The organism is Type-D symbiont of Plautia stali (assembly GCF_001485335.1).
Classification (GTDB): Bacteria; Pseudomonadota; Gammaproteobacteria; order Enterobacterales; family Enterobacteriaceae; genus Pantoea; species Pantoea vagans_C.
In genome coordinates, this window is record NZ_BBOC01000036.1 from 1 (window position 1) to 50,047 (window position 50,047).

The following is a 50,047-nucleotide window of genomic DNA, read 5'->3' on the forward strand; positions in this document are numbered from 1 at the left end:
CGGCAGCTTAGCCGTTAATGGATTGACCGCCTGATTGTTGATCCACACTTCATAGTGCAAATGCGGGCCGGTAGAGCGTCCGGTATTACCCGACAACGCAATGCGATCTCCCCGCTTCACTTTCTGTCCAGGTTTCACCAGCACTTTGCTCAGGTGCATATAACGGGTCATATACTGACGACCATGGCGAATGGCCACATAGTTACCGGCAGCACCGCCATTTTTAGCCATCACCACTTCACCGTCGCCCACGGCCAGCACTGGAGTACCAATCGGCAGGGCAAAATCGACACCTTTGTGTGGCGCGATACGCCCCGTCACCGGGTTAAGTCGGCGTGGGTTGAAGTTGGATGAGACGCGATACTGCTTCACGGTAGGGAAACGCATAAAGCCACGAGCAAGGCCGGAGCCGTTACGATCGTAGAATTTGCCGTCTTCCGCGCGGAAAGCGTAATAATCTTTGCCGCCAGTGCGCAGGCGCACACCCAGCAACTGGCTCTGCGCGCTTTTGCCATCCAGCATTTCGCGGGACATCAGCACGCTAAAATCATCACCGGCACGCAGTTTGCGGAAATCCATCTGCCACTGCATGGCTTTAATGACGTTGCTGGTTTCGGCGCTGGTCAATCCGGCACGCTGCGCGCTGGCACCAAAGCTGCCGCGCACTTCGCCTTTCAACACGCTGTTTTGCCATTCACCCTTTTGCATCTCCTGCTGCATCTTAAAGCTGCCATTCGGCTGACGCGTATAGGTGCGAGTTTCACGGCGATCCACTTCCCAGGTGAAGTCTTGCAGCTGTCCGTCTGCATCCAGTGTCCAGCTTAGTTGCTGGCCGACACGCAGATTACGGAAGTCTTTGTCGCTGCTCACCAGCGCATTGATATCACCGAGATCGATACCATACTGATTGAGCGCGCTGCTTAACGTATCACCCGACGAAACGGTGTAATCGTGCTGATTCGGGTTATCCGGCACATCTTTATCGATGTCATCCGTGGGGATGTCTTCTTCCGGCTCTGCCGTGGTTTGATCAATCGGCTCACTGGATTCAGGCAGTAACGTACGCAGTTCGTTTTTGTCCAGCGTGATGTCTTTCACAATGGGCGCAACGTCATGGGGATGATAAACATAGGGCCGCCAGACAGCGACGGCCAATGTCACAACAGTTAATGTACCCAACATAACGCGGTGGGGACGCGGCAAATTATTAAATGCGAGGGCGACAGAGCGGGCTATCTGCTGCACTTTTACCTATTCCTCTATGCTCCATTCAGGCAGCTCGCATACTGGCTCGACAACTGTGAGAGGAATTTCACATAGCTGTCTTTGGTTAAGCTGATTCCCATGCCCAGCGGATCAAGGGTGCCTTTACGCACGTTGGTTCCGCGAGACACGGCATCGATGACGGCCGGCCTGAATTGTGGTTCAGCGAAAACGCATACGGCTTTCTGCTCAACCAACTGTGTTCGTATTTGATGTAAACGCTGGGCACCGGGTTGGATCTCAGGGTTGACGGTAAAATGTCCGGTGGGGGACAAACCGTAGTGTTTTTCAAAGTAGCTGTAAGCATCGTGAAAAACGAAATAACCTTTGTTCTTAACCGGGGCAAGCTGCGCGCCAATGTGCTTGTCAGCATCCGCTAATCCTGCCTCAAATTGCTGCAGGTTCGCGTCAAGTTTGGCTCTGCTTTGCGGCATAAGTTCCAATAATTTTCCATGGATTGCAACCGCAGATTGCCTCGCTATCTCTGGGGACATCCACAGGTGCATATTAAACTCCCCGTGATGGTGGTGATCATCAGACGCGTCTTGGTCTGCAGACTTTTCTGCACCATGGTCATGATCGTGACCATGCTCATGTTCTTCCTCCTCTTCACCCCCCCGGATCAGCAGCGGTTTCACCCCAGGCATCGCGGCAATTTCCAGGTTTTTAGCCGCCGGTAACTCCGCCGCAGACTTGGTGAGGAACGCCTCCATTTCAGGACCGACCCAGACGACTAAGTCCGCGTTTTTAATACGTTTTACATCCGAAGGACGCAAGGCATAATCATGCTCTGAAGCACCATCTGGCAGCAACACTTCAACCGGTGTGACGCCATCCGCAATGGCAGCGGCAATAAACCCCAGAGGTTTAATCGAAGCGACGACAGCAGACTGTGCTGGCAGTGCAAAAGCGGCAACCATTGCCGCAGCAGGAAGAGTAAAAACAAGGCGCTGCTTAATGTGTAACATAATGCGTCATTCCATCGTGACCCGTAGATGGAATGTGATATTATAACATCCGAAATTCAATGCAACCCGTAAATACTATGTCGTCACTTGTTACACTTGAAAACATTTCAGTGAAGTTCTCTCAGCGTCCCGTGCTGGCAGGCATTAGCCTGTCACTGGAACCGGGAAAAATCCTCACGCTGCTTGGGCCAAATGGCGCAGGTAAATCGACGCTGGTGCGCACGGTACTGGGTTTGCTGACCCCCACCAGCGGTACAGTTAAACGCACGCCCGGTTTACGCATCGGCTATGTGCCGCAGAAACTGCATATCGACCCCACCCTACCGATCACCGTTGAGCGTTTTATGCGCCTGACGCGTGGCAGCCAACGGGATGCGATCATGCCTGCGTTAAAACGCGTTCAGGCGGGTCATCTGTTGCAGGCACCCCTGCAAAAGCTTTCTGGTGGTGAAACACAGCGCGTGTTGCTGGCCCGTGCCCTGCTCAACCAGCCGCAACTCCTGGTGTTGGATGAGCCCACACAGGGCGTTGACGTCAACGGTCAGGTTGCGCTCTACGATCTAATCGATCAGCTACGTGGTGAACTCAACTGCGGCGTGCTGATGGTCTCACATGACCTGCATCTGGTGATGGCGAAAACGGACGAAGTGTTGTGCCTCAACCATCACATCTGCTGTTCCGGCACGCCGGAAGCGGTGTCGCAGCATCCCGAGTTTATTGCCATGTTCGGCCCACGCGGCGCGCAGCAGTTGGCTATCTATCGCCATAACCACAATCACCGTCACGATCTACAAGGACGTATTGTTCTGCGCAAAGGAAAGGGTTCCTGATGATTGAACTGTTATTACCCGGCTGGCTCGGTGGTGTTTTGCTGGCGCTGGCGGCGGGACCGTTAGGCTCATTCGTGGTCTGGCGTCGCATGTCCTATTTCGGCGATACCCTGGCACATGCCTCTCTGCTGGGTGTGGCATTTGGCCTGCTGCTGAATGTGAATCCCTATTACGCCGTCATTCTGGTGACCGTTTGCCTGGCTTTGGGACTGGTATGGCTGGAGCGTCGTCCGCATCTGGCCATTGACACCCTGCTCGGCATCATGGCGCACAGTGCGCTATCACTGGGCCTGGTGGTGGTCAGCCTGATGCAAGGCGTGCGCGTCGATTTGATGGCGTATCTGTTTGGTGATTTACTGGCAGTCACACCTGATGATTTGTGGATGATGGGCGGCGGCGTCGCGATTGTGTTAGCGGTGATGGCTTGGCAGTGGCGTTCACTGTTATCCATGACCATCAGCCCCGAACTGGCGCAGGTTGATGGTGTGAATATTCAACGCACGCGCTTGATGCTGATGCTGGTAACGGCGTTGACCATTGGTGTGGCGATGAAATTTGTCGGTGCGCTGATCATCACCTCACTGCTGATTATCCCCGCCGCGACCGCGCGCCGTTTTTCACGTTCACCCGAGCAGATGGCGGGCTTTGCGGTGCTGATTGGCATTTTGGCTGTGACGGGGGGATTAACTTTCTCCGCCACCTATGACACGCCTGCAGGCCCGTCGGTGGTGCTGTGTGCCGCCGTGCTGTTCATCCTGAGCATGGCAAAAAAACCGGCGGCATAGCGCCACCGGTTAGGTTTACTCTTCGCGGGTGATACCGAAATGCTTGTAAGCATGCTGCGTGGCCAGACGGCCGCGCGGTGTGCGCTGAATGAAACCCTGCTGAATCAGGAAGGGTTCAATGACATCCTCAATGGTTTCCCGCTCTTCACCAATCGCCGCCGCCAAGTTGTCCAGTCCCACCGGTCCACCGGAGAATTTATCGATAATGGCCAGCAGCAGTTTGCGGTCCATGTAATCAAAGCCCTGATTATCGACATTCAGCATATCGAGCGCACTCGCGGAGACTTCCCCACTCATGTTGCCGTTGGCGCGCACTTCCGCATAGTCACGTACACGCCGCAACAGACGGTTTGCAATACGTGGTGTGCCACGCGCACGACGCGCCACTTCCAGTGCCCCTTCTTCACTTAACGACAGGCCCAGGCAAGCCGCGCTACGGCTGACGATGTGTTGCAGATCTGGCACGTTATAGAACTCAAGACGCTGCACAATGCCGAAGCGGTCACGCAGCGGCGAAGTCAGTGAACCGGCACGCGTGGTCGCGCCAATCAAGGTAAACGGCGGCAGATCGAGTTTGATGGAACGCGCCGCTGGACCTTCACCGATCATGATATCCAGCTGATAATCTTCCATCGCCGGGTAAAGCACCTCTTCCACCACTGGCGACAGACGGTGAATCTCATCGATAAACAGTACGTCGTGCGGCTCAAGGTTGGTCAGCATGGCCGCCAGATCGCCCGCCTTCTCCAACACCGGCCCAGAGGTGGTGCGCAGGTTAACCCCCATCTCGTTGGCGACAATGTTTGCCAGCGTGGTTTTACCCAGCCCAGGCGGGCCAAAAATCAACAGATGGTCAAGGGCATCACCACGCAGTTTCGCCGCCTGGATGAAAATCTCCATCTGCTCACGCACCTGCGGCTGACCGACGTATTCCGTCAGCAGTTTAGGGCGAATGGCGCGGTCGAGGCTCTCTTCTTCGTTTAAAGGGACACCCGAAACCAGGCGATCGGCTTCAATCATGCATTACCTCAAATAGCTGCGCGCAGGGCTTCACGAATCAGGGTTTCACAGTCCGCATCAGGTTTGCCTACTTTGCTGATCATGCGGCTGGCTTCCTGCGGTTTATAGCCCAGTGCCACCAGTGCTGCAACTGCTTCAGCTTCCGCATCATTGCTCTGTGGCGCTTCGGATGGGGTGGTCAACGTAAAGGTTGAGTCACTGCCGAACAGATCGCCGTGCATGCCTTTAAAGCGATCTTTCATCTCAACTACCAGGCGCTCGGCGGTTTTCTTGCCCACGCCCGGCAGCTTGATCAGTGATGCAATCTCTTCACGTTCCACGGCGGTGACAAACTGCTGTGCGGACATCCCGGACAGGATAGCCAGCGCCAGCTTCGGCCCGACGCCGTTCACTTTCACTAATTCACGGAACAGTGCACGCTCCTGCTTATTGTTGAAACCAAACAGCAGTTGCGCATCTTCACGCACCACAAACTGGGTGAAGATAATCGCTTCCTGGTTGATGTCCGGCAGCTCATAGAAGCAGGTCATTGGCATATGTACTTCATAACCGACACCGTGCGCCTCAATTAACACCAGCGGCGGCTGTTTTTCCAGAATGTTGCCTCGTAGACGACCAATCACCTGAGCAGTTCCTTATATAAGTCGATTCATACCCTAAATATTTACCCTGACAGCACCGCGGCAACCAAGCGAACCCCGACTTGCTTGCTGTGTTAAGCGATTCGGGTGAACGAGGGCAGACAACGCATCAGTCAGTGCAACATGACGGGTATTTATAACATAAAAAAGGCTGGATCAATATCCAGCCTTCATCTCTGTCGCCTTTATCAACCCGACCGTAATCGACCGCGCGTCATCACCAGTTTTGTATCACTCAACCGCGAGGCGTTCTGGCTGAGATGGCAATGGGTAATCGCGATAGCTAACGCATCAGCGGCATCCGCTTGCGGATTAGCAGGGAGTTTCAGCAAGGTACGCACCATATGCTGCACCTGGCTTTTCTCTGCCCCACCGGTACCGGTGACCGTTTGCTTGACCTGCCTTGCGGCATATTCAAACACGGGCAAATCGAGGTTCACAGCGGCTACGATAGCGGCACCACGCGCCTGTCCCAGCTTCAACGCGGAGTCGGCATTCTTCGCCATGAAGACTTGCTCAATAGCGAAATAATCCGGTGAGAATTGGGTGATGATTTCACTCACCCCGGCGTAAATGAGCTTGAGGCGAGATGGCAGGTCGGTGACATTGGTACGGATGCAGCCGCTGCCCAGATAACTGAGCTGGCGGCCCACCTGACGAATCACACCGTAACCGGTGACGCGCGAACCGGGGTCAATCCCGAGAATGATCGCCACTACGCGCCTCCGGCTGTTGGGTTAGTGGATAACGCCATTACAGCGTTTCCGCGACCTCATCAGAAATTTCACCGTTGTGGTAAACTTCCTGCACATCGTCGCAATCTTCCAGCATGTCGATCAGACGCAGCAGTTTCGGTGCAGTTTCGGCATCCATTTCTGCTTTGGTCGAAGGAATCATTGAGACTTCTGCGGTATCGGCTTTCAGGCCACCGGCTTCCAGTGCATCACGCACGGCACCCAACTCTTCCCAGGCCGTAAAGACATCAATCGCGCCATCGTCGTAGCTGACCACGTCTTCTGCACCGGCTTCTAATGCCGCTTCCATCACTGCATCTTCATCCTGACCCGGCGCAAAGGAGATCACACCCTTTTTGCTGAACAGGTAAGAAACAGAACCATCGGTACCGAGATTTCCGCCGGTTTTGGTGAAAGCATGGCGCACTTCACCCACGGTACGGTTACGGTTGTCACTCAGGCACTCAATCATCACGGCTGAGCCGCCAGGACCGTAACCTTCATAGATGATGGTTTCCATGTTGGAATCATCTTCACCGCCCACTCCGCGTGCAATCGCACGGTTCATGGTGTCACGCGTCATGTTGTTGGACAGGGCTTTGTCCATTGCTGCGCGCAGACGCGGGTTAGAGCCGGCATCGCCGCCGCCCAGTTTCGCTGCGGTCACCAGTTCACGAATGATTTTGGTGAAGATTTTGCCGCGCTTAGCGTCCTGCGCCGCCTTGCGGTGCTTGGTGTTCGCCCACTTACTGTGTCCAGCCATCTTTACTGTTTCTCCGATCTTTAACAGGGTGCAGGCTATCTCACTTGCAATCTTGTTCCCCGGCAGTGCTCGCAATCCTCACGTACAAGAGTACGCTCCGGTTGCTGTGCGCTGGCGGTGAACAACCTTGCTGCGACGATAACGCCTGACTGTTCAATATTGGGGGCGTATAACTGACAATGTGTGTCGATTACGCCCATCTATTCAATTTAGCGGTGCGAGATGGATGTCTGGCACCGGATTTTAGTACGAAGGAAATACGCTTCGTCGAATTTGTGGAATCTACCTTAATCGCCGCCAAAAAAACGCGCGGCGGCGGGCATTCAGGTAAATTCTTCGATTGCCTGGCGGTTACTCCAGGACTTGGTTAAGGCTGCGGCAGCGGCGGGGTCCAGCCAGCGGGCGGCGAGGTGTTCGGTGAGCAGCAAATCGCGCTCCTGCGGCAGTGCCAGCCGGAACCAGTGTTCACGGTTATGGGTGGTGCCTGGCGCATAGCGATGGCGATAGTGCGGGAAGATTTCAAACTCAATGTGTTTGTGACAATCATCCAGCACCAGCTGTTCACCGACTACGTCGATACCGAGCTCTTCTGTTACCTCTCGTTGTGCGGCCTGACGCGGGGTTTCACCCGCCTCAAGGCTGCCCGTGACGGATTGCCAAAAGCTGGCATCGTCACGTCGCTGCAGCATTAACACCCGGCCGGTATCTCGCGCAAAAATCACCACCAGCACCGAAACCGGGTATTTATAGCCCATTACTTGTTCTCTGACTTTTCTTTCTTCGGTGCCACCAAAATGCCCAAATCCAGCAGCGCTGCCGGGTTGGCTTCACTTGGTGCTTCGGTCATCAGACACGCAGCTGCGGTGGTTTTCGGGAACGCGATAACATCACGGATGTTGTCGGTGCCGGTTAGCAACATAGTCAGACGATCCAGACCAAACGCCAGGCCCGCATGCGGTGGAGTACCGTACTTCAGTGCGTCCAGCAGGAAGCCAAACTTCTCGCGCTGCTCTTCTTCGGTGATGCCGAGGATGCTGAACACCGTCTGCTGCATTTTACCGTTATGGATACGCACTGAACCGCCACCCACTTCGTAACCGTTAATCACCATATCGTAGGCATTCGCTACCGCCTGGGTTGGGTCTTCTGCCAACTGCTCAGCCGTCAGTTCTTTCGGTGAAGTGAACGGATGGTGCATCGCCGCCAGACCGCCCTCTTCGTCCGCTTCGAACATCGGGAAGTCGATCACCCACAGCGGGGCCCACGCTTTCTCATCGGTGATTTGCAGATCGCGACCCACTTTCAGACGCAGTGCGCCCAGCGCATCCGCCACCACTTTGGCACGGTCAGCGCCGAAGAAGATCAGGTCACCATCTTGTGCAGCAGTGCGGCTCAGGATCGCTTCAACGATTTCCGGGGTAAGGAATTTCGCCACCGGGCTCTGTACACCCTCGAAGCCGTTCGCACGCTCGTTGATCTTCATCCACGCCAAACCTTTAGCGCCGTAGATCTCAACAAACTTGCCGTATTCATCAATCTGCTTACGGGTCAGCGCCGCGCCGCCTGGCACACGCAGGGCAGCAACACGGCCTTTAGGATCGTTAGCCGGGCCCGCGAACACCTGGAATTCGACGCTTTTCAACAGGTCAGCCACGTCCACCAGTTCCATTGGGTTACGCAGGTCTGGTTTGTCGGAGCCGTAACGGTTCATCGCTTCGGCGAAAGTCATCTGTGGGAAGTCACCGAGGTCCACGCCTTTCACATCAATCCACAGTTCGCGGATCAGACGCTCCATCTTTTCACGCACCTGCTCGGCGGTCATGAAAGAGGTTTCTACGTCGATCTGGGTGAATTCCGGCTGACGGTCAGCACGCAGGTCTTCGTCACGGAAGCACTTCACGATCTGGTAGTAGCGGTCAAAGCCGGACATCATCAACAACTGTTTAAACAGCTGTGGAGACTGCGGCAATGCGTAGAACTTACCTTTGTGCACACGGCTCGGTACCAGATAGTCACGTGCGCCTTCTGGCGTGGCTTTGGTCAGCATCGGCGTTTCGATATCGAGGAAGCCCTCGTTATCCATAAAGCGGCGCACGAAGCTGGTGATTTTCGCACGGATTTTCAGACGCTGCGCCATTTCCGGACGACGCAGGTCCAGATAGCGATAGGTCAGGCGCGCTTCTTCGCTGTTGGTCTGGTTGGAGTCCAGCGGCAGGGGTTCAGCACGGTTAATAATGTTCAGTTCATGGGCGAAGACTTCAACATCACCGGTCGCCATATCGCTGTTGCGGTTTTTTTCTTCACGTGCACGCACGGTGCCGGTGATCTGGATACAGAATTCGTTGCGCAGCTCAGATGCCAGCTGGAAAGCTTCCTGACGATCGGCGTCGAAGAATACCTGAGCGATACCTCCACGGTCGCGCATATCGATAAAAATCAGGCTGCCCAGATCGCGACGGCGATTAACCCAGCCGCAGAGAGTGACTTGCTGACCCACGTGGGACAGATTGAGCTGTCCGCAATATTCTGTACGCATAACGTATCCTTTTAACTTCGCCGCTGCTGCCAGACAACATCAGGCCGCGTAACCTTCTGAGATGCTGTCGCAAAAAAGGCGGCTATTATAATGGAAAAACCCAGGCAGGATAAGTAGAGCCAGATCAAAGCGAATAAATGATCGGCAATTATCGTCGCTGTTTTTCCTGCCAACAGAGAAACAGGTTACATTACGCCACACATTCCCGCACACAAAGGATTCAGGAGCACCGGTTTGACACTTCGTATTGGGTTACCGCAATGGCAGCATCCGCGCTGGAAAATGTTCGGGCTGGAAACGCTCGCCGATTACGCCCAGCTGTTTGACTGTGTTGAAGGCAACACCACGCTCTACGCTTTACCGACGCCAGAAGTGGTGATGCGTTGGCGCGACATGACGCACGATGATTTTCGCTTTTGCTTTAAATTTCCCAAAAGCATCAGCCATACCGCCGCGCTGCGAAACTGTGACGACCTGCTCAACGAGTTCTTCCGCTTGCTCGACCCGCTCAGCCAGCGTATTGGCCAGTACTGGCTGCAACTGCCCGCCACTTTTTCACCGGCCCAGTTGCCAGACTTATGGGGATTTTTAGACAGTTTGCCCCGCAACTTTTGTTACGGCGTGGAAGTGCGCCACGAGCAGTTTTTCGCCAAAGGCGATGCGGAACGCGCTTTCAATCGCGGCCTGCTGGAACGTGGCGTTAATCGCGTGATCCTCGATAGCCGCCCGGTGCACGCCTCCACCTCGCAAACCGCTGCCGCCGTAGATGCCCGGGCGAAAAAGCCGCGCGTGCCGCCTCACGCAGTGCGTAGCGGGTCGCAGCCGATGGTGCGCTTTATCGGCAGCGACAGCGTAGAAGAGAGTCTGCCGTTGTTTGCGCCTTGGCGGAAAAAGCTGGCGGAGTGGCAGCATGACAGCGATCCCATGCTGTTTATTCATACGCCGGATATGGGCGAGGTGTTTCCGCTACTGCAGGCGCTGTGGCCACAGTTGCTGCAACTGGAACCCTCATTGCGCAATCTGCCTGACTGGCCGCAACAATCGAGTCTGTTCTAAACTCAAAGCGGGTGCAGCCTGCGGCAGTTTCTGCCAGAATAGCGCCCTTTCCGTTTTCTCTCCGGACCTTTCATTATGTCTGACCGCGATACGCTATTTTCCGCACCTATCGACAAGCTGGGTGACTGGACCTTTGACGAGCGCGTGGCTGAAGTCTTTCCCGATATGATTCAGCGCTCGGTGCCGGGCTATTCCAATATCATTTCGATGATTGGCATGCTGGCAGAACGCTTTGTGCAGCCCAACAGCCAGGTTTACGATTTGGGTTGCTCGTTGGGTGCCGCCACGCTCTCCGTCCGCCGCAACATTCATGTGCCGGGCTGCCAGATTATTGCCGTGGATAATTCACCGGCGATGGTTGAGCGTTGCCGCCGCCACATCGATGCCTTCCGCGCGGATACGCCGGTGCAGGTGATCGAAGCGGATATTCAGGATATCCATATCGAGAATGCTTCGATGGTAGTACTGAACTTCACGCTGCAATTCCTTGAGCCACCTGCCCGTCTTGAGCTGCTGAAGAAAATCGCGCAGGGCCTGAACCCCGGCGGCGCGCTGGTGTTGTCAGAAAAATTCAGCTTTGAAGATACCGACGTTGGCGAACTGCTGTTTAACATGCATCACGACTTCAAACGTGCCAATGGTTATAGCGAATTAGAGATCAGCCAGAAGCGCAGCATGCTGGAAAACGTGATGTTGACGGACAGCGTCGAAGCCCATAAAGCGCGGCTGAAAACGGCCGGTTTCGCCCATGCTGAGTTGTGGTTCCAGTGCTTTAACTTTGGTTCTTTGGTAGCGTTGAAATGATTGATTTTGGCCGTTTTTATCAGCAAATCGCCACGGGGCCACTCGCCAGCTGGCTTGAAGTCTTGCCTGCACAAGTTGCAGCGTGGCAACGCGAAAACCTGCACGGGAAATTCCGTGACTGGGAGAAGTCAGTCGAGTATTTACCTCTCCTGACGCCACAAAAGCTGGATTTGCTGGATAGCGTCAGTGCGCAAGCTGACAACCTCAGCGATCGTCAGCGTCTGGGTATTGAGAATCTGCTGCGCAATTTAATGCCGTGGCGCAAAGGGCCGTATTCCCTGTATGGCACTGAGATCGATACCGAATGGCGCTCCGACTGGAAATGGGATCGTGTATTGCCGCACATCTCTCCCCTGACGCATCGTACCGTGTTGGATGTCGGCTGCGGCAGCGGCTATCACATGTGGCGCATGATCGGTGCAGGCGCAAAACTGGTGGTCGGTATCGACCCGATGCAACTGTTCCTGTGCCAGTTCGAAGCCGTGCGTAAACTGCTGGGCGACGATCGCCGCGCGCATCTGTTACCGCTTGGCATTGAGCAACTGCCTGCGCTGCAAGCTTTTGATACGGTGTTCTCGATGGGCGTGCTGTATCACCGCCGTTCACCGCTCGATCATCTGCTGCAGCTGAAAAATCAGTTGGTGAGTGACGGCGAACTGGTGCTGGAAACCCTGGTGGTTGAAGGGGACGAAAACACTGTGTTGGTGCCGGGTGAACGCTATGCGCAAATGCGTAACGTCTACTTCATTCCCTCTGCTGCCGCCTTAAAAGGCTGGCTGGAGAAGTGTGGTTTTGTTGATGTGCGCATTGCCGATTACGCCGTGACTTCCGTGGAAGAGCAGCGCCGCACGCCATGGATGACCAGCGAATCACTGGCCGAGTTCCTTGATCCTAATGACAGCAGCAAAACGGTAGAAGGTTACCCAGCACCGCTGCGTGCGGTACTGGTGGCACGCAAGCCTTAGTGCTTATCGCCGCGACAGCGCCAGCTTCGCGGCGAAACCGATAAACACGCAGCCGGTCAAACGATCCATCACTTTCAATACCGCCGGACGGCGCAAATGCGCAGCAAAATACTGGCTGCCGCCGATCAGCACCGCATTCCACACCAGGCCAATTGCCATATGCGTCAACGCCATCAAGGTACACCACAGCGGCACTGACGCACCGGCCGGAATGAACTGCGGCAGGAAGGTGACATAAAATACGCCGACTTTCGGATTCAGCAGGTTACCGAATAATCCACGAGAGAAGCAGGCGACATAGCTTTGCGCTTTTGTCTGTACACCCTGACCCTCTTCCGCCTGGGTACGCGGATTAAGCAGCAGTTTGACCCCGAGGTAGAGCAAATAAGCTGCGCCGACCCACTTCAGCAGGTTATAGGCCATTTCAGATGCCAGCAGCAGCGCGCCTAAACCTAAGCCCACCGCCACGCCCCACACCAGACAACCCAGTGTTACGCCAAAAGCCGTCGCAGAAGCACGTTTCCCACCCTGGGCGGCGGCAGAACGCAGCACCAGCGCGGTGTCAAAACCCGGTGTCAGAGTCAGAATAGTGATCGCAAACAGAAAAGATAAAATCAGTGTCATGGCCTGCTCCTTGTTTGTGCGCCGCTATCTTAACGCTCACGTAACATATTGACGATAATTACCTTCCGTCAGTAATTGATAATAATTCTCAACTTGCCAGTTATGGTTAAATCTTCGTCATCTAACTGTGTCACCTTAGCAGCAACTGCTTTTCTCACATCAAGGAGTTGTCGCTATGAGTAAATTCATTTTTTCTTCTCCGCGTAAGTATGTTCAGGGTGCCGGTGTACTGGATGAGTTGGGAACCTATGTTGCTGAACTCGGGCAGCATGCGTTTCTGGTGGCTGACGATATCGTCTGGAATTTGATTGGTGAGCGCACGCAGAAAACGTTGCAGGCGGCAGGGATTGAATTCAGCCGCCAGCCGTTTAACGGTGAAGCCTCCAGCAATGAGATCAACCGCTTAACGCAGCTGGCAAAATCACAGGGCAGCAATGTGGTGGTCGGCCTTGGCGGCGGTAAAACCCTGGATACCGTCAAAGCGATTGCCGATGAGCTGAAACAGCCTGTTGCGATTGTACCCACCGTGGCCTCAACCGATGCGCCTTGCAGCGCGTTGTCGGTGATCTACTCGGACAGTGGTGTGTTTGAAAGCTATCGTTTTTACAGTAAAAACCCTGACCTGGTGTTAGTTGATACCGCAGTCTGCGCATCTGCGCCTGCCCGCCTGTTTGCATCTGGCATTGCAGATGGTCTGGCAACCTGGGTGGAAGCACAAGCGGTGCTGCGCTCTCATGCCAAGTCGATGGTGAATGGTGATCCGACTATCGCCGGGACTGCCATTGCACGTGCCTGCGAAGAGACGCTGCTGACGTGGGGATTCAGCGCCTACACCGCAGTGAGCGAAAAGCGCGTCACGCCAGCGGTAGAAGCCGTAGTGGAAGCGAACACCCTGCTCTCTGGTTTAGGTTTTGAAAACGCCGGTCTGGCCGGTGCCCATGCGATTCACAATGGGTTTACCGCCATTGATGGCGATATCCATCATCTGACCCATGGCGAGAAAGTGGCATACGGCACGCTGACGCAGATGGTACTGGAACAGCGCCCTGACGAAGAGATTGCGCGTTACATTCGCTTCTATCGCGCGATCAAGATGCCGACCACGCTGAAGGAGCTGCACCTGGAGAATGAATCCTGGGAGAATCTGGTGCGTGTTGGGGCGTTGGCGAACAGTGAGGGCGATACCCTGAAAAACCTCAATCCAAACCTGTCAGCCGAAGATATTGCCAACGCAATTGTGGCGGTGGATGCATTTAGTCAAACCGTGCAATAACATCGCGCGATGATCGCGCCGCTACAGAGTGTATACGCCGTAGCGGCGCCATCTCTGCATCAGTCCCCGTCATCCGCCATTGCCGGTGGTCGATCCCAATACTGATACTTGTAAGCCGAACTCAAATGGCGCTCGATGGTGCCCTTGGCAAACACTTCGGTTTCATGCAGGTAACTCAGCGTGCAATTACCTACTTCGTCCCACAGTTGGCATTCGTCAACCGAGTGCAAGGTACTCACCGGCGTAGTGGATAAGCCATTGAGCCGCATTTCACGCCATTGGTTATCGTAGCTGTAAGTATCTTTGCTGCGCGCGCTGGAGGATGACGTCACCAGCCCTTGCGGATTCCAGTGCCAGGTGTTTTCACCATTAGTGGACGCATCACTGCCCCGCGCCACGCTTTTCTCCAGCCGGAAATGTTTGTCATAACGGTAGGTAGTATCGCTAAAACCGTCTTTACCCATGCTGGTGAATTTATCTGAAGAACTGACAATGTTGCCATGCTGCCCCATTTGCCAACTGATGGTGCCCTGACGGTTATCCACCACTTCCTCTTTTCCGGCTTTGATCACTTTCACCAGATAGGCATATTCTGCGACCCAACCACGCTGCACGCGGGCAATGTGCTGCTCCATGGTCAGCACCACATTGCCTTCGTTTTTATCGTAGGTAATGTCTGCCACCATTAAATCCCCACACTGGTCAAACTGTCCCAGCACCCTTTTTTGCGAATCAACGTCTTTGCCGAACTCACCTGCCACCACCTGACGCACCGCGCCTTTGGCATCACCGCCCAGCATGATCCAGTTATTGCTGCTGGTGATGTTTTTGCTGAATGGCGGACAGGCCGTACTCGCCGCCAGCGCAACGCCGGATACAGGAAACAGCAGCACTAAAACAGCACAAGAGAAGGATTTCATGAGGATTTATCCGTAGCAGCCATGAACTAATCAAAGCATCTTTTTGCGTAACGCGCTATCAACGGCCGAACGACAGATAAAAAGAACCCCAGCAAGAAGCTCTGGGGTTTGGTACTTGCAAACATCACGTCCTGGGTATGGCGTGCTGCGCGGCAAAAACGGTTTTTTAATCAGGCGACACGAACAGCGGTCATTTCCATCATGCTTTTCATCGCTTCAACCACATCGCCATCGACACAAGTTCGACTAAATTCATCAGTTTCCGCTTCGGAGCACATTGAGACACCGGCTTTACGGTAGCGCATCGGTGAAGCGACTAAACGGCTGGCGGAGCTGTGGACTTCCTGCAGACCACTATCGATAAACTTCTGCAAATTGCTTAAACGGACGCCCGCACCGGCCATAATAATTGGACCCGTACTCAGTTCATTTAGTTCCCGCAATAATGCAATTCCTGTCTCGGCGCTTTGCTGCTGACCGGAGGTCAAGATCCGGGCAATGCCTAAATCAGCCAGCACTTCTAACGATTTTTTTGGGCTGTGGCACAAATCAAAAGCACGGTGGAACGTCACCGCCATACCGTCACACAGCGCCATAATTTGTCGCATACGCGCGATATCAACATGCGCATCTTCATCCAGCATGCCAATCACCACACCGGGAAATCCGAGTTCACGCATCAGCGCAACATCGGATTTCATCACCTCAAACTCCTGCGTGGTGTAACAAAAATCGCCGCCACGTGGGCGAACAATCGGGTGAACCGGTATCGTCAGTTCACGTTGTGCGGCTTCCAGCACGCCAGCCGACGGCGTCAACCCGCCTTCACGTGGTGCGCTACACAGCTCCACGCGATCGGCACCGGACTGCTGTGCAGTCATTGCACAGTCGATGCCGTAGCAACAAATTTCCAGTTTCGTCATACCTTGCTCCTTTTCATGACTTCTGGCTCGGGAGGATGGCTTCAGTTAGTCTGCTTAGTGGGATAGTTTACGTGGAAACCTCACTATGGCATTCGATTTTGATCAATGGATAGACCGTCGTCACAGCGATAGTTTGAAATGGCACAAATATGGCGATCGCGATGTACTGCCTTTATGGGTCGCCGATACCGATTTTCGCTCACCGCCGTGCATTATTGAGGCCATTAAAAAGCGCGCCGATCATGGTGTTTTCGGCTACGGTGCCACGCCAAGTGGTTTGATTGATATCACCGTTTCACGTTTAGCACAGCGCTACAACTGGCATATTCAACCGGATTGGATTGTTATGCTACCCGGCGTGGTCAGCGGTCTTAACCTTTCGGTCCGCGCATTTACGGAAACTGGGCAGCGTACGGTGGCCCCCACGCCCATCTACCCCCCGTTTCGCGCGGCATCAAAGCTGGCCAACCGCGAGCAAATTAATTTGCCGATGCGGTTATTGAGTGGGCGCTGGGTCATGGACCTCGATGCTGCCGCTTTGCAAGGCGATGAACGACTGCTGATGCTGTGTAATCCGCAAAATCCAGGCGGCACCGTATATCGCCGGGATGAACTGGAGGCACAGCTGGTGTTTGCCCAACAACATGACCTCATCGTCTGCTCTGACGAAATCCACTGCGATTTGATCCTCTCGCCCGACGCACAGCACATTCCGTTCGCCGCCTTAAGCGAGGATGCGGCTCAGCGCAGCATCACGCTAATCTCACCGTCAAAAACCTTCAATATCGCCGGACTGGGTACCTCAATGGCGATAATCCCTAACCCGGAGTTGCGTAAACGCTTTAAACAGGTACGTGAGGGGATTGTGCCAGGGGTAGATATTCTTGCTCTGGTGGCGGCTGAGGCGGCATGGCGTGAGGGCGATGAGTGGCTTAATGCACAAATCCACTATCTGCGCGCCAATCGCGACTGGCTGGTGAGCGAAATCAATGCCACGCCCGAGCTCACCATGAGCACACCCGAAGCAACCTATCTTGGCTGGATTGATGCCAGCCAGTTAAATGTTGCCAGCCCTGCGCTCTACTTCGAAAAACACGGCCTGGGCTTTTCACCCGGTCGCGATTTTGGCGATGACCACTTCGTACGCTTCAACTTTGGCTGCACGCGTGCGCTGCTGGAACAAGCGGTCGCGCGTTTACAGCAGGCGCTGAACGCACGTCGTTAATTTTGCTCACTGGCGACGATCTCTTCCAGTCGCCACGGGTGAAATTTAATGGTGGTTTGCCCATCCGTCACTGCCAGTGTCGGATTGGGTAAACGTTCATTGTCACCTTTCGGCGCGCTGGTTTTGAACGAAATGCCGGGTTGCGTCAGCGCATCATCGGACAGCAACGCCATCGCGCGCATACCCAAGGTTTCGGGTTCTCCGCGCAAGACGATCTCCACATGCTCCCAACCTTCGTGGCGATAAAGTTTCTCACCCGGCCAGGGTAATTCAATGACATCGATTTGCCATCCCGCCAGCGTCAAAGGTTGATGTAATTTGAATAAACAGATTGGGCGACCATTGATCATCGCCTCTGAAAACTGGCTACCGATTTGCAGTAATCCCGCCTTCCAGCGCTCGGCTGTCGCAAACTGGTGACAACGCACCGCAAGGTGATCGGCTTCGTGTTGCGTGAGTTCGAGCCCTAATCGCGCTGAAAATTGCTGTAACGCCTGTTCAAAACGCATTAAGTCTTGTTCTAAATCACTCAGTTCCGAAGGGAAAATCATCTTAATACTCCTAAAACGTCGATATTAGTTCAGTTATTTTAATCAATTATAAAATGGGGCCGCCAAAGATTACGCTTGACAAAATCGTCGGATTCCTCCGATTTCACTACGTAAATGGCCTAAAACCGCATTAATAGCCCACTCGATTAGGATTAATCGCCCAAACAGGTCCAGAAGTTACTTTATGAAAGTGGCTTAACTTCCTGTTAATATTAACGATAATTAATACAATGAGATAACTCTTATTTCAGTTGCAAACAATTGCAGCTTGATACCCTTTCTTATAAATTTGTGTTTCACAACTTCAAGGAATGGCTCTATGTCTATGCTCATTGTTGTCGCGGTCCTGATTGCATTGATGGGATTTGCAATTTCCCGCCACTGGAAGGTGCGTGAAGACAAAAGCGTTAAAAATCCTCGTCGTCACCCGCGCCGCCGTTAATCGGCGCGCGGGCTGATGTTGCCCGCCCTTGTGCATGCGAAAAGCTGACGCACCTTAACATTTCACGTATACTTCCCCTCTTATTTTTCCGTCCCGCCGTGTCGTTGCGGGATGAAGGCATCGGCTCACCGCACGTGGTGGGCCTTTTCAGCATATGAAGGTAACGCGGTGAATATTCAGGCTCTTCTTTCCGATAAAGTCGGTCAGGCAATGGTAGCGGCGGGTGCACCTGCTGATTGCGAACCCCAGGTTCGTCAGTCCGCGAAAGTGCAGTTCGGCGATTATCAGGCGAACGGTATCATGGCTGTGGCGAAAAAGCTCGGTCAGGCACCGCGCCAGCTGGCTGAACAGGTGATTCAGCATCTGGATCTCGCCGGCATCGCCAGCAAAGTCGAAATCGCCGGCCCCGGCTTCATCAATATTTTCCTCGATCGCCAATGGCTGGCGGCGCAAGCCGCGCAGGCACTACAATTGCCGCGCCTGGGTTTGAGCAGTCTCGAACCGCAAACCATCGTGATTGACTACTCGGCACCTAATGTGGCTAAGCAAATGCACGTTGGTCATGTCCGCTCAACCATCATTGGTGACGCAGCGGTGCGTACGCTGGAGTTCCTGGGTCACAAGGTGATCCGCGCTAACCACGTCGGTGACTGGGGTACCCAGTTCGGTATGCTGATTGCGTATCTGGAAAAGCAGCAAAACGAACATCATGAAGATATCGCCCTGGCTGATCTCGAAGAATTTTACCGCGAAGCCAAAGTGACCTATGACGCCGATGAGGCCTTCGCCGAACGTGCTCGTGGATACGTGGTGAAGCTGCAAGGCGGCGACGAGTACTGCCGCAGCATGTGGAAGAAGCTGGTCGATATCACCATGAGTCAGAATCAGGAAGTCTATGACCGCCTGAACGTGACGCTGACCCGCAAAGACGTGATGGGTGAAAGCCTGTACAACGACATGCTGCCGGGCATCGTCAGTGACCTGCGTGAAAAAGGTTTGGCGGTGACCAGCGAAGGCGCAACCGTGGTATTCCTTGATGAGTTTAAAAACAAGGAAGGCGAACCGATGGGCGTGATCATCCAGAAAAAGGATGGCGGCTATCTCTACACTACCACAGACATTGCCTGCGCCAAGTATCGCTATGAAACCCTGCATGCTGACCGCGTGCTCTACTACATCGACTCACGCCAACATCAACACTTGCAACAGGCCTGGACCATCGTGCGTAAAGCCGGTTATGTGCCAGAGTCGGTGCCACTTGAGCACCACGCGTTTGGCATGATGCTAGGCAAAGATGGTCGTCCGTTTAAAACCCGCAGTGGCGGCACCATCAAGCTGGCCGACTTGCTGGATGAAGCGGTAGAGCGTGCGCACGCGTTGGTGAGTGAGAAGAACCCAGAGATGTCAGCGCAAGAGCTGAAAGATCTGGCGGAAGTGGTCGGTATTGGCGCAGTGAAATATGCCGATCTGTCAAAAAGCCGCACCACTGATTACATCTTCGACTGGGACAACATGCTGGCGTTTGAGGGCAACACCGCGCCTTACATGCAGTATGCCTACACCCGCGTGCTTTCCGTGTTCCGTAAAGCCGGTATCGACGCTGAGACACTGAGTGGCGACATCGTGTTAACCGAAGATCGTGAAGCGCAACTGGCTACCCGTCTGCTGCAGTTTGAAGAAGTGATTACTCAGGTCGCTCGCGATGGGACGCCGCACGTGATGTGTGCTTACCTGTACGATCTGGCTGGCCTGTTCTCCGGCTTCTACGAACACTGCCCGATTCTCTCTGCCGAGGATGAACAAGTGCGTAACAGCCGTCTGCAGCTGGCCGCGCTGACGGCTAAGACGCTGAAGCAAGGTCTGGATACGCTGGGGATTAAAACCGTCGAGCGTATGTAAGAACCACCCGCTATACGAATGGCGCAACGCTAACCTGTGATGCGCCATTCGGTCGCCATAAATGGCGCCCCTACAAGAACGGATACGTCTTTTCGTAGGGTGCGCATTTATGCGCACTAAACCTACCTGTAATTCACCGTCACTTCACTGCTTATCACCCGCAAGCCCGGGGGCAACGCGCCCTTCCCCTGAAAACCAAACGCCAAATGCAAGGTTTCCTCAGCTGAGATGTTTGCTAAACCACGCGTACTGCCGCTACCGCCCTCAATCTCCACGCAACGCTGTGTGGTACACAACCGCACGATCATCCCGGAAGGCGCGGGACGGCTGAGCTGATAACGCCAGTTCACGACTGTAATAGTGCCCGGTGCAGCAGAGGGTGCCTTCAAAGCCGGCGTCATTAGCCAGTTACCGCGCACGCCAATACTCGGACCACTGGCGCTGTCGCTCCATGCACCCGTAGCGGCATCGGCATACAGTGGCAGCGCCACCATCGGTAACATCATTAATGTCCAACACCAGCGACGCATGGATTACTTACCTCCGATGGTGGCGGTCATACGGATTTGACGATTATCGGTCAGTTCCATATTCGACAGCACCACCAGCTGCGGCAGATTACGGCGCAGGAAGCGCGCCAGCAGCGCACGCAGCGGATGGTTAACCAGCAGCACCGGCGGTGCACCGGTCATCTCCTGCTGCTGCAATGCACCCTGTGCTTGTACCAGCAAGCGGTCTGCCAGGCCCGGTTCCAGACCACCACCGCCCTGCAATGCTTGCAGGAGCAGACGTTCTAAAGTGGCGTCGAGACCAATCACCTGAACTTCGCCGTTGCCAGGGAACCATTGCTGAGTAATCGCGCGGCCCAGGGCGACACGTACCACACTGGTCAGCTCCTGCGGGTCGGTTTGCACCGGAGCATGCTCTGCCAGCGTTTCGATAATGGTACGCATATCGCGAATCGAAACGCGTTCGATCAACAGGTTCTGCAATACCTTGTGCAGCGTGGTCAGGGTAATCACGCCCGGCACCAGATCTTCTGTCAGCTTTGGCATCTCCTGCGTGACGCGATCCAACAGCTGTTGAGCTTCCTGACGACCAAACAACTCGCTGGCATACTGACCAATCAGGTGGTTCAGGTGAGTCGCCACCACGGTACTGGCCTCTACCACGGTAAAGCCCTGAATCTGTGCCTGCTCTTTCAGTGCGCTGTCGATCCAGATAGCCGCCAGACCAAAGGCTGGATCGACGGTCGGTTCACCCGGCAACGAACCTGCTGCGGTGCCCGGGTTAATGGCCATCCAACGCCCCGGATAAGCATCACCACTGCCAATTTCCACCCCTTTCATCAGGATGCGATATCGCGCAGGGGGCAGCTCCATGTTGTCGCGGATATGCACCACCGGCGGCAGGAATCCCACCTCTTGCGCCACTTTTTTACGAATACTGCGGATGCGCCCCAGCAGTTCACCATTTTGCAGGTGATCGACCATCGGGATCAGGCGGTAACCCACTTCGAGACCCAATGAATCTTCCAACTGGACATCGGTCCATGACGCTTCCACTGTGGCTGGCGTCTCCTGGGTTTTCACCAGGCTTGAGGTTTCAGGCGCTTTCTTCGGCTTCATCTCACGTCCACGCAGCCACCAGGCAAGACCCAGCAGTGCCGCAGTAAACAGCAGGAAGACAAAGTTCGGCATTCCCGGTACCAGGCCGAGCAAACCGATAACCCCGCCACTCAGCATCAATACCCGAGGATTGTTGAACAACTGGGTAACCATCTGCTCGCCAACATCCTGATCGGTGCTGACGCGCGTCACAATGACACCCGCAGCGGTGGAGATCACCAGCGCCGGGATCTGTGCCACTAAGCCGTCACCGATGGTCAACAGGGTATAAGTTTCACCTGCGTGACCGAGGTCCATACCGTGTTGCACCACGCCCACCAACAGACCGCCGATGACGTTGATCACCATGATCAAAATTCCGGCGATGGCATCACCACGAACAAATTTACTCGCACCGTCCATCGAGCCGTAGAAGTCAGCTTCCTGCGTCACTTCCGAACGACGACGCTTAGCCTCTTCTTCACCGATCAAACCGGCGTTCAGGTCAGCATCGATCGCCATCTGCTTACCTGGCATCCCGTCGAGCACGAAACGGGCGCCTACTTCGGCGATACGTCCGGCACCCTTGGTGATAACCATAAAGTTGATGATAACGAGGATGATGAACACCACGATACCGATGGCAAAGTTACCGCCTACCAGGAAGTGACCAAAGGCCTCTACCACGCGGCCCGCTGCGTCAGCACCGGTGTGACCATCCAGCAGGATGATACGCGTTGACGCCACGTTCAGCGCCAGGCGCAGTAAGGTGGAGAACAGCAGAATGGTGGGAAACGCGGCGAAATCCAGCGTGCGCTGCGTAAACATCGCCACCAGCAGCACCATGATCGACAGGGCAATGTTAAAGGTGAACAACAGGTCGAGAATGAATGCCGGTAACGGCAGCACCATCATCGACAGGATCAGCATGATCAACACCGGCCCTGCCAGCACCTGCCACTGCGTGTCTTTAAAATTGCCCGGTAAACGCAGCTTTTCGGCCAGATTAGCCATCGTTTCTGTTCTCTCCTGCAAAGTCCATGTCTGCCGGAACCGGCAGCTGTTTTGGTTTGGTTGGGATCAGGCCGCCTTCACGCTTCCAGCGCCGCAGTTGCCATACCCACGCCAGCACCTCCGCCACCGCAGCATAGAGCGCGCCGGGGATGAACTGACCAATCTCTGTGTGTCGATAGAGCGCACGTGCCAACGGCGGTGCTTCAAGGATCGGGACGCGGTGCTCTTTTGCCAGCTCACGTATTTTCAGGGCAATATCACCGGCCCCTTTGGCAATCACCTTAGGCGCGCTCATCTTGCCTTCCTGATACTGCAGCGCCACCGAGTAGTGCGTTGGGTTGGTAACAATCACATCCGCTTTCGGCACATCCGCCATCATGCGACGTCGCGCGGCTGCACGCATCGCCTGACGAATACGCCCTTTCACGTGCGGGTCACCTTCGTTCTGCTTATGTTCGTCTCGGATTTCCTGACGCGACATTTTCAACTTTTTGAAGTGGCTGTAGAGCTGCCAGAACACGTCGAAACCCACCATCGGAACCAGGCCCAGCATGATCAGCGCGCAGCTGATGGCCATCATGCTTAAACCGTGGTGCAGCGCGTTGACCGGGGATTCACTGATCAAGCGCAGCATCTCTTGCCAGTGTGACCAGATGTACCAGCCTGCCACCAGCCCCACCAATACTGCTTTCAAAATCGCCTTTAACAGCTCGGCCCAGGTTTGCGAGGAGACCATGCGTTTCAATCCGCTAAGAGGATTGAGCTTATTGAAATCCAGCTTGATAGATTTGCCACTGATGTTGATGCCGCCGAGTAGCATCGGTGCTGCAATCGCGACAATCACCAAGCCCGCCATCAAAGGCAGCAAAGCCATCACTGCCTGACCAATCAGGTTGCTGATGTGCGCGATGATCATTTTGTCATCGGTGACCATGGCGTGGTCAAAACGAAACCCGGTGGCCAGCATACTGGCCAGCTGCTCCGCCATATGGGTGCCACCCAGCCACAGGATCAGCAAGCCCGCCAGCAACATCAACACCGATGTTAACTCGCGCGATCGCGGAATCTGTCCCTCTTCGCGCGCCTTTTCTAGTCGGTGCGCCGTGGGCGATTCTGTTTTGTCCTCGTCGCTCTCTTCAGCCACGACATACCTCAGCTGGCAGGAATTCTGAGCATAGGATGCCAAAACCCGCCGTGGCTAAAGCGTGGATTAAGAGGGAGAAATGCGAGTTTATTGGGCCATAAGTGAAATTGCGCTGCAGTGCTCGCGATAAAACCGCACCACCTCTCCCACCAACAGCAGTGCCGGAGATTGTGCCTGTTCGCGGACAATGGTTGCCGACAAGTCCGCCAGCGTTGTCACCATCACACGTTGATCGATGCGCGTGCCATTTTCGATGATTGCCACTGGCGTATCGGCAGCGCGGCCCTGTGCCAGCAGTTGTGCGCTGATGCTGGCGCTCCACTTCAGCCCCATGTAGAACACTAAGGTCTGATTGCTGGCGGCTAAACTGGCGTCTTCCAGTTGAGGTTCGCCGCTCCTGCCATGCCCGGTGATTAACCGCAGCGATTGCGCGCAGTCGCGATGGGTAAGTGGAATGCCGCTGGCCGCAGCACAGCCTGCTGCAGCGGTAATCCCTGGCACAACCTGACAGGTAATACCCGCTTGCTGGAGAAACAACATCTCTTCGCCACCGCGTCCGAAGATAAAGGGATCGCCTCCCTTCAGCCTCACCACCAAGCGACCACTCGCGGCTAAATCTGCCAGCAACTGATTGATCTGCGCCTGCTTCAGCCCATGGCTGCCCGGCTTTTTACCGACATCAATAGCCAGCGTACTGTGTGGGACTTCGGCCATAATCTCATCGCTGACCAGCCGGTCAAATACCACCACATCAGCAGATTTGATTAACCGTAGCGCTTTAAGCGTCAGCAACTCGACATCCCCCGGCCCTGCCCCCACCAACCAGACACAGCCCTGAACAGTTTCGCTTCCCTGCGGATTGAGCAACTTATCAAGAGAGCTTATCGCCTGTGTCATCACATGCCCCTTTACTGCGCGACGCGCAGGGTTGTCAGTAAATTTTTTAACTCTGGAATACAGGAGCCACAATTGGTGCCACATTTCAGCATTGCGCCAAGTGCGGCCGTGGAATCGCAGCCCTGCTCAATCGCCCGTCGAATCGCTACGTCGCCGACACCGAAGCAGCTGCAAATAGTCCGGCCTGGATTTTCACCTTGTGCTGGACGCCCGCCCAACAGGGTATGGCGCTGCTGAGGTGAATTCGGTGTGTGCGTAAAGGCGCGAGCAACAAATCCATGATCGATTTCCGGCAACCAAGGGGCCGCATAAAAGGCACATACCAGGTTGCCGTTACGCCAGCCCAGCATATGCCGCTGTTGACCCGACTGTGCTTGTTGCCACTGCACATCCCGCATGCCCGGTTGCTGCATCAGCCAATCCGATGCCTTACCGTTGCCTGCCACGACATAACGCTGTACCCCCTCTTGAGGCGCGCGAGACCAGTACAGCAGTTGTTGAGGTGCCATCACCGCTGGCATGAACAGCCACCCCTGCCATGCAGGACGCAACGGCTGCAGACGCACGGCGGTTTGTTTCAGAGCAGGTTGGCCAGAATCGGGACAGCAGTTGGCCGCCACTAAGCCATCTACGTTGGCCTGAGCGCTAAACTGGCGCGTCCAGTGCATGGGAATAAACAGCTGACCACGCGTTAATCCGCTGTCGATCACCACACGACCGCTCCACCAGCCCAGCGCAGACTGTACACGCGTCAGATCCCCCTGACTTAAGCCATGCGCTGCCGCGTCGTGCGGATGCAGTGACACAAAGGGCTCATCGTAATGCTGCATCAATCGCGGAACATTGCCGGTGCGGGTCATGGTGTGCCACTGGTCGCGAATACGACCAGTGTTCATTAACAAGGGGTAATCGTTACAGGTCTGGGTTTTGATGGGGATGGCGGGTGGCAGCAAGCGCGCTTTACCATCTCCATGGAAGAAGCGCCGATCGGCAAACATCCGCGCCGTGCCTTCAGGCCTTCGCGCATTGATTGGCCACTGCACCGGCGTCAGCTGGTCATATTGTTCCCGGGTGATAGTTGCCAGCGCGCTGATATCAAAAGCACGGCGACCACCATTCTCGAAGCCAGACAGCGCGGCATGCTCAGCAAAAATCTCGCAGGGGTGCTGCCAGGCAAAGGCCGCGCCGAATCCCAACCGCTGCGCCACCTGCGCCAGCAACCACCAGTCAGGTTTCGCTTCGCCTGCCGGTTCGATAAAACATCGCTGGCGTGAAATACGACGTTCGGAATTCGTTACCGTGCCATTCTTCTCGCCCCAGCCTTGCGCGGGGAGCAGCACATGCGCTAAATCCGCGGTATCGCTATGGGCGCTCACCTCCGACACCACCACCAGTTCGCATCGGGCTAACGCCTGAGCGATACGATTACCTTCTGGCATCGAGACCGCGGGATTGGTGCCCATGATCCACACCGCTTTCACTTCACCACGATCAATCGCCTTAAACAGATTGACCGCCGTTAACCCTGGCTGACGGGCCACGCGTGGGCTGTTCCAGAAGCGGCTGACCCGGTCCACCTCCTCCTCACTGAATCCCATGTGCGCCGCCAGTTGATTAGCCAGTCCACCCACTTCCCGGCCGCCCATGGCATTCGGCTGCCCGGTCAACGAAAACGGTCCTGCGCCGGCATAGCCAATTTTGCCGCTTAACAGATGCGCATTGATAATGGCGTTGTTGTTGTCACTGCCAGTTTGCGACTGATTAATGCCCATGCACCACAGCGTCAATACGCGTGGTTGCGATGCAAATAGCTGCCAGAAATTGGTGATTTCCTGTTCGCTAAGCTGGCAGGCTTCTGCCACCGTCGCCAGATCCCACACTTTGCAGGCTGCCAGCGTCGCTTCAACGTTCGCCAGATGCGGCAACATGGCGGCATCGACGGCATCATGGTCGCTCAGCCAGTTGAGCAGCCCGGCAAACAGCGCGCTGTCCGACCCTGGTTGCAAGGCGAGATGCAGGTCCGCGATATCACAACTGGCCGTGCGGCGGGGATCGATCACCACCAGTTTCATCTCGGGGCGATCGGTTTTCGCCTGCACCAGTCGCTGCCACGCTACCGGGTGCGCCCATGCCGCGTTCGAGCCGACCAGCACCACGACATCGGCCTGTTCGATATCTTCATAGCAGCATGGCACCGCATCCGCACCCAACGCGCGCTTGTAACCGACCACGGCGGACGCCATGCACAGCCGTGAATTGGTATCGATATTGGCCGCCCCAATAAAGCCTTTCATCAACTTGTTGGCGGTGTAGTAATCCTCGGTCAGCAACTGGCCCGAGCCATAAAATGCCACGGCCTGTGGGCCATGTTGATCGATGACCTGCTGCATTCTTGCCGCTACATGATCCAGTGCCACCGACATGCTGACACGCTCACCATTGATCTGTGGCCACAGCAGACGCCCTTCATGAGACAAGGTTTCGCCCAGCGCAGACCCTTTCACACACAGGCGGCCAAAGTTGGCGGGATGCTGGCGATCGCCGCTGACAGGTTGATCCGGCGCGCTGACCTCGACACCACAACCCACGCCACAGTAAGGACAGGTGGTTTTCATGATGCCGCCGCGAGCGCCAGCATTGGCTGATGCCCTAGCCACACTTTGCCGCCATCAATCCGCACCGGCCAGCAGCGCAGTTGATGTTCAGCGTTATCGAGGCTTTGTCCATCCCGAAGACGAACACGCTGTTTGTAGAGGGGCGAGATCACCACCGGTTCACCCGCCACATCGCCAAGAATGCCGCGTGACAGCACGCTCGCCTGTGTGCCCGGTTCGATATCCTCCAGTGCGTAAATGGTTTCGCCCATGCGGAACAGTGCCACGCGCTGGCCACCCAGCCGAGCGCCGATACCCGCGGATGCCGGAATCGCTGTCACATCACAAATCGCGCTCCAGGGTTCGTCAGGCAATGTTGTCACTGGAATGATGTCCATTGATGCAGGCTGGCGCTGATCGCGCACCCGCACATAGTTCAGGGTTTCATCCGCTTCCTCGCTGTTGAGCGTGGGGGTAAACAATGCGCGGCGGGAAGGATCTTGCAGCGTGCTGAGCCATTCACACTGGTAGCGATCCACCACTAACTGCATCTCCTGCTCCAGCCTCTCGCCGATACCCAGCACATCCTCAATCACCACTCGACGCAGGTAGTCCAAACCGCCTTCCATGTTATCCATCCACACACTGGTGCGTTGCAGACGATCGGCCGTGCGCACGTAGAACATCAGTATACGATCGACGTAACGCAGCAAGGTTTCATCATCGAGATCGCTGGCAAACAGGTCTGCGTGGCGCGGTTTCATGCCGCCGTTGCCGCACACATACAGATTCCAGCCCTTATCGGTGGCAATCACGCCTATGTCTTTGCTCTGTGCTTCCGCGCACTCACGGGTGCATCCCGATACCGCCATTTTGATTTTGTGCGGCGCGCGCAGCCCTTTGTATCGATTCTCCAGCGCAATGGCGAAGGCGGTGGAGTCCTGAACACCATAGCGACACCAGGTCGAACCCACGCAAGACTTCACCGTACGCAACGATTTACCGTAAGCGTGACCGGTCTCGAAGCCTGCAGCAATCAGGGTTTCCCAGATATCCGGCAACTGTTCAAGGCGTGCGCCAAACAGATCGATGCGCTGGCCGCCGGTAATCTTGGTGTAGAGGTCGTAGCGTGCGGCCACCTCCCCGATGGCAATCAAACCTTGCGGAGTAATCTCACCGGCTGGCACACGCGGCACCACAGAATAGGTGCCATCCTTTTGGATATTGGCAAAGTAGCGGTCGTTGGTATCCTGCAACGGCAGGTGCTGCGGTTTAAGCAGGTATTCGTTCCAGCAGGATGCCAACAACGACCCGGCCAGGGGTTTGCATACTTCGCAGCCATGTCCACGGCCATGCTGCTGGATCAGTTGTTCAAAGGTGGTGATATGGTCGACGCGGATCAGGTGATACAGCTCCTGACGTGAATAGGCGAAGTGTTCGCAAATATCTTTCTTTACCTCCACGCCCTGGTTCGCCAACTCCAGTTCCATCACCTGCTTAACCAAAGCGCTACAGCCGCCGCAGCCGGTGGCCGCTTTGGTACAGCTTTTGATCGCTGCCATATCGCCACAGCCACTCTGCACCGCAACGCAGATATCCCCTTTGCTGACATTGTGGCAGGAGCAGATTTGCGCGCTTTCAGGTAATGCTGCCACGCCAAGGGCTTTGGAGGGTGAACCTGCCAGCTGTGGCAAAATCAAGCTTTCCGGTTCACTGGGCAACGGCATTTTATTCAACATCATCTGCAACAGGCTGCTGTAGTCGCCGCTATCGCCCACCAGCACACCGCCGAGCAGGGTTTTGCTCTCTTTGCACACCACCAGTTTTTTATAGATGCCTTTCGGGTTGTCTGTCCATTGGTAGCTTTGGCTGTCGACCGTGCGACCGTGCGCATCCCCAAAAGAGGCGACTTCGACGCCGAGCAGCTTGAGTTTGGTGCTCATGTCCGCACCGCTGAACGCCAGTTCCTCCTGGGCCAACTGCGCGGCCAGTACACGCGCCATTTGATAGCCCGGTGCCACCAGACCGAAAATTTGCCCCTGCCAGAGCGCGCACTCGCCGATGGCATAAACTCCGGCTACGTTGGTTTCACAGCCATCGTTGATCGCAATGCCGCCGCGCTCGCCAAGTTGAATCCCCGCCGCGCTCGCCAGGGTATCACGAGGACGAATCCCCGCGGAGAACACAATCAAATCGGTCTGCAGCACACTGCCGTCGGCAAAACGCATCTGCACGCTGCCATCGGGCAGGCTTTCAATGGCTTCCGTCTGTTTGCTGGTGTGCACCTGCACGCCGAGTGCACTGATCTTGCCGCGCAACATCTGCGCGCCGCCATCATCGAGTTGCACCGCCATCAGGCGCGGGGCGAACTCCACGACATGCGTTTCTAACCCGAGCTGTTTCAGCGCGTTCGCGGCTTCCAGACCTAACAGCCCCCCACCAATCACCACGCCGCGGGTGGCGTGTTCGGCACAGGCAGCAATTGCATCCAAATCCGCGAGTGTGCGATAGACAAAACAGCGCGAATGTTCACGTCCAGGCACCGGCGGCACAAAGGGTATCGATCCCGTCGCCAGTACCAGTTTGTCCCAGGCCAGTTCCGCACCGCTGGCATCGCGCAGGCTGCGCTTATCGGTATCTATCGCCAGCACTTCGCAGCCGCTGCGCAGCTCAATACCGTATTTCTCAAAGAAGTTGTCGCTCACCAGTGAGAGATCGTCAGCCGTTTTTCCGCCAAAATACTCGGTGAGATGAACGCGGTCATACGCCATTTGAGGCTCATCGCCATACACCACGATGTGGTAGTGCTGGTGCAACTCGCGGCTCACCAGCTGCTCCAGAAAATGGTGGCTGACCATACCGTGGCCCACCACGGCGAGAAGAGGTTTGCTCATCACATTGCTTCCTGCAGCACACGGCTGCGTTAAGGGGTTATCCAGTCCGAACAGTGCATTGATATCCACACGTTCACCCTGTTGAAGTGGGTTAAGCAGCGCGCCTGCACGTTGGGTATCGCCAAACAGCAATACGCCGCGCAACGCGCCGTTACGCAGAAACAGGCGCTGATAGTGATTGTCGATAGGATCAAAACTGCTGATGGATTCGCCTTCGCGAATATCGCCTGCACTGAACATCTCAATGCCGGTGACCTTTAGCCGCGTACCGCTCTCTTGATAGTGAAAGTCCGCCATCGGCTCACCGGCGAGTTGTGCCGTCAGCACATCGGCCTGCGCCAGACAGGGGGCGACCAGTCCAAAGGTTTCACCTTCGATTTCGCAACATTCACCCAGTGCATACACGTCATCGATGGCGGTTTGTAACTGACGATTGACCACAATGCCGCGCTGGCACGGCACACCGGCCTGCTGCGCCAGTGCCATTTCCGGCAGCACGCCAATCGCCATGATCACCTGCTGTGCAGGTAAACGTGTGCCATCGGTCAAGGTGACCGCATCGCTATGGATCGACTGTAGCGATACGCCAAGGTGGCAGTGAATACCTCGCTGGGTCAGATGCTGCGTCAACAACGTGCCGGCCTGCTGATCCAACTGACGGTCCAGCAGCCAAGGGCGATGGTGCAGCAACGTGACATCACGCCCACGCAGACGCAGTGCCGCCGCCGCTTCCACACCTATCAATCCCCCACCCAGCACCACCACCGGGCCTTGTTGCGCCAACATCGTCTCGACATCACGTAATGTGCGGAAACCCAGCACCTGAGGGCGTTCGACTCCCGGCAGATCGGGCATACGCGGTCGTGAACCACAGGCGAACACCAGTTTGTCCCAGTGCAGCGTGCGTTGATCGGTGAAGACCCTTTGTGCTTTGAGATCCACCTGCAGTGCTGTTTCACCCATCAACAATTGCACCTGATGGGTGATGTACCAATCCGGCGCGTGGATCAGCGTATCCAGAAAGGCTTTCTCGCCTGACAGCACAGGAGACAACATCACACGGTTGTAATTGCCCTGGGCTTCACGGCCAATGACCGTGATGGCATAACGGCCCGGTGCGCGCTGCAAAAGGGTTTCCACCATCCGCATCGCGGCCATCCCGTTACCAATCACCACCAGCTGCTGCACCATGACCTGTTCCTTATGCGACCGCAGTCTGCTTTTCGTAGAGGAAGTGCAGAATCTGCTGACGCAACTGGTGATAGCGCGGCTCGTCAGCCAAGGCCACGCGAGAACGTGGACGCGGCAGATCGATGGTGAGAATCTCACCGACTTGTGCCGCAGGCCCGTTGGTCATCATCAACACGCGGTCTGACAGCAGCACGGCCTCATCCACATCGTGGGTGATCAGCACAATGGTGGTCTTCAGCTCCTGCTGAATGCGCATCACGCTGTCTTGCAAATGTGCTCGCGTCAGGGCATCCAGTGCGCCAAACGGCTCGTCCAGTAGTAGCACGCGCGGTTTCATCGCCAGCGCACGCGCAATGCCCACACGCTGTTTCATGCCGCCGGAGATTTCCGCTGGCCGCTTGTGCATGGCGTGGCTCATCTGCACGCGATTGAGGTTGTGTTCGATCCACTCACTCATTTCGCTTTTGTTCATCTGCCCCTTAAACACCTGCTGTACCGCCAGTTCGACATTTTGGTAAGCCGTGAGCCACGGCAGCAATGAATGGTTTTGGAACACCACGGCACGCTCTGGACCGGGGCCACTGATTTCGCGGTTTTCACACAGCAATACGCCGCTGCTGGGTTGGGTCAATCCGGCAATCAGGTTAAGCAAGGTGGATTTACCGCAGCCTGAGTGACCAATCAGGCTGAGAGTTTCACCCGGGTGAATATCAAAGCTAACGTTATCGAGTGCCAGGAATTCACCGCTGGCGGTGTTGAAACACTGGCTGACCTGCTGAACGCGAATAATGAGGTTCATGGTTGGCTCCTTATTTATCCCAGCTAAAACGACGTGCCAGCAGCATCAATGCCTGCTCCAGCAGCAACCCAATGACACCAATCACCACGATGGCAATCAGGATGTTTTCGACGTTGAGGTTGTTCCACTCGTTCCAGATCCAGAAACCGATGCCCAGCCCCCCCGTTAACATCTCCGCGGCAACAATCACCAGCCAGGCGATACCCATCGAGAGGCGCATACCGGTCAACACAGCGGGCAGAACCGCTGGGAACAGAATGCGGCGCATCACCGTCCATTCGTTAAGGCGCAAGACACGGGCCACATTGAGGTAATCCTGGGGGATACGCTGCACTCCTTCGGCGGTGTTAATCACCATCGGCCAGATTGAGCAGATGAAAATGGTCCAGCTGGAGGCAGGCTCCGCGCGTTGAAACAGCAGCAGACCAATCGGTAACCACGCTAAAGGGCTGACAGGACGCAGCAGTGCGATGATGGGATTGAACATGCGTGCCACAAAGGTGAAGCGCCCAATCAGGAAACCTGCGGGTATCCCCACCAGCGCTGCCAGACCAAATCCCACCGCCACACGTTGCAGCGATGCCACGACATTCCAGCCGATGCCCTGATCGTTGGGGCCGTTGTTGTAAAAGGGGTCGGCGAACAGCGTCACTGCCGCTTGCCAGGTCGCCAACGGCCCAGGAAAACCTTTGCTCGACATGGCGGCCAACTGCCAGACGAATAGCAGGACGATCAGTCCGCAACTCGCCGGGATCAGCCGCAGTAACAGCGGCCGCAGCCAGCGTTGCCGTGCTCGCGGTTGTTGTGCGACGTTCAGCGCAATCACCTGCGCCGGTTGAGCGACGGCGGGAGTCGCCACTTTCAGCGTACGGGCTTCAGATTTCATGCTGACCTCACTTAGCTACGTTTAATGGCGAAACTGTCGGCATAGGCGGCAGGATTGCTGCCATCCCACACTTTGCCGTCAATCAGCGTGCTGCTGCGCATCTCGGCAGACGGCACGGAGACGCCACCCACCGCGCTGGCGGCTTGTTTGTAAATGTCGATACGGTTGATTTTCCGTGCGATGGCGGCGTAATCGGGCGCGGTTTTCACCATCCCCCAGCGCTTCATCTGCGTCAGGAACCACATGCCATCGGAGATCCATGGGAAGCTCACTTCGCCTTCGCGGTAGAAGCGCATCGAGTGGCCGTCTTGCCAGCTCTGGCCCAGGCCATTCTCGTAATGGCCCAGCATGCGGCCTTCCAGCGTTTCAACTTTGGTGTTGATCCACGCTCGCCCGGCTAACACAGCGGCAGTCTCTTTGCGGTTTTCGTCAGAGGCATCGATCCAGCGGGCGGCTTCGAGGACCGCAGCCGTCATTGCACGCGCGGTGTTGGGGTTCTCTTGCACCCATTGCGCCCGTGTCGCGAGGATTTTTTCAGGATGGTCCGGCCAAATTTGCTGTGTGGTGGCGGCAGTGAATCCGATGTTGTCGCTGATGGCGCGCTGGTTCCAGGGTTCGCCAACGCAGAAACCACTCATGTTGCCCATTTTCATGTTCATCACCATTTGCGGTGGCGGTACCACCACGGTGCGCACATCTTCAAATGGGTCGATACCTGCATTCGCCAGCCAGTAATAGAGCCACATGGCGTGGGTACTGGTGGGAAAGGTGTGCGCGAAGGTGTAACTGCCTTTTGCCTGGCTCGCAATCAGCTTTTGCAGGCTGACTGCATCCGTGACCTTTTGCTCTTTCAGTTGGTTTGCGAGTGTGATGGCCTGACCGTTGTTATTCAGCGTCATCAGGTTGGCCATGTCGTGCTGTGGCCCTGCGACACCTAATTGCAGGCCATAGATCATGCCGTATAGCGCATGCGCGGCATCCAGTTCACCCGCCGTCAGTTTGTCGCGTACCGCCGCCCAACTGGCCTCTTTGCTTGGCTGCAGTGTGAGTCCATATTTTTTGTCGAAGCCTTTCACTGAGGCCATCACCACTGGCGCGCAGTCAGTGAGGGGAATAAAGCCAACGCGAACGCTGCTTTTTTCTGGCGCATCCGAGCCGGCAGCCCACACCGCATTGCGTAAGCCCGGCAGTAAATAGCTGCCACCTACCACCGCACTGCCCAGTAGAAACTGACGACGTGATACCGAAAACCGCGTTTTGCTCATCATGCGCATCCTGAAAAAAAAGAAATAAAAAAAGGCGTCCTCCCGCATGCTGTAAAAACATGGGGCCGGACGCCTTTATCCAAAGCACTCGCTTCACCGCCGTTGGCGAAACAAATGCGCAATGTCAGTAAGGTATTGCAAAGCCTGTGCCAAAAAAATTCTCTTAAAGAATCAGCACGGCACCCCACTTGAATCAGTGAAAGTGCGCAAATCTGCACTGTGCTGACGCACAATACGCACAGGCTTTGTGCAACTACCTCCTTGGAGTTATGACTTCAACGTTGCCGCAACGGCCAGGATGGCTTGGGCGATGTCCAGGATGCGTTTGTTTTGATTCATGGCACTTTTTCGCAGGGCTTGCCAGGCATCCTGCTCACTAAAACCGTGTTGCTCCATCAACCAGCTTTTGGCTTGATCGACAATTTTTCGTTCATCGAGTGACGCACGCATGGTGGCCAGTTCATCGGCCTGCGCCTTTAAACGCTGCGCCTGTTCGCCGATCAGTGAAAGTACTGAACGGCCCAGTTGCGGCGCGAGGCCCTGACTGTCGAGCGTGGTTTCCTGCCCGTCCAGCCAACTGGCCCCGGCGATATAAAGAGAGAAACTGGCCTCTTCACGGTGTGCCACCTGTTGCGGGTCCGCCTGTTCACTGGCGCTAATCGCACGCTGACAGCAGTTCATGAGGGTAATGCACAACGTATCTTCTATTTGTTTCATCTGATCCAGCCGCTGGCTCAGCAGCGTAAACCATTGGAGAACTCCATTTTCACCACAAGGCACATCGGTGCAGGCAATACGCCGCAGCCGTTCAATTTGGCTGCCCGCGTCAGCCATTTCCTGCCAGCGTTGTAGATTTTGGCTGTCAGCGAACTGGCTGAAGGTGTTGAAACTCTGCTCCTGAGCAGCGATCAGTGCCAGAATGCGCTGGCGTTGTTCCGGGCTAAAGGTCCCGGCAGCAAAACCTGCCGAACCCGTCGCGCGCTCCTGACCAGCCAACTCCTTTCCCTGCATAAAACTAAAGAGGGCGATTAGCGCACGAGAAATTTCCGGTTCGCTTGCGGTGTCTGCAGCTTCAAATACCAGGTTGAGTAATGTGCGAATCACATGGTTGAACGCCTCCATGGCTTGCGCGTGGCGACAACTTTGTTTGCGCACCTGCTGACGCAATACTGGCAGGCTATTGAGTGCCTGCAACGCGGCGGCGATTAACATGCAAAACCGACTGTAGCCCGGTTGCGCGACAGCGGCAGGTAACATTGCCATCGCTACGTCTTGCCGCTGCTGCACCTCAATCGCACGCGCTTCCAGCTCATCACCAAACAGGCGGCCCTCTGAACACAGCCAGATATTGCTGGCACCGCGCTCACGCTGCAGCACATGGATTAATTCACTGAGCGCAAGAATTTGCTCGCCCGTACGTAATAAACGTTGCAGACTCGCAATCTCGCTGGCGCGGCTAGCACGTAGATACTCCAGAGCCCGGTTCATTGCTGACTCCCACAATCAGGCAAATTTAGGGCAATACTCAAGCAAAAGCCGTGCCGAACTCGACTTCAATTTGGACGGATGGGCGCCCGTAAATTCTGAAAGTCAGAAAATTGTTTACTGGCGCAATCTTTTTTTAACGTCAAAAATAGATTAATCTTATTTAATAATTTTCATTATATCCATTGTGCGAAAATTGTGTTTTCGCCTGCGTTTTACACTTCCACTGGTAAATAAGTAAATTCATCTTATATATCACCCTCAGCACGTGTTTTTTATCACCTGTTCCAGCTACATTTTCGCCCGGTAGCACGGGATTTCTCTCGGTGCAATGGTTTGAATTCTCAAAAGTCTTAGGTAGACTGAGCACAGCACTATCTTTCTGTAATCTGACTGTTTTTTGATGGCTTTCTTGCTGCGTAATCTGCCCGCTTCCATTGCGTGTGCCGCATTTTAATCTGCAGCTAATCTGATGAAATTTGAGGTTCATGGTGAATAAGAGTCTCGTGCTAACCCTACTGGCGGTGTTAACGTTAGCGGGTTGTAAAGCGCCAACGCCGCCCGTTACTGATGACACTTTGGTCACCAGTGAAGTCAATGGCGTTAAGCTGGTTCACCGGAATGCGGTGGCAGCACCAGCCGAGTTCACGCCGGTCAATGAAAGTTTTCGCGCACTCTATGCTGCTTCGGTCATGACCACGCCTGATTTTGGCGGCAAAGTGGTGCGTTATCTCGACAATGCTAAGTCGTTTGAAGTGCTTGGCCGTGTTGAGCACAGCTGGTTAGCCGTTGCTGATGAACCGAATGGACAGCTGATTGGTTATATTCCGCCCAAGGCTGGGGTGGAAAGCAGCCGTTATGACGCCACCGTGCGTAGCGATCGTCCACGCCCCCGCCGCAACAAACAGGTCTGTGTGGCCGTTGGAGGCGCCAGCAAGGCATGTCGCACCAACGATACCGCGACCTGGATCCTAGACTGATAATGCAATACGGCGCAGATTGTCCGCAGAAAGGTCGCTCTTTGCGGACAAGAAATAGCGCCATTGCCAGGAAAATCGAGATTTAATGACCCAGGATTCTGTTGCACGCGATGGCATTGTCGCGGGCAATGATAACCTTTTGCTTAATGCCGCAGCACCGATACTGAATGCCGTTGTTCGCCTGCGGCAGGCTGCCACGCATGATGATCCTGCCGGTTTACGCCAGCTTTTGATCGAAGAAATCCGCCAGTTTGAACAACGCTGCAAGCAAGCGGGACTGCCCTTTGAGATGATCATTGGCGCACGCTATTGCCTATGCAGCGTGCTGGATGAAGCCGCGGCACAAACGCCATGGGGCACGCGAGGCGTATGGTCTGGCAACGGCATGCTGGTGACTTTCCACAACGAAAGCTGGGGCGGTGAAAAAGTTTTCCAACTGCTGTCACGCGTTTCGCAGAGTCCACAGCAACACCTCTGGCTGCTGGAAGTGATCCACTATTGCCTGCTACTGGGCTATGAAGGCCGCTATCGTGGCAGCGACAGTGGTCGCGCCCAGTGTGACAGCATTCGCAAGCGCCTGGCACAGTTAATTCAGGAAACTCGCCCGACTACCGTTAACCCGGCCGCGCCGCTGGTTGAAGTGCATCCCTTGGTGAGCAGCCTGACGCGCCCCATGGTGCCGCTGTGGGCTTGCGCCACCTTAGCCGCTTTGATTGCCTGCCTGATATACAGCGGCCTCAACTGGCGATTGGGCAATGCAGCTGAACCCCTGCTTCGCGCCATCTATCAAACGCCATTGCCACAAATCATGCCTGGCCGTCGTCCTACCTCACCACAAGCCTTGCTCGATCTTCATCAACGTTTAAATGATGTGATTGCTGCAGGCCAGTTAGAGGTAAGTGATGGCGCATTCGGCAGTAAAGTGATCATCCCCGCAGACAAACTGTTTTCATCTGATGGCACCGTGGTCAATCAGGTTGGCCGCGCACTGCTGGCGCACGTCGCCAGCGCAATGAAAACGGTGAAAGGCACCGTTTTGGTCTCGGTGTACACCGATAACAGCCCGGTTGATGGTCGCTTTGCTTCCAGTTACGAATTCTCTTTTGCCCGCGCACGCGCCGTTACGCAGTTACTCAATCCGCAGCTCGCTGAAGGACACAGCGTGAAAGCTGAAGGGCGCGGCGACAGTAATCCCCTGCTTCCCAACGACAGCAATGAAAATCGCGCGCGCAACCGGCGCGTAGAAATCACCCTGTTTGCGGCACCGGAAACCCTTGGCAATCATCCGGGAGGTCAGTGATGCGTGCATCGATGCAACATTTTTTAACCCACCGCCTGTTGTGGAGCCTGATTGGCGTCACGGCCCTGAGTTGCGTGCTGTGGATGTTGGGCCCGCTATGGACCTGGGGTGATACCCGTCCGCTTGAGCCGATTTTCGCTCGTCAGTGCGTGGTTGGCCTGTTGTTCTTCTGCTGGGTGCTGTTCCAGTTTATTCCGGCAATCTGGCGTGGCTGGTTCAACAGCAAAATGCTTAACCGCCTTCAGGAAATGAACAGTGAGGAGCTCTCTGACCGACAGGCCACGGATACGCTACTGGCACAGCGCTTCAGCGAAGCCGCACTGCGATTAAAACGCACCCAGTTTGGTCGTCGTCATCAGCAGAGTTGGCTGGCACGTTTCCAGAGCCACTATCTTTATCAACTACCGTGGTATGTGATGATGGGCGCACCCGGCGCGGGCAAGACCACCGCACTGCTGAATGCCGGCCTCGAATTCCCGCTCACGGACAGTCTGGGTAAAGGCGCGGTGCGTGGCGTTGGTGGTACACGCCACTGTGACTGGTGGTTTACGGATAGCGCAGTCCTGATCGACACCGCTGGCCGTTATGCCCTGCAAGAGAGCCAACGCGCCCGTGATGGTGCCGAGTGGCAGAGTTTTATCAATCTGTTAAAGCGTTATCGTACCCGTCAGCCGATCAACGGTGTGATCATGACGATCAGCGTCTCGGACCTGCTCACGGACTCGGCTGAGGCCCGTCACGCGCAGGCCAGCGCACTGCGTATGCGCATGCAGGAACTGCATCAGCAAACCGGAATTCACTTCCCGGTGTATGTGATGGTGACCAAAACCGACCTGCTGAAAGGCTTTATGAGCTTCCATGCCGGTTTAAGCAAACCGCAACGCGATGCCATCTGGGGTTTTACCTTCCCGTGGGAGCCCGGCAAACCGCATAAAGATGACTGGCACAACAGCTTTACCCAACAATACCGACAATTAGAGCAGCGTTTACAGCAACAACTCGCCAATGTGATGGCGAACGAGCGCGATCTCACCCAACGCGCGGACAGTTTTCTGTTTCCGCAGGAGTTCAGCTCATTGCGCCCGCTGCTCAATGAGTATCTTGATGTGGTGTTCTCTCGTCATGAGGATGAAATCGCGTGGTCGGCACGCGGCCTGTTCTTTACCAGCGGCACCCAGGAAGGACTGCCGTTTGACCGCATTATGGGGGAACTGAACCGTAAGTTGCAGTTACCGCACACCGGTGAAAACAGTTTTGCCACCTGGGATAGCGTCACCCGCCACAATCCTATCCCGGGTAACAAAGGCCAGAGCTTCTTTATTCGCGATCTTCTGAGCGACCTGGTGTTTCGCGAAAGCGGTCTGGCCGGCAGTAATCGGCACTGGGAATATCGCAACCGACTGTTCCATTGGATCGGATATGGTGCGTTGACCGGAGCGTTGCTGCTGCTGTCGGGTTTATGGCTGGCCAGTTATCTGCAGAACCAGCGTTATCTCGACCAGGTCTCGGCACGCATTGCCCCGATCACCGTGCAAAGTCAGCAGGTATTGCATCAGCCAGCCGATAATATTTTTGATCTGCTACCCTTCTTAAATAACCTGGTAAAACTGCCATTATCAGAGCGTTTTTCCCTCGACAATCCGCCGCTTACCATGCGCGTGGGTTTATATCGTGGCAACCAGGTGAGTGATGCTGCATGGGTGCTTTATCAAAATGCGCTTAAGTCTCTGCTGTTGCCTCGTGTCGCTCAACAGATTACCAATCTGCTGCGTAACGATCCGGGGAACGATAATGAGTACAGTCGTAATGCGCTGCGCGCCTATCAAATGCTTTATCAGCCGCGAAATTATGACGGCGAGTTTTTGCGTGGCTGGCTGATGCAAAACCTGCAGCGAAATCTGCCGGAAAATGTCAGCGCTCGCGATTTGCAGCAGTTGGACTGGCATCTCAGCCAACTGTTGGATCAGCAGATTCAGTCATCGCCTTATGCGCGAGACAACGCGTTGATGATGCGCAAGCTTGCGGAGAATCTGAAAAATGCCGGTGACAACGGCAACACGCTGGCGATTGTGCCAGATGCGTTGTCGCAGCGATTGACCGGACACAGTGAGTAATGGTGAGGTAACAATGGCGACGCATACCGCGCCGGGTTGGTACGGCAAATTACCGGCCACCGGAGATTTTCTGCGCCAGCGCCTGAGCGAGAATACCGTGACGCCCTGGAGCCACTGGTTTCAACAAGGGCTGATGCATTGGCACCAACAATCCGACGCGAACACTCCGCTCTTTTTGCGTGCGCCGGTGTGGAACTTTGTGTTGCCGCTGTCGCCGCTACGTCAGCAGGTTCAGATGGGCTGTTTATTGCCCTCTTGCGATCGCGTAGGCCGTAGTTGGCCGCTGCTGGCATTACGCAGTTTTCCGCTCAGCCACTGGCATAGCGCGCAATTGGCGATGTCAGGAGATTGGTATCAAGAGCTGGGTGCTTTGCTATTGCGCAGCGTGAAAGATCGTCTCAGCCCGGATGTGCTGGAACAGCAGATGCAACAGTTAGCTCCGCTGATGGTGCCAGATAACCAGCGCAGCGACATTATGGATGTCATTGGTTTTGATGACCTGCCCTGCACACTGAGCTGGCGTGAAGTGGCAGACCGATTTGATCCGCAGCAGCATATTAGCTACTGGTGGAGTAATCGCAGTGACGGATTTGCCCATGCCACACACAAACACAGTGGGCCGCTCACCGCGCAACTTTTTTCCTTACTGTTTAACCCGGCATCTGGTGCTCAGCCGGGACGCAATGGCCTCTATCCACCGATGTTTGAATAGGCTGTCGCGTTTTCCTTGTTAATGGGATGACTCATGCAATTTACCATTGTGCAGTGCAATACGGATGTGCCCGCAAAGACGGTCGCCTTTAAACCGCCGGGGGGAACTATCGGCCGCAGTCAGGACAACGATCTGGTGCTGCCTGACGAGACACGCGCGATTTCGCGTTTGCAAGCACTGGTGCATCTGTCACCTGAAGGCGAATGCCGTTTGACCAATCAGGGCAGCGTCACCTCAGTGGTGCTCAATGGCATGGTTCTGCAACGTGGTTCGCAAGTGCTGTTACATCACGGCGATGCCTTACAAATCGGTGAGTATGGCTTGCAAGTGAACGACCCAGCCTGTCAGAACAGTCAACAAGATGATCCACTGGCGTTCTTTGCAGAGAGTGCGGATGACCCGCTCGGTATTCAACAGGAACCTGATGTCCTGCCAGAGACCGCCACTGTTCGCCACGAGCGTCGCACAGATCCACGCCTCGCCATCGATCCCCAAAGTGATTCACCCGCTCTCCCTGCCGCATTACCGGGTGCCGATCAGGATAAGCTGATTGCGGCACTGTTAGAAGGTATGGGACTCAACAACGGACACCAAACGCCCTTCACCGAAGAGCAAATGCGTGTCACCGGTCGCATGTTGAGCCTGTTTTCCCAAGGCACCGTCGCTCTGCTCTCTTCGCGCTCAATTTTGAAGCGTGGAGTCAAAGCCGATATGACGATGATCCTGAACGAAGCCAACAACCCTTTTAAAATTCTGCCATCGGGCAAGACCGTACTGATGCAGATCTACCAGAGCCAGATGCCCGGCTTTATGTCACCGGAAGCTGCTGTGCGCGATGCATTAGTGGATTTGCAAGCTCACCAGCTGGGCATGATTGCCGGTATCCGCGCCATCATTGCCGCTATGCTGCAGTCGTTTAACCCGCAACGGCTGGAAGAAGAGGCACGTAAAGACGGCGTGTTGCCAAAGCTGCCGTTTAATGGTGGACGCAAAGCGGCGTTGTGGGATTACTTCTCACGCCACTATCAGCGCACGGCCGGCGAAATTGAAGATGACTTCCACACGCTGTTTGGCGAAGCCTTTTTGCACGCCTACGATATGGAAGTTAACCAGTACAAAGATTCACAGACGCGGACTGAAGACGCATGAAGATGATGTTTGCCAGTCGCTGCCAGCAGGGAATGCGCGACGAAAATCAAGACCGCACCGGGGCAGAACTCGACGAACACAAAGCCTGCTTTTTAGTATGTGATGGCGTTGCGGGCTTACCGGGTGGCGATATGGCGGCACAGATCGTTCGGGACACGCTGCTGACCTCTTTGCACAACAGCGACACCTTTACCCCTGACAGCACCCGTGCCGCCATTGAGCAATGCCAGCAGGTATTGCTGGAGGCGCAGGGAAATAATCCGAAATATGCCCGCATGAGCACCACGCTCGCCGCACTCTTTATCGACCGCCAAACACAGCGCGCATGGTGGGCGCACGCAGGTGACAGCCGGGTTTATCACTTCCGTCACGGGGTCTTGAGTCAGGTCACGCGTGACCACAGTCTGGCTCAACAGTTACGTGAAGCGGGCTATGAAAATTCCGGCATTAACAGTAATTTACTTTATAATGCGCTCGGTGTTGAGCCTGCCCGTCCCGCCACCTTCAGTGAAGTGATTTCGCTCACCGATGGTGATGCGTTTTTGGTCTGTACCGATGGGTTTTGGCTCAATCTGACCACCCACGAGATGGAACAAGCCCTGCGCATGGTCAATGCCTGCGAAGAGTGGCTGACTTTGATGGAACAAGCCGTTAACCGCAGTGTTAAAAGCGACAATCTCAGCGCTCTGGCAATCTGGATTGGCGAGCCGCAGGAAGCGACGCTGCTTTATTCCCAGGCCGATGCGGCACGTTTTCTGCCGACACGTTATTGATTCCAAGGATCCTTATGAAAGTGTGGTTGCCGGGTTTAGCGACCCTGTTGCTGGCTCTAAATGCACAAGCTGATGATTATCGCGTGGTTTACTCGCCGAGCCTGTCATTGGAAGTTTATATCGATAACGTGGCCAGCAATTCGCCGAATGACTGGTGTAAAGAGACACTGCCGTTACGCATTGTTTCAGGTAAAAGCACCGATTCCAGCATCCTGACCAGCTTCCTGCCACGCGTGGGGACGCTGTTAGCGAATCAGTGTGGCACGCTGGATGAACTCCCCTGGCAGATGACCAACAAAGACGGGAGCGTCCTGGCGAATGGTAGCGCAGCCAAACTGCAAAACTGGCGCCCTATTGTGATTAACGATGCCACTGCCAGCGCCAGTGCCAGTAACGCCGCCCCGCTTGACCTGTCAAAACCAGCAGATACGGCCCCCTTGCAACACTTCGCTTTGCCGGCCGGATGTCATTTCCGCACCTGGTGGGATGAAAATGGCGATTCACTCTTTATTCCTGACAATCCGCAACAGCACTGCTCGACCGAAGGTTGGCTGGAAGGCCCAAGTGATATCACGCTGATGAACAACGGTAATACCCGCAGCGTGGCGGTTAACTTTTATCAGGGCTACCCGATTGCCGACCTTAAGCTAAGCGGCCCAGCGCTGGAAGTCGTCGCCGTGAATAAGCAGCGCATGATAGTGACGCGCCCTGATGCAGATGATAGCTGGCTAGTGCTGCCCTTTGACAGCCAGCAGCACGTGTGGCGCTTCACTGGCAACCTGCTGATTAAAATGGATAAGACAGCCGGCCAAGACAGCGATGCGGTTAAGAAGCGAGTTGAAACTTTACGTGGCGTCTGGTCGCCACAATTTATGCCACAGCAAAAAGTGACTGTGTTACTGATTGACACCCTGCATGCGGATCTGGCCGATCCGGCGATTGGTGCCTGGCGTAACATTAATTAATTAGCGATCGTCGCCCTGGATCAATGAAGTTGACCGGGCGCTACAGGACGTGTTCAGAGAGTTCACTATGTCGGCAAACGAAAACCACACACCGAATGCCCTGCCTGCGGGCTATCGGTTTAACGAATTTGAAATCAAGGAAGTGATCGGCGGCGGTGGCTTTGGCATTGTTTATCGTGCCTGGGACCATCAGCTCGAGCGCACCATCGCGATTAAAGAGTACATGCCGGTTTCTCTGGCGGTGCGTGCTGCCGACCTGTCGCTGGAGCTGCGTGGCGAACGCTTCCAGAAACTGTTTAATGCCGGGCGCAACAGCTTCATTCAGGAAGCGCGCCTGCTCGCACGTTTTAATCATCCTGGTCTGCTGCATGTCTTGCGCTTCTGGGAAGAGAACGGCACCGCCTATATGGGCACACTTTACTACAGCGGCATGACGCTGAAAGAGTGGCAAGTGACCAGCCCGGAAAGCATCAGTGAAAGCTGGATCCGTCGCCTGCTGCCTCCGCTGTTTGGTGCCATCAATACCATTCATACCGCGGGTTATCTGCATCGTGATATTTCGCTGGATAATATCCAGATTCAGGAAAACCAGTTACCGGTGTTGCTCGATTTTGGTTCCGCGCGCAAGGAGATCGGCAATCTGTCGGACGAAACCGAAATCATGCTGAAACCCGGCTTTGCGCCGATTGAACAATACAGCGAAGAGGGCGAAGTCGAACAAGGGCCGTGGACGGATATCTATGCGCTCGGAGCGGTGCTACACAATCTGATCACCGGTCATGCGCCACCAGTGAGCGTGGTGCGTTGTATCGAGGATAACTACCAGCCGCTGGTCGAACGCCAGCCAGAGGGCTACTCGCTGCCGCTGCTTCATGCTATCGACTGCGCGCTGGCCATGAAGCCGGCTGACCGTCCACAAAATATTGATGCCTTTGCCAGCCTGATTGATTTACCTGTCAGTGATGTTGAGGCGCTGGTGACCACCTTCCCGGTGATCGCCGAAGTCCCGGCTGCCGAGCCGGTCGGGGTTGTGGTGCCAGAACCTCAGGTGATGGCGGTGAATCATGCTGCCGCCGCCATTGAACCCGTGACACCGCGTAATGTGCGTCGTCTGTCGCCAGGTTTAGTTGCCGCGGCGGCGATTGCGATTCTGGCGGTGGTGGTTGTGGTGTGGAAAGCCAATCGTCACAGCGATGCGCCACCTGTCGCCTCGACCCCTGCAGCAACCGCACCCGTGGCAAACCCCAGTGCGGCTCATCCTGGTCCCTCGCTGGCAACGGTTTATTTGCGCTTGCAGGAAGGCGACAATATTGTGCTGAATGGTGAAGTGAAGGATGTGAAACCAGCCAGCAGCGGTTTTGCCTCGCTGAATCTGGCCGCCGGCAACTATCGCATTGAAGTCCATCATGGTAGTGAAGTGCTGGCGCAATCACTCACGATTGATAAGCCGGGAACCTGGCTGATTAATCCCGGCAAACCCTGATTAGCGCGCTGCAGATTTTTGCAGCGCTCTGACCTCTGCGGCCAGACGCGTTAAGGCTTCTTCTTGCATACCGCGTTTGCCCAGCTCCTGTTCCAGCGAATAGAGATATTGGGCATTCGTTCCCAGCGGCCCACTCGCTTGTGCGATCAATGGCGCGATAGTGCTACGGCAGGAGTCGGTTTCATACAGCGGATGTCGAGGGTCCATGATAAACACCAACGCAGTCACCTTACGCGCATCATCCAGCTCCAGTTCACACCAGGTTGGCAGGTAGCAGCCGGTGATCATCTCACGCTTCCATAACAACTCGAGTTCATCATGCAGTCGGGATTCCGGCAGACGGAACGCCAGCCCGCTGGTTGCACCGCCCTCTTTCAGCGCCAGCATACGACCAGGAGCCTCTACCGTGCCGCGTCCGGCGGTAAGGCGTAAACAGAACGCCCGATGCCAGCCTTCCAGCCGCCCGGAAGCCACTTCTTCCGCTTCAAAAACCGGATTCCACATCAGGGAACCATAGCCAAAGATCCAGACCGGGCTTTGGTCAGGGCGACAGGCCAGCGTGGCCGCAAGCGATGCTGCGCGCTTTTCACAGCTCCACAGCAGCGCTTCGTCAATATCGCCAAAGGATGTTTTACAATCCGCTTTTAAAAGAAATTCCCGGGTTAACAATGCGACCTCCTCTACTGCGCTGACATCCTGTCGGTTCGGCTCCTCAAAGATGATGTCTTACAGGCAACACGCGTTGCGTCGACTTAAGAGAAGACATTAATGCATTTTTCATAAAAGTTTCAAGATTGACCCCGATCACAAAGGGGAAATTCTTCGTAAATAGCATCGGCTGCCTGGCGAAGAACTTGAATTAGGGAGGCGGTTTAATAGAGAGTCATGCATGCAAGTTAGAAAAGTCTAACTTTAGTTAAATAAACCGAAACTGCTTAATCAAACCAAAATAAGAGCGATTTAACCTCGTCAAATTTGGTGCCATTTTATAAATTAAGTGAATTTACTCTCATTTCAACCCAATGAATATCAGTCGTTATTACTGGATAACACTCAGTTTTATCAACTTAGGTCATTAATATTCATTAAGTAAAAACGCGTAAAGACTCTGCAACACAACTGTTGAAAAGTTACACTGCGCTGCGTCAGAAAAGTCATTATATTTATCAGGCACTGATGGCCTGTTTTGGTTCTTTTTTCCGGAGAGGATGGTGAATGGCTACACATGAAAAGACCCGACATACCGAATACTCGCTGATTTTCCCCATTGCTGCGCTCGCGGTGCTGAGCTTCTTTGGCGGCCAAACCGCGCTGATGCCGGTTATCGGCATTAACTTGCTGTCTCTGGTAGCAATCCTCTGCAGTGCGTTCAGCGTAGTACGTCACGCCGACGTTCTGGCACACCGCCTGGGCGAACCCTATGGTTCGCTGATTTTAAGCCTGTCGGTGGTGATATTAGAAGTGAGCCTGATCTCCGCATTAATGGCCACCGGTGATGCTGCACCGGCGCTGATGCGCGATACCCTCTACTCCATCATTATGATTGTTACCGGTGGCCTGGTTGGTTTTGCACTGCTGCTCGGCGGACGTAAATTTGCTACGCAATATGTGAATCTGGCAGGCGTGAAACAGTACATGATCGCCATTTTCCCGTTGGCGATTTTGGTGTTGGTGTTCCCTAACGCGTTACCGGGTGGTAATTTCACCACCGCCCAGGCACTGATCATCGCGGCTATTTCAGCGGCGATGTATGGCGTGTTCCTGCTGATTCAAACGAAAACGCACCAGAGCCTGTTTGTGTATGAGCATGAAGATGACGGCGACGATGGCGATCCCCATCACGGCAAACCTTCCGCTCACAGTTCTGTGTGGCATACCATTTGGTTGATCGTGCATCTGATTGCCGTTATCGCGGTCACCAAGATGAACGCCAATACTCTGGAGCAACTGCTGACAGAACTGAATGCACCCGCGCAGTTCACCGGTTTCCTCGTCGCGTTGCTGATTCTGTCACCAGAAGGTTTGGGGGCGATCAAAGCAGTGTTAATGAACCAGGTCCAGCGCGCCATGAACCTGTTCTTTGGTTCGGTGTTAGCCACGATTTCCTTAACGGTTCCCGCAGTCAGTATCATTGCCACCCTGACGGGCCAGCAACTGATATTTGGCCTGGAGCCACCGCATATGGTGATCATGAGTGCAGCATTGATCTTGTGCCACATCTCGTTCTCAACCGGACGTACCAATGTGCTAAACGGTGCCGCGCACCTGGCGCTGTTTGCAGGTTATTTGCTGACGATAATGCTGTAGGAACGCGTAGCGGCTCAATTTATTGCGCGCCCCTGGCAGTCACACCGCTGCACGATTGCGCGATAAATCGCGCCGCTACCACCATAAAAAAAGGCGCCATCGGCGCCTTTTTACAATCATCAGCAATCAATCAGTTGCTGGTATCCAGCTCCGGGAAGCTCTTCACCAGATCATCAATCGCTTTCATCTGCACCAGGAACGGCTCCAGTTTATCCAGCGGCAGCGCGGAAGGACCGTCGCACTTCGCGCTGTTTGGTTCTGGGTGCGCTTCAATGAACAGACCGGCAATACCCACAGCCATACCCGCACGGGCCAGTTCACCCACCTGCGCACGACGGCCGCCAGAGGCCGCACCGAATGGATCTCGGGTCTGCAGAGCATGCGTCACGTCGAAGATCACCGGGCTGTTGTTAGTGACTTTCTTCATCACGTTAAAGCCAAGCATATCCACAACCAGATTGTCATAGCCAAAGTTGCTACCACGGTCACACAGGATCACTTTGTCATTACCGCCTTCGGCGAATTTATCGACAATGTTACCCATCTGGCCAGGGCTAACGAACTGAGGTTTCTTCACGTTAATCACCGCACCGGTTTTCGCCATTGCTTCAACCAGATCGGTTTGACGTGCGAGGAAGGCAGGCAGTTGAATCACGTCAACCACATCAGCAACGGGCTGCGCCTGTGATGCTTCATGAACGTCAGTGATGATTTTCACGCCGAAGGCCTGCTTCAGCTCCTGGAAAATCTTCATGCCCTCTTCCAGGCCCGGACCGCGATAAGATTTGATGGAAGAGCGGTTAGCTTTGTCAAAAGAGGCTTTGAACACGTAAGGAATGCCGAGTTTATCGGTCACTTTTACATAGTGTTCGCAAATACGCATGGCGAGGTCGCGCGATTCCAGCACGTTCATACCGCCAAAAAGAACAAATGGCAGATCGTTTGCGACCTTGATATCGCCAATATTCACTATTTTCTGGGTCATGCCTTTTCCTTTTTTCGAGGGACGCTTAATGCAGCGTCACCTGTTTCTGTTCAATTGCGTGAATCTGCACTTTAATCATTTCGCTGACCGGGTCCTCAGGACACTGCTCAACAAAGTAGGTCAAATCCGTCAGTGCGATATGTTCGCACTCAAGCTGGGCATAGATGAGACCACGATCGCGTATTTCATAAGGATCATCAGGATCAATCTGCAGCAATACCTTGCTGACATTCAGCGCCAGCTCCATCTGCTTCTCTTCCATCAACGCCGCTTTCAGCGTATCGAGCATTTTGCGCATCACGTTGATGGTTTTCGCTTCGTCGAGATCGTCGTTGTAGAGTTTGGCTGTCGGGCTGATATTGCCTTTGAGCCACACTTCCAACGTATGCTTATCGAGCGTCTCGCCGTTAAACGGGTTGATCAGCCACATTTCGCCATCAAGCCAGTCGGCACGCAGAATCAACTGAGTGGGGAAAATCACCGGCATCAACGGCAGTTCCAGCTCATCCGCGATATGCAGCAGAATCACGCCCAGTGATACCGCGGTGCCCTGACGGCTCTTCAGCACTTTATCTATCCAAAGTGCATCGGATAAATTGTAGACACCGCTGGCGCCGCCAAATCCCCATTCGCGATAAAACAGCTCCAGCAGCTTGCCTAACTGCAAATCTGCATCCTGCTCACTGCTGACAAACTCACGGGCTTCATCTACTAAGGCGGCCAACTGTTGCTGCACAGAGGGCGCGGAAAAATCATTGCGTATGGCGCAGGTCGCACCAATCACCGCTTCACTCAACGGTGTTTCACTGTAATCGAGTTGCTCTGGCGAGGTCATACTATCCCCAATATCGGCATTTTGGTCATCGCCAGCTTAATCACAAACAGCAACGCAACGATTGCAATCAGGCAAGCGATCCAACGTGTCCCCATCTTGCGTGGGCGACGGCTCAATGCCACGGAACCTAAGGCGATGTAGATGATAACCCCTAACAGCTTCTCCGTCAGCCAGCTTCCTTGTGGCGAGAACGGATAAAAGTGCGTAATTACCACTAACCCCACGCCGCTGAGTAGCAAAAATGTGTCATTAATATGAGGCGCGATGCGCACCCAGCGGCGTTGCAGCATGGCAGAACCGGTTGTCAGCCAATAAAAACGCAGCAGAAACAGGCTGATAGTCAGCGCAACGGTCAGGAGGTGAAAATGTTTAATCAGCGGATACCAGCTCGCCATCGTACTTCCTTAAATCAGAAAAATTGTCCAAGAGTAACGCGGGGATTGCCG

The 50,047-nt window shown here is 55.0% G+C and carries 44 protein-coding genes; 18 read left to right on the forward strand and 26 right to left on the reverse strand.

All coding sequences use genetic code 11. The features are described from left to right. Together mepM and znuA are read right to left on the reverse strand one after the other, a co-directional pair. The coding region (gene mepM / locus PSSD_RS12960; protein ID WP_058972534.1) for a murein DD-endopeptidase MepM at positions 1-1,245 on the reverse strand (1,245 nt) is incomplete at its 3' end. A gap of 14 nt (positions 1,246-1,259) precedes the next feature. After that, positions 1,260-2,231, reverse strand: coding sequence for a zinc ABC transporter substrate-binding protein ZnuA (gene znuA / locus PSSD_RS12965; RefSeq protein WP_058972510.1), 972 nt, complete (start codon positions 2,229-2,231; stop codon positions 1,260-1,262). Between the two features lie 77 nt (positions 2,232-2,308). Between znuA and znuC the strand changes: the two genes are divergently transcribed. Beyond that, complete coding sequence (gene znuC, locus PSSD_RS12970; RefSeq protein ID WP_058972511.1) at positions 2,309-3,061, forward strand: zinc ABC transporter ATP-binding protein ZnuC; 753 nt, start codon at positions 2,309-2,311, stop codon at positions 3,059-3,061. Continuing rightward, a complete protein-coding gene (znuB, locus tag PSSD_RS12975; RefSeq protein WP_058972512.1) occupies positions 3,061-3,846 on the forward strand; it encodes a zinc ABC transporter permease subunit ZnuB in 786 nt (261 codons plus the stop codon). The genes znuC and znuB overlap by 1 nt, the downstream gene beginning before the upstream one ends. Before the next feature lie 15 nt (positions 3,847-3,861). Here znuB and ruvB read toward each other — a convergent pair whose 3' ends face one another. The 6 genes from ruvB to aspS form a co-directional block, all read right to left on the reverse strand. Next, positions 3,862-4,866: a Holliday junction branch migration DNA helicase RuvB gene (gene ruvB, locus PSSD_RS12980; RefSeq protein WP_058972513.1), complete on the reverse strand. Its 1,005-nt coding sequence runs from the start codon at positions 4,864-4,866 to the stop codon at positions 3,862-3,864. 8 nt (positions 4,867-4,874) lie between these two features. Further along, complete coding sequence (gene ruvA / locus PSSD_RS12985; RefSeq protein ID WP_058972514.1) at positions 4,875-5,489, reverse strand: Holliday junction branch migration protein RuvA; 615 nt, start codon at positions 5,487-5,489, stop codon at positions 4,875-4,877. 206 nt (positions 5,490-5,695) lie between these two features. Next, the gene (gene ruvC / locus PSSD_RS12990; protein ID WP_039335309.1) at positions 5,696-6,223 is read right to left on the reverse strand and encodes a crossover junction endodeoxyribonuclease RuvC; all 528 of its coding nucleotides are present in this window, start codon (positions 6,221-6,223) and stop codon (positions 5,696-5,698) included. Positions 6,224-6,260: 37 nt separating this feature from the next. After that, positions 6,261-7,004, reverse strand: coding sequence for a YebC/PmpR family DNA-binding transcriptional regulator (locus PSSD_RS12995; protein WP_034828649.1), 744 nt, complete (start codon positions 7,002-7,004; stop codon positions 6,261-6,263). 323 nt (positions 7,005-7,327) lie between these two features. After that, positions 7,328-7,759: a dihydroneopterin triphosphate diphosphatase gene (nudB, locus tag PSSD_RS13000; protein ID WP_058972515.1), complete on the reverse strand. Its 432-nt coding sequence runs from the start codon at positions 7,757-7,759 to the stop codon at positions 7,328-7,330. Beyond that, complete coding sequence (aspS, locus tag PSSD_RS13005) at positions 7,759-9,540, reverse strand: aspartate--tRNA ligase (protein ID WP_058972516.1); 1,782 nt, start codon at positions 9,538-9,540, stop codon at positions 7,759-7,761. The genes nudB and aspS overlap by 1 nt, the downstream gene beginning before the upstream one ends. 234 nt (positions 9,541-9,774) lie before the next feature. Here aspS and PSSD_RS13010 point away from each other — a divergent pair, with 234 nt between their 5' ends. The 3 genes from PSSD_RS13010 to cmoB all read left to right on the forward strand — a co-directional run bounded on the left by PSSD_RS13010 (position 9,775) and on the right by cmoB (position 12,365). Beyond that, positions 9,775-10,596 carry a DUF72 domain-containing protein gene (locus tag PSSD_RS13010; RefSeq protein ID WP_058972517.1) on the forward strand — a complete coding sequence of 274 codons (822 nt, stop codon included), beginning with the start codon at positions 9,775-9,777 and terminating at the stop codon, positions 10,594-10,596. A gap of 75 nt (positions 10,597-10,671) precedes the next feature. After that, complete coding sequence (gene cmoA / locus PSSD_RS13015) at positions 10,672-11,400, forward strand: carboxy-S-adenosyl-L-methionine synthase CmoA (protein ID WP_058972518.1); 729 nt, start codon at positions 10,672-10,674, stop codon at positions 11,398-11,400. Then, positions 11,397-12,365, forward strand: coding sequence for a tRNA 5-methoxyuridine(34)/uridine 5-oxyacetic acid(34) synthase CmoB (cmoB, locus tag PSSD_RS13020; protein WP_058972519.1), 969 nt, complete (start codon positions 11,397-11,399; stop codon positions 12,363-12,365). The genes cmoA and cmoB overlap by 4 nt, the downstream gene beginning before the upstream one ends. A gap of 3 nt (positions 12,366-12,368) precedes the next feature. Here cmoB and PSSD_RS13025 read toward each other — a convergent pair whose 3' ends face one another. Beyond that, on the reverse strand, positions 12,369-12,989 hold the full coding sequence (locus PSSD_RS13025) for a LysE family translocator (RefSeq protein WP_058972520.1): 621 nt from the start codon (positions 12,987-12,989) through the stop codon (positions 12,369-12,371). Between the two features lie 175 nt (positions 12,990-13,164). On the opposite strand from PSSD_RS13025, the gene PSSD_RS13030 reads away from it, so the two are divergent. Continuing rightward, positions 13,165-14,262 carry a glycerol dehydrogenase gene (locus tag PSSD_RS13030; protein ID WP_058972521.1) on the forward strand — a complete coding sequence of 366 codons (1,098 nt, stop codon included), beginning with the start codon at positions 13,165-13,167 and terminating at the stop codon, positions 14,260-14,262. A gap of 59 nt (positions 14,263-14,321) precedes the next feature. Here the strand turns inward: PSSD_RS13030 and PSSD_RS13035 are convergent, their stop codons facing one another. Next, positions 14,322-15,182: a hypothetical protein gene (locus PSSD_RS13035; RefSeq protein WP_058972522.1), complete on the reverse strand. Its 861-nt coding sequence runs from the start codon at positions 15,180-15,182 to the stop codon at positions 14,322-14,324. 170 nt (positions 15,183-15,352) lie between these two features. Further along, a complete protein-coding gene (gene cutC, locus PSSD_RS13040; RefSeq protein WP_039335297.1) occupies positions 15,353-16,105 on the reverse strand; it encodes a copper homeostasis protein CutC in 753 nt (250 codons plus the stop codon). 85 nt (positions 16,106-16,190) lie between these two features. Between cutC and PSSD_RS13045 the strand changes: the two genes are divergently transcribed. Further along, positions 16,191-17,330 carry a MalY/PatB family protein gene (locus tag PSSD_RS13045; RefSeq protein ID WP_058972523.1) on the forward strand — a complete coding sequence of 380 codons (1,140 nt, stop codon included), beginning with the start codon at positions 16,191-16,193 and terminating at the stop codon, positions 17,328-17,330. Here the strand turns inward: PSSD_RS13045 and PSSD_RS13050 are convergent. Next, on the reverse strand, positions 17,327-17,887 hold the full coding sequence (locus PSSD_RS13050) for a VOC family protein (protein WP_102136008.1): 561 nt from the start codon (positions 17,885-17,887) through the stop codon (positions 17,327-17,329). The genes PSSD_RS13045 and PSSD_RS13050 overlap by 4 nt on opposite strands. 313 nt (positions 17,888-18,200) lie before the next feature. Here PSSD_RS13050 and PSSD_RS28360 point away from each other — a divergent pair, with 313 nt between their 5' ends. Then, on the forward strand, positions 18,201-18,323 hold the full coding sequence (locus PSSD_RS28360) for a hypothetical protein (RefSeq protein WP_007889544.1): 123 nt from the start codon (positions 18,201-18,203) through the stop codon (positions 18,321-18,323). A gap of 168 nt (positions 18,324-18,491) precedes the next feature. Then, positions 18,492-20,222, forward strand: coding sequence for an arginine--tRNA ligase (gene argS, locus PSSD_RS13055; protein ID WP_058972524.1), 1,731 nt, complete (start codon positions 18,492-18,494; stop codon positions 20,220-20,222). 122 nt (positions 20,223-20,344) lie between these two features. On the opposite strand, the gene flhE is transcribed toward argS, so the two are convergent. The 10 genes from flhE to PSSD_RS13105 all read right to left on the reverse strand — a co-directional run bounded on the left by flhE (position 20,345) and on the right by PSSD_RS13105 (position 36,001). Next, positions 20,345-20,752 carry a flagellar protein FlhE gene (gene flhE, locus PSSD_RS13060; protein ID WP_058972525.1) on the reverse strand — a complete coding sequence of 136 codons (408 nt, stop codon included), beginning with the start codon at positions 20,750-20,752 and terminating at the stop codon, positions 20,345-20,347. 3 nt (positions 20,753-20,755) lie between these two features. Then, positions 20,756-22,843 (reverse strand): flagellar biosynthesis protein FlhA, encoded by a 2,088-nt coding sequence (gene flhA, locus PSSD_RS13065; protein ID WP_039335289.1) that lies wholly within the window; start codon positions 22,841-22,843, stop codon positions 20,756-20,758. Then, a complete protein-coding gene (flhB, locus tag PSSD_RS13070; protein WP_039335288.1) occupies positions 22,836-23,987 on the reverse strand; it encodes a flagellar biosynthesis protein FlhB in 1,152 nt (383 codons plus the stop codon). The genes flhA and flhB overlap by 8 nt, the downstream gene beginning before the upstream one ends. Positions 23,988-24,074: 87 nt before the next feature. Further along, a complete protein-coding gene (cobA, locus tag PSSD_RS13075) occupies positions 24,075-24,884 on the reverse strand; it encodes a uroporphyrinogen-III C-methyltransferase (protein WP_058972526.1) in 810 nt (269 codons plus the stop codon). 11 nt (positions 24,885-24,895) lie between these two features. After that, positions 24,896-27,499 carry a nitrate reductase gene (locus PSSD_RS13080; protein WP_058972527.1) on the reverse strand — a complete coding sequence of 868 codons (2,604 nt, stop codon included), beginning with the start codon at positions 27,497-27,499 and terminating at the stop codon, positions 24,896-24,898. Next, positions 27,496-31,563, reverse strand: coding sequence for a nitrite reductase large subunit NirB (nirB, locus tag PSSD_RS13085; RefSeq protein ID WP_072214978.1), 4,068 nt, complete (start codon positions 31,561-31,563; stop codon positions 27,496-27,498). The genes PSSD_RS13080 and nirB overlap by 4 nt, the downstream gene beginning before the upstream one ends. A 10-nt stretch (positions 31,564-31,573) precedes the next feature. After that, a complete protein-coding gene (locus tag PSSD_RS13090; protein ID WP_058972528.1) occupies positions 31,574-32,362 on the reverse strand; it encodes an ABC transporter ATP-binding protein in 789 nt (262 codons plus the stop codon). A gap of 10 nt (positions 32,363-32,372) precedes the next feature. Further along, positions 32,373-33,248: a nitrate ABC transporter permease gene (gene ntrB / locus PSSD_RS13095; protein ID WP_039335218.1), complete on the reverse strand. Its 876-nt coding sequence runs from the start codon at positions 33,246-33,248 to the stop codon at positions 32,373-32,375. A gap of 11 nt (positions 33,249-33,259) precedes the next feature. Beyond that, positions 33,260-34,513 carry a CmpA/NrtA family ABC transporter substrate-binding protein gene (locus PSSD_RS13100; RefSeq protein ID WP_058972529.1) on the reverse strand — a complete coding sequence of 418 codons (1,254 nt, stop codon included), beginning with the start codon at positions 34,511-34,513 and terminating at the stop codon, positions 33,260-33,262. A 267-nt stretch (positions 34,514-34,780) separates the two neighbouring features. Then, the gene (locus PSSD_RS13105) at positions 34,781-36,001 is read right to left on the reverse strand and encodes a nitrate regulatory protein (RefSeq protein ID WP_058972530.1); all 1,221 of its coding nucleotides are present in this window, start codon (positions 35,999-36,001) and stop codon (positions 34,781-34,783) included. A gap of 485 nt (positions 36,002-36,486) precedes the next feature. Here PSSD_RS13105 and PSSD_RS13110 point away from each other — a divergent pair, with 485 nt between their 5' ends. From PSSD_RS13110 to PSSD_RS13145, 8 genes are all read left to right on the forward strand, one after another. Further along, positions 36,487-36,978 carry an SH3 domain-containing protein gene (locus tag PSSD_RS13110; RefSeq protein ID WP_197063365.1) on the forward strand — a complete coding sequence of 164 codons (492 nt, stop codon included), beginning with the start codon at positions 36,487-36,489 and terminating at the stop codon, positions 36,976-36,978. Positions 36,979-37,063: 85 nt separating this feature from the next. Beyond that, complete coding sequence (gene icmH, locus PSSD_RS13115) at positions 37,064-38,278, forward strand: type IVB secretion system protein IcmH/DotU (protein WP_039335213.1); 1,215 nt, start codon at positions 37,064-37,066, stop codon at positions 38,276-38,278. Next, positions 38,278-40,392 carry a type VI secretion system membrane subunit TssM gene (gene tssM, locus PSSD_RS13120; protein WP_058972531.1) on the forward strand — a complete coding sequence of 705 codons (2,115 nt, stop codon included), beginning with the start codon at positions 38,278-38,280 and terminating at the stop codon, positions 40,390-40,392. The genes icmH and tssM overlap by 1 nt, the downstream gene beginning before the upstream one ends. Positions 40,393-40,405: 13 nt before the next feature. Next, entirely contained in the window at positions 40,406-41,104 is a 699-nt protein-coding gene (tagF, locus tag PSSD_RS13125) for a type VI secretion system-associated protein TagF (RefSeq protein WP_039335209.1), read from the forward strand. A 33-nt stretch (positions 41,105-41,137) separates the two neighbouring features. Next, positions 41,138-42,253: a type VI secretion system-associated FHA domain protein TagH gene (gene tagH, locus PSSD_RS13130; protein ID WP_039335207.1), complete on the forward strand. Its 1,116-nt coding sequence runs from the start codon at positions 41,138-41,140 to the stop codon at positions 42,251-42,253. Further along, a complete protein-coding gene (locus PSSD_RS13135; protein ID WP_039335206.1) occupies positions 42,250-43,026 on the forward strand; it encodes a PP2C family protein-serine/threonine phosphatase in 777 nt (258 codons plus the stop codon). The genes tagH and PSSD_RS13135 overlap by 4 nt, the downstream gene beginning before the upstream one ends. A gap of 14 nt (positions 43,027-43,040) precedes the next feature. Then, on the forward strand, positions 43,041-43,991 hold the full coding sequence (locus PSSD_RS13140) for a hypothetical protein (protein WP_039335204.1): 951 nt from the start codon (positions 43,041-43,043) through the stop codon (positions 43,989-43,991). 67 nt (positions 43,992-44,058) lie between these two features. After that, on the forward strand, positions 44,059-45,474 hold the full coding sequence (locus PSSD_RS13145; protein ID WP_058972532.1) for a serine/threonine protein kinase: 1,416 nt from the start codon (positions 44,059-44,061) through the stop codon (positions 45,472-45,474). Here the strand turns inward: PSSD_RS13145 and PSSD_RS13150 are convergent, their stop codons facing one another. Next, a complete protein-coding gene (locus PSSD_RS13150) occupies positions 45,475-46,143 on the reverse strand; it encodes a gamma-glutamylcyclotransferase (RefSeq protein ID WP_039335199.1) in 669 nt (222 codons plus the stop codon). A 546-nt stretch (positions 46,144-46,689) separates the two neighbouring features. Here PSSD_RS13150 and chaA point away from each other — a divergent pair. Beyond that, positions 46,690-47,781 (forward strand): sodium-potassium/proton antiporter ChaA, encoded by a 1,092-nt coding sequence (gene chaA / locus PSSD_RS13155; RefSeq protein ID WP_039335196.1) that lies wholly within the window; start codon positions 46,690-46,692, stop codon positions 47,779-47,781. A 130-nt stretch (positions 47,782-47,911) separates the two neighbouring features. Here the strand turns inward: chaA and kdsA are convergent, their stop codons facing one another. Genes kdsA through PSSD_RS13170 form a run of 3 tightly spaced genes read right to left on the reverse strand, consistent with a single transcriptional unit; the run spans position 47,912 to position 49,996 of the window. Further along, on the reverse strand, positions 47,912-48,766 hold the full coding sequence (kdsA, locus tag PSSD_RS13160) for a 3-deoxy-8-phosphooctulonate synthase (protein ID WP_039335194.1): 855 nt from the start codon (positions 48,764-48,766) through the stop codon (positions 47,912-47,914). A gap of 25 nt (positions 48,767-48,791) precedes the next feature. Then, positions 48,792-49,601, reverse strand: a complete 810-nt coding sequence (sirB1, locus tag PSSD_RS13165; protein WP_058972533.1) for an invasion regulator SirB1 — start codon at positions 49,599-49,601, stop codon at positions 48,792-48,794. Further along, the gene (locus tag PSSD_RS13170; protein ID WP_039335189.1) at positions 49,598-49,996 is read right to left on the reverse strand and encodes a SirB2 family protein; all 399 of its coding nucleotides are present in this window, start codon (positions 49,994-49,996) and stop codon (positions 49,598-49,600) included. Before PSSD_RS13170 ends, sirB1 begins: the two co-directional genes overlap by 4 nt. Positions 49,997-50,047: the final 51 nt, after the last annotated feature.

Excerpts from the sequence above, each read along its gene's own strand:
- sirB1 (WP_058972533.1), bottom strand. The coding sequence starts at position 49,601 with ATGACCTCGCCAGAGCAACTCGATTACAGTGAAACACCGTTGAGTGAA.
- PSSD_RS13045 (WP_058972523.1), top strand. The coding sequence starts at position 16,191 with ATGGCATTCGATTTTGATCAATGGATAGACCGTCGTCACAGCGATAGT.
- ntrB (WP_039335218.1), bottom strand. The coding sequence starts at position 33,248 with ATGAAATCTGAAGCCCGTACGCTGAAAGTGGCGACTCCCGCCGTCGCT.
- flhE (WP_058972525.1), bottom strand. The coding sequence starts at position 20,752 with ATGCGTCGCTGGTGTTGGACATTAATGATGTTACCGATGGTGGCGCTG.
- PSSD_RS13035 (WP_058972522.1), bottom strand. The coding sequence starts at position 15,182 with ATGAAATCCTTCTCTTGTGCTGTTTTAGTGCTGCTGTTTCCTGTATCC.
- PSSD_RS13025 (WP_058972520.1), bottom strand. The coding sequence starts at position 12,989 with ATGACACTGATTTTATCTTTTCTGTTTGCGATCACTATTCTGACTCTG.
- PSSD_RS13090 (WP_058972528.1), bottom strand. The coding sequence starts at position 32,362 with ATGAACCTCATTATTCGCGTTCAGCAGGTCAGCCAGTGTTTCAACACC.
- tssM (WP_058972531.1), top strand. The coding sequence starts at position 38,278 with ATGCGTGCATCGATGCAACATTTTTTAACCCACCGCCTGTTGTGGAGC.
- PSSD_RS13170 (WP_039335189.1), bottom strand. The coding sequence starts at position 49,996 with ATGGCGAGCTGGTATCCGCTGATTAAACATTTTCACCTCCTGACCGTT.
- nirB (WP_072214978.1), bottom strand. The coding sequence starts at position 31,563 with ATGGTGCAGCAGCTGGTGGTGATTGGTAACGGGATGGCCGCGATGCGG.
- PSSD_RS13030 (WP_058972521.1), top strand. The coding sequence starts at position 13,165 with ATGAGTAAATTCATTTTTTCTTCTCCGCGTAAGTATGTTCAGGGTGCC.
- PSSD_RS13110 (WP_197063365.1), top strand. The coding sequence starts at position 36,487 with ATGGTGAATAAGAGTCTCGTGCTAACCCTACTGGCGGTGTTAACGTTA.
- PSSD_RS13135 (WP_039335206.1), top strand. The coding sequence starts at position 42,250 with ATGAAGATGATGTTTGCCAGTCGCTGCCAGCAGGGAATGCGCGACGAA.
- tagF (WP_039335209.1), top strand. The coding sequence starts at position 40,406 with ATGGCGACGCATACCGCGCCGGGTTGGTACGGCAAATTACCGGCCACC.
- PSSD_RS13100 (WP_058972529.1), bottom strand. The coding sequence starts at position 34,513 with ATGAGCAAAACGCGGTTTTCGGTATCACGTCGTCAGTTTCTACTGGGC.
- ruvB (WP_058972513.1), bottom strand. The coding sequence starts at position 4,866 with ATGATTGAAGCCGATCGCCTGGTTTCGGGTGTCCCTTTAAACGAAGAA.
- PSSD_RS13080 (WP_058972527.1), bottom strand. The coding sequence starts at position 27,499 with ATGAAAACCACCTGTCCTTACTGTGGCGTGGGTTGTGGTGTCGAGGTC.
- PSSD_RS13105 (WP_058972530.1), bottom strand. The coding sequence starts at position 36,001 with ATGAACCGGGCTCTGGAGTATCTACGTGCTAGCCGCGCCAGCGAGATT.
- cmoA (WP_058972518.1), top strand. The coding sequence starts at position 10,672 with ATGTCTGACCGCGATACGCTATTTTCCGCACCTATCGACAAGCTGGGT.
- aspS (WP_058972516.1), bottom strand. The coding sequence starts at position 9,540 with ATGCGTACAGAATATTGCGGACAGCTCAATCTGTCCCACGTGGGTCAG.
- cutC (WP_039335297.1), bottom strand. The coding sequence starts at position 16,105 with ATGACGAAACTGGAAATTTGTTGCTACGGCATCGACTGTGCAATGACT.
- kdsA (WP_039335194.1), bottom strand. The coding sequence starts at position 48,766 with ATGACCCAGAAAATAGTGAATATTGGCGATATCAAGGTCGCAAACGAT.
- tagH (WP_039335207.1), top strand. The coding sequence starts at position 41,138 with ATGCAATTTACCATTGTGCAGTGCAATACGGATGTGCCCGCAAAGACG.
- flhA (WP_039335289.1), bottom strand. The coding sequence starts at position 22,843 with ATGGCTAATCTGGCCGAAAAGCTGCGTTTACCGGGCAATTTTAAAGAC.
- cobA (WP_058972526.1), bottom strand. The coding sequence starts at position 24,884 with ATGACACAGGCGATAAGCTCTCTTGATAAGTTGCTCAATCCGCAGGGA.
- PSSD_RS13140 (WP_039335204.1), top strand. The coding sequence starts at position 43,041 with ATGAAAGTGTGGTTGCCGGGTTTAGCGACCCTGTTGCTGGCTCTAAAT.
- cmoB (WP_058972519.1), top strand. The coding sequence starts at position 11,397 with ATGATTGATTTTGGCCGTTTTTATCAGCAAATCGCCACGGGGCCACTC.
- znuC (WP_058972511.1), top strand. The coding sequence starts at position 2,309 with ATGTCGTCACTTGTTACACTTGAAAACATTTCAGTGAAGTTCTCTCAG.
- PSSD_RS12995 (WP_034828649.1), bottom strand. The coding sequence starts at position 7,004 with ATGGCTGGACACAGTAAGTGGGCGAACACCAAGCACCGCAAGGCGGCG.
- PSSD_RS28360 (WP_007889544.1), top strand. The coding sequence starts at position 18,201 with ATGTCTATGCTCATTGTTGTCGCGGTCCTGATTGCATTGATGGGATTT.
- chaA (WP_039335196.1), top strand. The coding sequence starts at position 46,690 with ATGGCTACACATGAAAAGACCCGACATACCGAATACTCGCTGATTTTC.
- PSSD_RS13145 (WP_058972532.1), top strand. The coding sequence starts at position 44,059 with ATGTCGGCAAACGAAAACCACACACCGAATGCCCTGCCTGCGGGCTAT.
- znuB (WP_058972512.1), top strand. The coding sequence starts at position 3,061 with ATGATTGAACTGTTATTACCCGGCTGGCTCGGTGGTGTTTTGCTGGCG.
- icmH (WP_039335213.1), top strand. The coding sequence starts at position 37,064 with ATGACCCAGGATTCTGTTGCACGCGATGGCATTGTCGCGGGCAATGAT.
- znuA (WP_058972510.1), bottom strand. The coding sequence starts at position 2,231 with ATGTTACACATTAAGCAGCGCCTTGTTTTTACTCTTCCTGCTGCGGCA.
- nudB (WP_058972515.1), bottom strand. The coding sequence starts at position 7,759 with ATGGGCTATAAATACCCGGTTTCGGTGCTGGTGGTGATTTTTGCGCGA.